The organism is Billgrantia desiderata (assembly GCF_900108215.1).
Lineage (GTDB): Bacteria > Pseudomonadota > Gammaproteobacteria > Pseudomonadales > Halomonadaceae > Halomonas > Halomonas desiderata.
On sequence record NZ_FNVC01000028.1, the window covers coordinates 1 to 57,447 of the forward strand.

The following is a 57,447-nucleotide window of genomic DNA, read 5'->3' on the forward strand; positions in this document are numbered from 1 at the left end:
CGTGTCTCAGTCCCGATGTGGCTGATCATCCTCTCAGACCAGCTACGGATCGTCGCCTTGGTGAGCCATTACCTCACCAACCAGCTAATCCGACATAGGCTCATCCGATAGCGCAAGGTCCGAAGAGCCCCTGCTTTCCCCCGTAGGGCGTATGCGGTATTAGCCTGGGTTTCCCCAGGTTATCCCCCACTACCGGGCAGATTCCTATGCATTACTCACCCGTCCGCCGCTCGCCACCAGGAAGCAAGCTTCCCGTGCTGCCGCTCGACTTGCATGTGTTAGGCCTGCCGCCAGCGTTCAATCTGAGCCATGATCAAACTCTTCAGTTTAAGATCATATAGTCCTTACCCTGACCCCTGCCGAAACAGGAGCAGAAAGCGGACCAAACTTGGCTCAAGGTCAAAGCTTCTCAAAAGACCCGAAGGTCTCGACGAGTCGCTTGCCTTGAAATGGTGTGACTTCTCACCACCTCATCGACAAGCGCCCACATGAATTACCTGATCGATTGTTAAAGAGCGGCTCCTTTTCTCTTCAAGCCTCAGCCTGAAGCGCGGAGCGTCTCGCTTGCTGTCGCGGCCGTCGATCCAGGGACCGAGGGGCCTCGCCAGCGCCCTGCGAGGAAGGCGTATTCTACTGAAGCGCCGGAGTTTGTCAACTCTCTTCGGGGCCGTCACCGAGGTGACCCTGACCGCGAAGACCAGCCGGAGCCGGCGGCCGCAAGCCCGCTTCCGGACCTGCTTTCGAGTGGGCGCATTCTACCGAATCCGCCGTGGGCGTCAAGTGAGAATTTTGCGAAGCGAATCGAAAAACTCAAACAACGACAACCACTTACCACTCTTCCCACCGCCTGCGACGTTGCCCGTCACCGGCAGCGGATGCGTACTTTACGGTTTTCCCCCGAGCCCCGCAAGGGGCGGCGGGAAAAATATTTCAGGGACGCAACACAGTGGCTTATCCACAGTCGCTCGCAGGCGAGCGGCTGTGGATGACTCATGTGAATGGTTCAGGCTGTCTCGCCCGCTTCCTTGCGCTTGCGGCTGGCACGGTCGAGCAGCGACAGGATCGAACGATACGGGATGCCGCCGTGCAACGACAGGCCGATCTCGCAGGTGCGCGAGTTGGAGTACCCCGCATCGCACTCCCCTACCTGCTCAGCCAGCCCCTTCAGGGCCGAGGCGTTGAGCTCCGGTGTCACCAGTCCCTTGTCGCCGGCAAAGCCGCAGCAGGTGATCTCTGCCGGCACCACAACTTCGCGGGCGCAGGCCCGCGCCAGGGCCACCATGCGTTCGCCCAGGCCCATGTGGGTGCTGGAGCAGGTCACGTGCACCGCCACTCGCTCGTCGAGCGGCATGACATCGAGGCGCGGCAGCAGATGCTCGTGGGCGAAGGCCACCGGCTCCTGCACCGTCAAGCGCTCGTCCAGCCGCCCCTGCATGTGCAGTACACAGGGGCTGGTGTCGCTCAAGATCGGGTAGCGGCCGTTCTGGCTGGCCACCAGCAGCTCGCGATTGAGTTCGCGCGCCTTGTGCGTGGCTTCGTCGAATTGACCCTTGGACTGGAACGCCATGCCGCAGCAGAGATGCCCTGGCATCTCCGGCACGATCACCTCGAAACCGGCCTTCTCCAGCAGTGAGAGGGTGATCTCCATAATCGAGCGCCGCTCGCTGTCGCCATGGCCGGCACCGAAGACACGGGTGGCGCAGGATGGGAAGTAGACCACCTTCTCCCGCACGCCATCGGTCGCGGGTTTGCGCTTGAGCACGCGCACCGGGGCCGCCTTGGGCAGGGTGGGTACCCACTGGGGCACCTTGCCGCCACTGGCCCGGGTGATGCCGCCACTCACCTTGGAGAGGCCCTTTTCGCCCAATACGGCACGTCCGACACCGGCCAGGTTGAGCATGCCCCGTGCCAGCCGCGTGGCACCGGAGAAGTGGCGCCCCACCCGGCGCGCCATGTCGGCATGCGGCGCCAGCCGCTCGCGGCGCATCTCGCGGATCAGCTCGCCGGTGTTGATCCCCACCGGGCACTGGGTGGCGCACAGGCCGTCGACGGCACAGGTCTCGTCGCCGGCGTAGCGGTAGTCCTGACGCAGCCGCTCGAGGCGTTCGGCCTCTTCGCCAGCGAGGCTTGTACCCATCGCTTCGAGCCTGGCCATCTCGCGGGCGGCGACGATACGCTGCCGCGGCGTGAGGGTGAGGTCCCGCGAGGGGCAGACATGCTCACAGAAACCGCATTCGATGCACTTGTCGACGATGGGATCGGCCGCTGGCAGCGGCTTGAGATTCTCCAGGTGCAGGGTCGGATTGCGGCTGAGGATGACGTCGGGATTGAGCAGATTCTCCGGGTCGAACAGCGCCTTGATCTGCCACATCAGCGCGTAGGCTTCGGGGCCCCACTCCAGCTCGACGTAGGGCGCCATGTTGCGCCCGGTACCGTGCTCGGCCTTGAGCGAACCGCCATATTCGACGCCGACCAACTGCGCCACCTCGTCCATCAGCGCCTGGTAGCGCTCCACCTCACCGGGCTTCTCGAAGCCCTGGGGGAAGACGAAGTGCAGGTTGCCCTCCAGGGCATGCCCGAACAGGATCGCCTCCGGGTAGCCGTGGCGATGGAAGGCGTCGGTCAGCGCCAGCACGCCTTCGTCGAGCCGCTCGATGGGGAAGGCGACGTCCTCGATGATCACCGTGGTGCCGGTATCGCGCACCGCCCCCACGGCGGGGAAGAGCCCCTTGCGGATCTTCCAGTAGAGCTCGTAGAGGCCTTTTTCACGGGTGAAGGTGACCGGCTCCAGGGTGTGGATGCCCTCGAAGATGGCCTGCACCGCCTCGAGCCGCGCCTGAAGCTCCGCTTCGTCGTTGCCGCGCACGTCGATCAGCAGTGCCGCCGCCCCTTCGGGCAGGCGCTTGAGCCCCTCGGGCATGCCCGGCTTGTTCTCCACCGAGCGCAGCGCGGCACGATCCATCAGCTCCACCGCCGAGACCGGCGCTGGCTTGAGCGCGATGGTGGCGCGGCAGGTGGTGGCCATGTCGGGCAGGAAGACCAGCGCGGCGGCCTTGTGCGGCTCGTCGATAACGGTGTCGTAGGTGATGGTGCTAATGAAGCCGAGGGTACCCTCGGAGCCGATCATCAGGTGCTTGAGGATCTCGATGCCGTCGTCGAAGTCGACCAGGCTGTTGAGCGCGTAGCCGGTGGTGTTCTTGAGCCGGTACTTGTGGCGGATCTTCTCCGCCAGCGCCGAGTTGGCCCGGGTCTCGGCGGAGAGACGCTCGAGTCCTTCGACGAGCTCGGCATGGCTGCGGCGGAACGCCGCGCAACTGGCCGGGTCGGCGGTGTCCAGGCGGGTGCCATCGGCCAGGATCACGCGCATGTCGCGCACCGTGCGGTAGCTGTTCTGCGCCGTGCCGCAGCACATGCCCGAGGCGTTGTTGGCGGCGATCCCGCCCACCATGCAGCTGTTGATGGAGGCCGGATCGGGGCCGATCTTGCGCCCGAAGGGGGCCAGCAGCTGGTTGGCCCGCGCGCCGATCACCCCGGGCTGCAGGCGAATGGCCCGGCCATTGTCGAGGACCTCGTGGCCGCGCCAGCCCTCGCGCAGCTGGATCAGCACCGAATCGGTCACCGCCTGGCCCGAGAGCGAGGTGCCGGCGGCGCGGAAGGTGACTGGAAGGCCGCGCCGGCGACAGCCGGCCAGCACCGCCATCAGCTCGTCCTCGTCGGCGGGGCGCACCACCAGCTTGGGAATGAGCCGGTAGAAGCTGGCGTCGGTGCCGTAGGCCAGGGTACGCAGCGGGTCGTCGATCAGCCGCTCGGCGGGCATGATCGCGAGCAGCTCCTGTTTGAGCGCCTGCCAGGCATCGGCGGCAGGTGCCGTCGTCGCAGCGCTCATGGTCGCTCCTCGGCATGACGCAACAGCACCACCAGCTCGCGCGGCCCGTGCACGCCATAGGCCAGGGTCTGCTCGATGTCGGCGGTCTTGCTCGGCCCCGAGATCAGCAGCGCGTTGGTGGGCATGCCGCCGGCCCAGCCGTGGGCTTCGACCACGTCGAAAAAGGTGTCTTCGATGGTGTCGGCATCGAGCACGGCGATGTGGATCGGCGGCACCAGGCTCAGCAGGCGCGGCTCATCGGGGGTCGGCCACAGCCACAGGCTACCGGTCTCGGCGATGGCGCCGCGGGTGGAGGTCAGGCCGGCATCGGTGTCGTGGAACTGCTCGTGCCGCCAGGTCTCGATATCGCGGTCGGCGTCGATCAGGACGACGTCGCCTTCGGCCAGGGCGGCGCGCGCCTCGGCGGCGACGGGGTGCTCCCGCCCCAGGGCCAGACGGCGAATGTCCTTGGCCTCGAGCAGCCCGGCAAGTGCCCTGGTCCAGTCATCGCGAGACGTGTGGATGACCTCGCCATGCACCGAGGTGATCCAGCGCTCGAAGCGCGCCAGCCGCTCCTGCTGGCTCCAGCCGCGCCCGCTGACCACGGCGAAATCGCTCTGCGGCGCCGTCAGCGGGCCATCGGTACGCTCACGCAGGCGTTTGAGAATGTTGTCACGGGCACTCATGAACGCTTCCCCCCATCCTCGTCGGACTTGCCTGCCTGATGGCGTTTGGCCTTGTGCTGTTTAACCAAGGCATGCAGTGAAACCTTGGCCGGCTTGAGCGCAGTGCGGTATTCCGTCCACGGCCCCAGCTTCGAGGGCATCAGCGCCTGCAGCTTGCCGGCGATGGCCGTACTGCTGCGCCAGACGCCGGGGTGCGTGGCCAGCCACTGGAACCCTTTCCACGCTGCCACTTCCTTCTTGGTCCGCTTGACGCCGGCACCGGGCACGTTGCCGCGTCCCTCGCCCACCGCCTCGCGGCGCAGGCGCACCAGCAGGTCGGGAATCGGAATCTTGACCGGGCACACCTCGCCGCAGGCGCCGCACAGGCTCGAGGCGGTGGGCAGATCCTTGGTCGCCTCCAGGCCCATCATGTGAGGCATCAGGATGCTGCCGATGGGGCCGGGATAGGTGGTGCCGTAGGTATGCCCGCCAACCCGGGTATAGACCGGGCAGTGGTTCATGCAGGCGCCGCAGCGGATGCAGCGCAGGGTGTCGAGCAGCTCGTCATCCTGATAGATGTTGGAGCGACCGCTGTCGACCAGCACCAGATGGACCTCATTCGGCCCGTCGTGCTCGCCGAGCTTGCGCGGTGAGCTGATCATATTGAAGTAGGTGGTGACGTGCTGACCGGTGGCCGAACGGGTCAACAGCGCATAGAGCGGCGGCACGTCGCGCAGGTGCTCGACCACCTTTTCGATGCCGGTCACGGCGATGTGCACCGGCGGCACGGCGGTGGTCATGCGGCCGTTGCCCTCGTTCTCCACCAGGCACAGAGTGCCGGTCTCGGCCACGGCGAAGTTGACCCCCGAGATGCCCACGTCGGCGGCCATGAAGCGCTCGCGCAGTTGGGCCCGCGCGGCGGCGGTCATGGTGTCGACGTCTCGGGTACGCTCGGTGCCGGTCCTGGTGTGCATGATCTCGGAGATCTCATCGGTGTTGAGATGGATCGCCGGCATGATGATGTGCGAAGGCGTCTGCTCGTTGAGCTGCACCAGGTACTCGCCGAGGTCCGACTCCAGCGCCTCGATGCCCGCCTCTTCCAGGTGGGCATTGAGGTGCATCTCCTCGGAGACCATCGACTTGCCCTTGATCACCGCCTTGGCGCCGTGGCGCTGGCAGATCTCGCGAATGATGCGGCACGCCTCGTCGCCGTTCTCGGCCCAATGCACCTGAATGCCATTGGCCTGACAGTTGGCCTCGAGCCGCTCGAGCAGGTCAGGCAGCTTGGCCAACGCGCGCAGGCGGATGTTGGCGCCGAGCTCGCGCAGGGTCTCGAGATCCCAGTCGCTGAAGACGTCGCGGCGCTTGGCCATCAGGCCGTCCATCGCCTTGCGAAAGTTGGCGCGTATCTGAGGATTGCCCAGGGCATCGTGGGCCTGGCGATGGAACTCGCGAGGAGTGAACGTCTGTACTTCGGAAGCGCTCATGAGGTCCTCCGCCACAGGTAGCTGGCGATGTGCTCACCGGAAACCGCCTTGCCCTGATGCTCGAAGCGACCGGCAATGTTCATCAGGCAGCCGCAGTCAGAGGTGACGAAGCGCCTCGCCCCGGTAGCCTCGATGGCCTGGGTCTTGTCTTCCACCATGGCGGCAGAGACCTCCGGGTGGCGCACGGCGAAGGTGCCGCCGAAACCGCAGCATTCCGTGGCACGGGCCTGCTCCACCAGCTCGACCTGGCCCATGCGGGCGAGCAACGCGGGCCCGGTTTCCCCCAATCCCATTTCGCGCCGGGCGCTGCACGAGGTATGCATGGCCACCTTTTCCGGCTGCCCGCGATCCTCGAGCCTGAGCTGACAGACATGCAACAGGAACTCAGTGAGCTCATAGATGCGTCCGGCCACCTCGTTGGCCCGGGCCTCATGCTCGGTGCCGGCAAAGAGCTGAGGGTAATGGGTACGCATCATGCCGCCACAGGAACCTGAAGGCACGACGATCGGCCAGGGCTCGGGAAAGAGATCGAGCTGCGCTGCCGCCACTGCCCGCGCCTCGTCGTGATAGCCGGAGGTGTAGGCCGGCTGGCCGCAGCAGGTCTGCGCCTGAGGATAGACCACCTCGATTCCCTCGCGCTCCAACAGGCGGATACCATCCATTCCCGCTTCAGGATAAAAGAGGTCGATCAGGCAGGTGCCGAAGAAGTAGACCTTCTCCGGCTTGGGTGGGTACAGCTTGACTGGCGTCATGAGGCTCCCTCACTGTCGGCCTGTGGGCAGTGGCGGTCTTGCGAATTGTTGGAATCTGGCCAAGAAAAAATTGGTAAAACCAATTTACCTGACTGAAGTCGTTGAACCTTAGGGGGCACTGCTGACAGTGTCAACGACAAGACCTTCCTTAATCGCTTCACTGGCATAGACTTTGGTCTAGAACACCACTAAAGAAGTGTCGATGCCACTCTTCCTCTTTCAGAAAGTGCGAAAGGCGGATTGCATGAGAGCGAGAATCGAGCCAATATTGGTAAGACCAATTAAAGCCGAAAGGCTCCAGGATAGCCTCGCATGACCTACCACAACGTACGCCAACCACGTCTGGCCGATGTCATCACCGAGCGGCTCGAAGCGATGATCCTCGAAGGCAGCCTCAAGCCCGGTCAACGCCTGCCACCCGAGCGCGAACTGGCCGAGCGTTTTGGCGTCTCGCGCCCCTCGCTGCGCGAGGCGATTCAGAAACTGGCCACCCGAGGATTGCTGACCAGCCGTCAGGGCGGCGGCACCTTCGTGACGCGTGAACTAAACAGCGGTTACAGCGACCCCTTGTTGGACATGCTGGCCAGGCATCAGGAGTTTCACCTCGATCTGCTCGAATTCCGCGACGCCATGGAAGGCATTTCGGCCTACTATGCGGCACTGCGCTCCACCCCGGCCGACCGCGCCATGCTGATCAAGCGCTTCGAGGAGTTGGAGGCATGCTTTGCCGGCCGCGACCCCGAGCTAGAGGCCAAGGCAGATGCCGCCTTCCACCTGGCCATTGCCGAGGCCGCACATAACGTGCTGCTGCTACACACCATTCGTGGCATCTTCCACCTGCTGGAAAAGAGCATCGTCGACAACCTGGCCCACCTGTTCGAGAAGCCCCAGTCGCGTCCCATGCTGATGAAGCAGCACCGCGCCCTGCTCGACGCCATTCTCGAAGGTCGTGCCGAGGACGCCCGAGCGCGCTCCCACGAACACCTCGTCTTCGTCGAGGAGGAGCTGCTGGAAATGGAGCGCGCCGAAACCCGCGCCCAGCGGGCCCTGCGGCGCGCCCAGGCACTACCGGAAATCTAGCTGCAGGTAATCATCGAGTGAAAGGCCCCCATCGACCACCCCGCCTGTCGGTACCGCTACGTCGGCTGCTGCTGTTGCTGCTGCCGCTCGGATTGGTGCTGGTCACCTGGCAGGCCTCCCAGGTAGCGCGCGAACAGGCCCTGCAAACCCTGGTACGGGAAGCCGAGAACGAACTGCGCCTCTCGGCCGCCGGCCTGGAGGGGCATCTGACCCGCCATGACTACCTTCCGCAGCTGCTCGCCTCGCGCGAGATGATCAAGCGCTTTCTCAGCGGCCACGGCGAGCAGAACCCGATGCCGCTCAACCGGCTGCTCGACCAGTTCCGCGCCATTGCCGACGTCTCCGATGTCTACCTGCTCGATCGTCATGGTACGACGCTGGCCGCCAGCAACTGGCATATGGAAAACACCTTCATCGGTCATAACTACTCCTTTCGCAGCTACTACACCGACGCGATAGAGGGCGGTCGCGGCCGCTTCTTCGGCCTGGGCACCCAGTCACTCGAGCGCGGCTACTACTTCTCCGCCCCCGTATGGCTGGATGAAACGACCCCGGATGCCCGTCCGGATGGCGTCATGGTCATCAAGATCCTGCTCGATGAAGTCGAGGAGAGCTGGGCTGAGCAGGATGCCGAACTGCTGGTCACCGATCATGACAACATCATCTTCATGGCCAGCCGTCCCGAGCTACGCATGGCGGCGCTGTTTCCCCTCACGGAAGCCGAGCGTCAGAACTTGCTGGCTGCCCGGCGCTACGCCGACGAACCCCTGTCCCCCTCGGGCATCGATGTCTATGAGCAGCGCCCGGATGGCAGCCGACTGGTGAGATTCGACACCGGCCCGCTGGCGGAAGAGAGCTATCTGGGGCTGTCCCGCCACTTGGAAGCCTATGACTGGGACATGCATATCCTCAAGCCCCTGGGCAGCGTCTACCAGGCGCAGTGGCTTGCCGCCGCACTGGCTGGCGGCCTGTACGGCGTCGTGGTGCTGGCAGGCGGCATCGGCTGGCAGCGCTGGCGCCTGCGCCGCGAGCGCGAGCTGTTTGCCGAGCGCGAACGCCGCACCCTGGCCCAGGCGCGCGACGAGCTGGAGCGCAACGTCGAGCTGCGCACCCACGATCTGATGGAAACCAACCGGCTGCTTTCGGACGAGATCGAGGAGCGGCGTCGCGCCGAGGAGAATCTGCGCCAGACCCGCGACGAGCTGATCCAGGCCGCCAAGCTCGCCGTGCTGGGCCAGCTGGCGGCCGGTATCAATCATGAACTCAACCAGCCGCTGGCCGCCATTCGCGCCTATGCCGAGAATGCCCGTACCTTTCTCGAGCGCCAGCGGCTGGAGGCTGCCGACGCCAATCTGGCCCAGGTCGTCGAGCTGACCGAGCGCATGGCCGAAATCAGTGCCCAGCTACGACAGTTCTCACGCAAGAGCAGCAGCTCGCTGACAGCGGTCTCGGTTCAGGCCTGCTTCCGGTATGCCCTGCGGCTCTATCAGAATCGGCTGCACGACGTCGAGGTCGTGCGGGACTGGGGCGATGAGGTTTGGGTCCATGCCGACCTGGTGCGTCTCGAACAGGTGCTGGTCAACCTGATCGGCAATGCCCTTCAGGCGATGGCGGAAACGCCCGAGCCCACTCTCATTCTCAGCGTCGAGGTCGAGGCCGAGCGGGTATTCATCGGCGTCAGCGATTCGGGCCCCGGCATTCCCGAAGCGCACCTGGCACGGATCTTCGAGCCCTTCTTCACTACCAAGTCGCCGGGCAGCGGGCTGGGGCTGGGACTTTCCATATCGGCGCGTATCATCAGGGATCTGGGCGGTAACATCGATGCCAGCAACGTACCTGGCGCCGGGGCACGCTTCACCATTACCCTGCCCCGCATGGAGAAACCCGACGACGCTCAGCCATCGCCAATCCAGGAGCAGCAATCCCATGCATGACCCGGCGCCCATCCCGGTACTGATCATCGATGACGAACCCCACCTGCGCATCACCGCCGGCCAGACCCTGGAACTGGCCGGCTACCAGCCACAGCCCTACGCCAGCGCCGAGAGCGCCCTGAAAACACTCACTCCCGACTTTCCCGGTGTGATCGTCAGCGACATCCGCATGCCGGGCATGGATGGCATGGCGCTGCTGCGCGAGGTACGGCTACGCGACCCGGACCTGCCGGTCATCCTGATCACCGGCCATGGCGACATCTCCACCGCCGTGGAAGCCATGCGCGAGGGCGCCTGGGACTTTCTGGAGAAGCCGTTTGCCGGCGAGCGGCTGGTCGAGATGGTACGCCGCGGCATCGACAAGCGCCGCCTGAGCCTGGAAAACCGCCAGCTCAAGGCCGAGCTGGAAGCCCAACAGGCTGCCCCTGGGCCGCGCCTGGTGGGGAGAACGCCGGCGATTCATCGACTCGCCTCCATGGTACAGCGCATTGCTCAGGTGGAGACCGACGTGCTGCTGTTCGGCGAAACGGGTACCGGCAAGGACCTGGTGGCCCGTGCCATCCACGAACGCAGTCCTCGCGGCGGACATCCCTTCGTCGCCATCAACTGCGGCGCCGTGCCCGAAAGCATCATCGAATCGGAGCTGTTCGGTCATGAGAAGGGCGCCTTCACCGGCGCCGTGGAGCGGCGCATCGGCAAGTTCGAGCATGCCAACGGCGGCACGGTCTTTCTCGACGAGATCGAGTCCATGCCGCTGGCACTGCAGGTCAAGCTGCTGCGCGTGCTGCAGGAGCGCTGTATCGAACGCCTCGGTGCCAACGAACACATCCCGCTCGACATTCGCGTCATCGCGGCCACCAAGGTCGACCTCAAGCTCGCCGCCGAGTCCGGTGAGTTCCGCGAGGACCTCTACTACCGTCTCAACGTGGTCACCCTGCCGCTCCCGCCTCTGCGCGAACGGCGCGAGGACATCCCCCTACTGTTCCAGCACTTTGCCGTGGTCGCCTCCAATCGCAGCGGTCTGGAAGCGCCGCCGCTGGGCACCAGCGGCGTCTCGACGCTGATGGCCCACGACTGGCCGGGCAACGTACGCGAACTGCGCAATCTGGCCGAGCGCTATGTGCTGCTCGGCTCGGCCTTCGACTATCGGATCGACATGCTGCTGGAGGGCGTCGAATCGGACGTCGCCGAGTTGGCCCTGCCGCAGCAGGTGGAGCTGTTCGAGAAGAGCCTGATCAGCCAGTCGCTGGTCAGCCATCGCGGCAGGATCACCGAGGTCTGCGAACATCTCGGGCTGCCGCGCAAGACGCTCTACGACAAGCTGCGCAAGTACGGTCTCAAGGCCGAGGACTATCGCCACAAGGCCACGCCCTGAGCCAGCAACTCCAGCAGCGCTGACCAGGCCGGCAGCCATGGCAGCAGCGCCACGCCGGCCATGAGCATGGCCAACGAGTTGCCCGGAGACTTGATGTCGAGAGGCTTGAGCGCCGTGCCGAAGGAGCGTTTGATGCGCGCCCCGGTGAGATCGACGCTGTAGATTTCATCCAGTGCCAGATGGATGACGAAACCGAGGCAGACGGCAACACCGTGCACCCAAGCCAACCGGGCAGGCTGGACGAACAGCTGGTAACTCACCGCTGCCGCCGCCAGCCCGCACAGAGCGGCGGCCAGCAGCGAATGCCAGATGCCCCGGTGCACGGTGAAGCGGCTGAATACGCCACCGGCAACGTAGCGCACCGTGAGATAGAGCAGACCGCACACCACCAGCAAGTAGCCCGGGGCCAGATGCCCCTGCAACAGCAGTGCTCCCAGCACCACGCTGGGCACCGCCAGTAGATTGAAGATGAGGCGAATCGCCTTGGAACTGTCGGCATCGATGTCGGGCAGGATGCCCCCGAAGGTCACCAGCCCGAACACGACCCCGCCCTGCCACAGCTCCCACAGCCCTACCTGCCAACCGCCATGGGCCAGTACGGCGCCGCCGGCGGCGGCCACGCCAAGATGGGTGCGGAAATCGGCCATGCCGGGACAAGCCCTCTACTGGATAAAAAGCCAGATTATCGCTTGCACCTACATGAATAACAACGGGTTAGAGGCTCAAACTGCGCAAGGATCGCAACCGCGTGTTACCCGCCATGCTCCGCAAGGTACTGATCCTTGAGCTTGACGTAGTTGCCGGCGGTATAGGGAAAGAACTGCCGCTCGCTCTCCTTCAGCGGACGCAGCGCCTTGGCCGGGTTGCCGGCGTAGACATGGCCGCTCTCGAGACGCTTGCCCGGGGTCACCACGGCACCGGCGGCGATGATCACCTCGTCCTCGACCACGGCGCCATCCATGACGATGGCCCCCATGCCCACCAGGATGCGACTGCCCAGCGTGCAGCCGTGCAGGATCGCCTTGTGGCCGATGGTGACGTCGTCGCCGATGGTGAGCGGGAATCCGCCCGGGTTGAAATCGCTGGCGTGGGTGATGTGCAGCACGCTGCCGTCCTGCACGCTGGTACGCGCGCCGATGCGGATACGGTGCATGTCGCCACGAATCACCGCCATGGGCCACACCGAGCAGTCGTCGCCCAGCACCACGTCGCCCAGCACCACGCAGGCCGGATCGACGTAGACCCGCGCGCCCAGAGAGGGGCGCTTACCCTGCCAGCTGCGCAGGGGATCGTTCACGCTCATGCAAACCTCCAGCCCGGCTTCTGCGCCGGTCACATCGAATGGTTACAGCAGCCCGGCCGCCAGTACCACGACCGTCAGGGGAATCGAGACCCAGCGTAACACCGTTCGCCACAGCACGAAGCCGGGCTCTGCCACGCCCAGCGCCGCCTGCGCCTCGGCTTTCGGCATCACCCAGGCAGCAAAGATGGCGATCAACAGACCGCCCACCGGCAGAAAGATCTCGGTGGGAATGGTGGTCACCAGATCGAAGGCGTTCATCCCGAACAGCGGCCGCCACTCGGCCAGGGCGGAGAACGACAGCACCGACAGCAGACCGACCAGCCACACGGCGATGCCGACCACCGCAGTGGCCTTGCCGCGACCGAACCCCAGCCCCTGCAGCGTGGCCACCATCGGCTCGGCCAGGTTGATCGACGAGGTCCAGGTCGCCAACAGCAACAGCAGGAAGAACACGCTGAGCCACAGCGCCCCCCAGGGCAGCTCGGCAAAAGCGATGGGCAGGGTGACGAACATCAGGCCCGGCCCCTCGCCGGGATCCATGCCCTGAGAGAATACCACCGAGAAGATGGCGATGCCGGCCAACAGCGCCACGCTCACGTCCAGCACCGCCACGGCAGCGGCGGCGCGCGGCAGGCTCTGATGCTCCGGCATGTAGGCGCCATACGCCATTAGCGCGCAGGCTCCCACCGCCAGAGTGAAGAAGGCATGGCCCATGGCATGCAGCACCACCAACGGCGTAATGGCCGAGAAGTCCGGCATGAACAGCCACGCCAGCGCCGGGCCGAAGCCGTCGGTGGTGGCGGCATAGAGGGCCAGCATGACAAGCAGCAGGTACAGCAGCGGCATCAGCAGATTGTTGAGTCGCTCCAGCCCCTTGGCCACGCCGGCCGCCACCACGGTCATGGTCATGAACAGGAACAGCGTGTGGTTGAACGTCATACGCAGCGGGTCGGCCAGGAAGGCCTCGAAGCCGGCACCGACCTCGGCCGCACTCAGCCCCACGAAACCACCGTTCACCGCGGTGACGAAGAACTCGATGGACCAGCCCGACACCACCGAGTAGAACGACAGGATGCAAAAGACGGTAAAGGCACCGAACAATCCCAGCAGCCTCCAGTGACGGCTGGCCCCGGCCTGCCCGGCCAGATAGCCCAGCGCCTGCATCGGCGCGCGACGGCCGGCCCGGCCGATCAGGATCTCGGCCATCATCACGGGCAACCCCAGCAGCAGCACGAAGGCGATATAGAGCACCAGGAAGGCGGCCCCACCGTTTTCGCCGGTGATGTAGGGAAAGCGCCAGATGTTGCCCAGCCCCACGGCTGCGCCGGTCACCGCCAGGATGAAGGCGCGCCGCGTGCTCCAGCGCTCCAAGGTTGCGTTCATGCCGTTACCTCGACTTTCGTGGAGGCGCAAGCCTATCAGGCCGACACTCCGCGACCAATCCCCGGCGGGATTGAAACCCGTGACACCTGGCCGCATCTAATCGCTATTCTGCACTTATACCCAACACGCCTTGAGGTGCGCATGTCCCACAATCCCCTGCTTGAATCCCACGAGCTGCCCCCTTTCGCCGAGATCAAGCCGGAGCACGTGGTACCGGCCATCGACAAGCTGCTGGCCGACAATCGCGCCGGCATCGAGGCGCTGATCGAGCGCGCCGAGCAGGAGACGCCCAGTTGGGATAGCCTGGCCGCGCCGCTCGAGGCACTCAACGATCGCCTGTCGCGCGCCTGGTCGCCGGTGTCGCACCTCAACGGCACCATGAACTCGCCGGCCCTGCGCGAGGCCTATCAGGCCTGTCTGGGCAAGCTCTCGGACTACAGCACCTGGATGGGCCAGCACGAGGGGCTGTTCCGTGCCTGGCAGGCCCTCAAGGAAGGGCCCGCCTGGGCCGAGCTGGACGAAGCTCAGCGTCGCAGCGTCGACAACACCCTGCGCGACTTCCGCCTTGCCGGGGTCGACCTGCCGCCAGAGCAGAAGCGTCGCTACGGCGAGATCAAGGCACGCCTGTCGGAGCTTGCCAACACCTTCTCCAACCAGCTGCTCGACGCCACCCAGGCCTGGCACAAGGATATCGACGACGCGGCCCGGCTGGCCGGTCTGCCCGAGAGCGCCCTGGCGACGCTTGCCGCCAACGCCGAGGCCAAGGGAGCGAAGGGCTACCGCATCACCCTCGACTTCCCCAGTTTCTATCCGGTGCTGACCTTCGCCGACGACCGCGAGCTGCGCCGCGAGGTGTACACGGCCTTCGTTACCCGCGCCTCGGACCAGGGCCCCAATGCCGGCGAGTACGACAACGCCCCGGTCATCGAAGAGACGCTGCGCCTGCGCCGCGAACTGGCCGAGCTGCTGGGCTTCGCCAGCTATGCCGACTACTCGCTGGCCACCAAGATGGCCGAGTCGCCGCGCCAGGTGCTCGACTTCCTCGAGGACCTGGCGCGCCGCGCGGTGCCCCAGGCGAGGGAAGAGTTTGCCGAGCTCGAAGCCTACGCCCGCGACACCCTGGGCCTGGCCGAACTCGCCCCCTGGGACATCGGCTATGCCAGCGAGAAGCTGCGCGAAGCCCGCCATGCCATCTCCCAGGAGCAGCTGCGCCCCTACTTTCCCGCCCCCCGGGTCGTGGATGGGCTGTTCCAGGTGGTCGAGCGGCTCTACGGCGTTACCGTCGAGGAAGACCTGCAAGCCCCCCGCTACCACCCCGAGGTGCGCTATTTTCGCATTCTCGAGCGGGGCGAGCCGATCGCCGGCTTCTACCTCGACCTTTACGCCCGCGAGGGCAAGCGCGGCGGCGCCTGGATGGACGAGTGCCGGGTGCGCCGCTGCCGGGAAGACGGCGAACTGCAATTGCCCGTCGCCTACCTGACCTGCAACTTCACCCGCCCGGTGGGCGAGCGGCCGGCGCTGCTGACCCACGACGAGGTCACTACCCTGTTCCACGAGTTCGGCCATGGGCTGCACCACATGCTGACCCGGCAGACGGTAGCCGACGTCTCCGGCATCAACGGTGTGGCGTGGGACGCGGTGGAACTGCCCAGCCAGTTCATGGAGAACTACTGCTGGGAGCGTGAAGGACTCGACCTGATCGCCGGCCATGTCGACAGCGGCGAGGCACTGCCCGCCGAGCTGCTGGAGCGCCTGCAGGCGGCCAAGAACTTCCAGTCGGCCATGGGCCTGGTGCGCCAGCTCGAATTCTCGCTGTTCGATCTGCGTCTGCATCACGAGCTGGCCGCCCCCACGGCCGCCGACGTGCAGGCACTGCTCGACGAAGTGCGCAGCGCCGTGTCGGTGGTGCCCAAGGCCGACTTCAACCGCTTCCAGAACGGCTTCAGCCATATCTTCGCCGGCGGCTATGCGGCGGGCTACTACAGCTACAAGTGGGCCGAGGTGCTCTCTGCCGACGCCTGGAGCGCCTTCGAGGAGGCCGGCATCTTCGACGCCGAGACCGGCCAGCGCTTCCGCAGCGAAATTCTCGAACAGGGCGGCGCCCGTGATGCCGCGGAGCTGTTCCGCGCCTTCCGCGGCCGCGAGCCCAGCGTCGAACCGCTGCTGCGTCACAGCGGCATTCGTGCCGCCTGACAGCACGGGCACGGCACGCTATCGTAGCCACACCGTCGCCGGCACTCGCCGGCGGCCCTTGCTCATGGAGGCAACATGGCCGTTCAGAAACGCTTCATCGCCGGCGCCGTCTGCCCCCGCTGTGCCGAGATGGACAAGATCCGCGCCTGGGAGCAGAGCGGCATACGCTATCGCGACTGCGTCAACTGCGACTTCTTCGAACAGGCCCCCATCGAGGAAGAGACGGCGGCCGAGCTCGAGACCCGCGTCAATCGCGAGCGTGAGGAGCAGCGCCGCAATGCCATCCAGACGGTGAGGATTCTCGACCCCGGGAGCCGCTGAGCGTGACAGGCCCGGGCACCAGCGATGCCGGGCAGCACAGGAGCGGACGCCGTCGCCTGGAGCTGCTCGGCCTGGCTGTCGCCGCCGCTCTGCTGCTGTCGCGCCCCGACCTGGCCACGCTGGCCGCCGGTCTGGGACTGTTCCTGTGGGGCATGACCCACCTGGAAGAGGCCATCAAGCGGCTTTCAGGTGGCACGCTCGACCGCTGGCTGCATGCCGCCACGCGCCACCCCGGGCGTGCGATTGGCGTCGGCGCCCTGGCCACTGCCGTGGTCCAGTCCAGCTCATTGATCACCCTGCTGGCGATGTCCTTCGTCAGCGCCGGTCTGGTCGCCCTGCCCGGCGCCATCGCCCTGCTGTTCGGTGCCAACCTGGGAACGACCACCGGCGCCTGGCTGATCGCCTCGCTCGGTCTGCGCTTCGACCTGGCCCACTATGCCATGCCGCTGCTCGCCCTCGGCCTGCTCGGCCGTTACCGCCTCAGCGGTCCGCCGGCCGGTATCGCCGCGCTGCTGCTGGGCATCGGCCTGCTGTTCCTCGGCATCGACTTCATGAAGCTCGGCTTCGAAGCCTGGCAGGATGGCCTGCGCCTCGACGGCCTGGCGGGCGACCGGCTGTGGCACTGGCCGCTGTTCGTGGCGATCGGCATCGTCGCCACCGTGGTCATGCAGTCGAGCCACGCCACGCTGCTGCTCACCCTGACGGCCCTGGCCTCGGGGCAGCTGCCCTACCTGCCGGCCCTGGCCATCGCCATCGGCGCCAACATCGGGACCACGGTCACCGCCATACTGGGCGCGCTTTCCGCCGGTGTCGCGGCACGCCGCCTGGCCGGGGCGCATGTGGTCTTCAATCTGGTCACCGCCGTGGTCGCCCTGGCGCTGCTGGTGCCGCTGGCCTGGCTGGTGGACGCCCTTGCCGAACTGGTGGGATTGGCGGCTACGGCCTGGCCGCTGAAGCTGGCCCTGTTCCATACCCTGTTCAACCTGCTCGGTATCGTGCTGATGCTGCCCTGGATCCCGCAGCTGGCCGGCTTGCTCGAGCGCCGCTTTCCCGAACCCACTCGGCTGCCGCCGTCGCAGGCGCGCTACCTCGACAGTACCGCCCTCAATCATGCGGATACCGCCGTTGCCGCCATGGAACAGGAGTGTCGGCGCCTCGACCGGCGCGCCTATCATCTGCTGTGCAGCGCCATCCTGCTTCCCAGCGCCGAGGTGATCGGTCACCCGCCGGAGCGGCAAGCGGTGGCGGCCCGCATCGATCCCGACGCCTGGCCAGGCATCGATACCCGCTACCAGGAGCGCATCAAGCCACTGCTCACCGAGATTCTGGAATTCCAGGCACGCCTCGATGTGCCGCTGACAGACGCTCAACAGGCAAGGCTGGACGAGCTGCAGGAACGCTCACTGCGCATGGTGGAAGCGGTACGCCTGGGCGAGGTACTGCAGCGTAGCCTGCTGCGCCATGCCGCGCCGGCCAGCCCGCTGCGCGAGGCCCACGACGATCTGCGCCTGGCCATTGCCACCGGCCTCAATCGACTCGCCGAGGAGAAGGAGGCTACTGCCATTGCCACCCCCGTCGAGGAGATACGCCGCCACTGGCAGCATGAGCTGGCCCAGCGGTTGCGGGAGCATCGCCTCGATCCATGGCTCGCCTCGTCGTTGATGAACGACCTGCACCAAGCCAGCCGTCTGATCGCAACGCTCACCGAAACGTCCTGCGCCTCCCAGTGTGTGGATAACCACACACACATTACGTAACCAGTGCGAAATCCCAGCCAAACCTGATTTTCTTCGCCTCGACTTTCGTCGAATGAAAAAAAAGTAATATCTTGTTTTTACAAGCACTGCCTCTGCATGGCGCAGCAATTGCCTATACTCATGTGCGTTACAACGTATTTCATAAGGACCCACTTCAGGTGGGCTCCCATAACGACAAAGGCAAATCGGAGTACTCCCATGCGCTATACCGCCTCCAAACTGATCGCCACCTCCGTGCTCGGTGCGGCCCTGGTCGCCGCCGGCGCCCAGGCCCAAGATCGCAGCGACTGGCCCCGCAGCCTGACCGTAGGTACCGCCAGCCAGGGTGGCACCTACTACATCTACGGCTCCGGCTGGGCCAACATGGTGGGCGACGCCCTCGGCGTTTCCTTCGGCGCCGAAGTGACTGGCGGCCCCGTTCAGAACGCCACCCTGGTACAGATGGGCGAGCACGACTTCGGCATGGTGACCATGGGTCCGGCCTACGAGGCATGGACCGGCAACAGCGAGCTTGCCCCGGGCGTCGAGCATACCGACATTCGCGCCGTATTCCCGATGTACCAGACCACCTTGCAGATCGTTGCCCTGGCCGGCTCGGGCATCAGTTCCGTTGCCGATCTGGACGGTAAGACCGTGGGCGTCGGCCCGGCGGGCGGTACTTCGGACATGTACTATCCGCAGCTGTTCGAGAAGCTCGGCCTGAACGTCAGCACCCGCAACGGCGGTGCCGCCGACCAGGCAGGCCAGCTGCAGGACGGCCTGATCGATGCCTTCGCCTTCGCCGCGGGCGTGCCGATCTCTGCCTTCAACCAGCTCGAAGCCCAAGCCAACGTCAACATCTTCTCCTTCTCCGAGGAAGAGATGGAGCAGTTCCTGGGCGACTTCCCCGAGCTGAGCCCGGCCAGCATCCCGGCCTCCGTCTACAACAGCCTGGACGAAGACCTGCCGGCCGTTTCGATCTGGAACTTCGCCATCACCCATAAGGACATGCCGGAGTCGCTGGTCTACGAAGTGACCAAGACCGTGATGGAAAACAACGACCGCATGGTCCAGATCCATGGTGCCGCCAGCGAGACGGTGCCGGAGAACTTCGAGTACAACACCTTCCTGCCCTGGCATCCGGGTGCCGTACGCTGGTTCGAAGAGAACGGCTACGAGATCCCGGAGGACCTGCGCGGCTGATCGATACGCGCATCGACGCCGGCCTTCGGGCCGGCGTCAACGCCTTAACCCCCTAAGGCAACTGTAACCCCTCAAGGCATCCCGGCATGACCCACGAAACCCAACCCGAACAAGCCGCCTCGAAGATCGGCACCGAAGGTGTCGCCGACATCCCGATCGCCCACAACGAGCGCGTGCTTTCCGGCCTGCTCGGCCAGACGGTATTTGCCGCCTGTGTCCTCTTTACGGCCATGCATCTCTATGCACTCAACGTCTCGCCGATCGAGACCTGGGCGTTTCGCATCATTCACGTGGCCGGTGGCCTGGCCGTAGGCTTCGCCATCACCGCCGCCTATACCCTGGACCGCAGCCCGGGCGAAAGGCACATAGGCAAGGTCGAGTGGTTGGCCATGATTCCGGCCGTAGCCGCCATCGTCTATGCCGCCTTCGCCATCGGTTATGCCTGGTTCATCCGGGAAACCCAGGGCACGCCCCCTGCCGGCTGGGTGCTGGTGCACATGAGCTGGGCACTGACGATCGCCACCGGTATCGCCATGATCAGCAGCTGGATCTGGCGCGGTTCGAGCCGCTCCGTCCACTGGGCCGACGCCGTGCTGATCGTCGCTTCGATCATCGTCGCCGCCTACCTGCTGTTCGTGCTGCAGCGCTGGCGCATGGCCGCCGGCACACCGTTTGCCGGACAGACCGAGTTCCTCGTCTCGGCCATCGGGGTGGCCCTGATCATGGAGCTCACCCGTCGCGTGGCGGGGCTGGCGCTGATCGTCATCACCGCCGTGTTCCTGGTCTATGCCTTTGCCGGCCCATACCTGCCCGGCCTGCTGGAACACCGCGGCTACTCGCCGCAGCGCTTCTTCACCTACCTGTATACCGACAACGGTATCCTCGGCGCGACCACCGCGGTCTCGTCCACCTACATCATTCTGTTCATCACCTTCGCCGCCTTCCTGCAGGCCTCCCGCGTGGGTGACTATTTCGTCAACTTCGCCTTCGCCGCCGCCGGTCGCGCGCGTGGCGGCCCGGCCAAGGTGGCGGTGTTCGCTTCCGGCCTGATGGGCATGATCAACGGCACCTCTGCCGGCAACGTGGTGGCGACCGGCTCGCTGACCATTCCGCTGATGAAGAAGGTCGGCTACCACCCGCGCAGCGCCGGCGGCATCGAGGCCGCGGCTTCCACCGGCGGCCAGATCGTACCGCCGATCATGGGCGCGGGCGCCTTCATCATGGCCGAGATCACCGGCATCCCCTATACCGAAATCGCCATTGCCGCGCTGATTCCGGCCGCCCTGTACTTCCTCTCCATCTACCTGATGGTCGATCTGGAAGCCCGCCGCGGCGGCATGCAGGGTCTGCCCAAGGACCAGCTGCCGGTATTCCGCTCGATGGTCAAGCAGGTCTATCTGTTCCTGCCCATCATCATCCTGATCGGCACCCTGTTCATGGGTTACTCGGTGATTCGTGCCGGTACCCTGGCGATGGTCAGCGCCGCCGTGGTGTCCTGGTTCACGCCCCACTGGATGGGTCCCAAGGCGCTGCTCAACGCCCTCTCGCTGGGCGCACGCATGGCCATTCCGCTGATCGCGGTATGTGCCTGTGCCGGTATCATCGTCGGCGTCATCGCCCTGACCGGCGTCGGTGCCCGCTTCGCCTCCATGCTGCTGGGCATCGCCGATGCCAGCCATCTGCTGGCGCTGTTCTTCGCCATGTGTATCTCGATCCTGCTCGGCATGGGCATGCCGACCACGGCGGCCTATGCGGTAGCCGCCTCGGTGGTGGCACCGGGCCTGCAGCAGATCGGCATTCCGCCGCTGGTGGCGCACTTCTTCGTGTTCTACTACGCGGTGCTCTCGGCCATCACCCCACCGGTGGCGCTGGCCGGCTATGCTGCCGCCGCCATCTCGGGAACCGATCCGCTGAAGACGGCCATGACCTCCTTCAAGTTCGGCCTGGCCGCCTTCATCGTGCCCTTCATGTTCTTCTACAGCCCCGCGCTGCTGATGGACGGCACCTGGATGCAGATCCTGCGCGTGGCCCTCACCGCGGGTGTAGGGATCTACCTGCTGGCCGCTTCGGTGCAGGGCTGGTTCCTCAACGGTGGCGTCAACCTCGTGCAGCGCGTGTTGCTGCTGGCCGCCGCGCTGTCGATGATCGCCGGCGGCTGGATGACCGACCTGCTCGGCGTCGGCATCGGCGGGCTGGTGTTCGTGTGGCAGGCTGCCGCGCTGAAGGCCAAGCCCAAGGCCCTGACCTGATCCGGGATCGGGCGCAAGCCAAGGTGGCCTCGGCCACCTTGGCTTCACCGCCCACCTCACCGACAGGAGACACACCATGAGCACTGGACGGTTCCCAACGCTGTATCCGTTAGCCGCTGCCTGCGCCCTGCTGTTCGCGAGCGCCCCCACCCTGGCCGATGAGCGGGCCAATTGGCCGGAAGAAGTCCTGTTGGGCACCGCCTCCCTCGGCGGCACCTATCAGGTCTATGGCGACGGTCTGGTGACCCGCCTCATCGACGAACTCGGCATTGACGCCGTTTCCCAGGCGACCGGCGGGCCCTATCACAACATGACGCTGGTCCATACCGGCGAGGCGGAACTGGGCTTGGTCACCTTGGGTCCGGCCCGCGAACTCTGGGACGGAGAGGCCGAATTCGCCCCCGGCGAGGAGATGCGCGACGTGCGCGCGCTCTTCCCCATGTACCAGACCCCCTTCCACGTGGTGACGCTGGCCGGCTCGGGCATCGAGAGCATCGCCGACCTGAGCGGCAAGCGGGTCGGGGTCGGCCCCATGGGCGGTACCTGCGCCGCCTACTGGCCGCAGTTTCTGGAAGCGCTGGGCGTCGAGGACGTGCATCTGCAGTATGCCGACGCCAACCATCTGGCCGACTATCTGACCTCACGGCTCAGTGACGCCTTCGCCTTCTGCGCCGGTCTGCCGATCAGAGCCTTCGAGCGTCTCGAGCGGCGGCGTGACGTGCACATGTTCGGCCTGACGGAGCAAGAGCAGAGCACCCTGCTGGACACCTTCCCGGTGTCGGCCTTCGAGATTCCCGCCGATACCTATGCCTCGATGGACGCTCCCCACGCTTCGGTGTCGTTCTGGAATTTCGCCATTGGCCACAAGGACCTGCCGGAGAGCTTCGTCTATGAGCTGATGAAGCTGGTGCTGGACCACCCCGACGCCATGATGGAGATCCACCCCGCCGCCATCGAAACCCGGGCGGAGCACCTCGACAAGAATGGCGTGATCTGGTTCCACCCCGGGGCGGTGCGCTACTACGAGGAGCAAGGCCTTGAAGTGCCGGCCGAAATGCTGCCACCCGAAATGCGCCCGGATGAGGACGCAGACGACGAAGACGCCAGCGACACGGACGACTGACGCCATCCTCACTGACACCCAATCTCACTGACACCCAATGAAGCGGCCCCGCCAGATGGCGGGGCCGAGTCGTTCAAGGGCTAGGAAGCGCAAGCGATACCGCTCAGGACTCGACCACGCCGCAGGCCATACGGCCGCCGCCGCCACCGAGTTCCGGCTCGTCGGAGTAGGTGTCGCCGCCTTCGTGGATCATCAGGCTGCGGCCCTGAACGTCGTCGACGGTGAGCCGCGGCGCCAGCACCGGCAGATCCGCCTCGCCGTCTTCGTTGACGATCAGTACCGGCAGGTCGCCCAGGTGACCGTCGCCATAGGGGCCCTGGTGGCTATCGGTCTCCTCGGGATCGTAGTGGCCGCCCGCCTCGCCGGCAGCTTGCATGTTGCCGTCCTCGTCTTCCCCCGGCTCGCAGCTGGGGTTCTCGTGGACATGGAAACCGTACACGCCGGGCGGCATCTCGCGCAGATCGGGGATAAGCAACAAGCCGTGGTCGGTATCTTCGAGCGTGATGGTGCCGATGGAATCCTCGATGCCATCGGCACTCACCCAGTTGATCTCGACTTCGTGGCCTTCCTGGGCCTGGGCTTGTCCCATTCCAGCGGCTAGCAGCAGGGAGGCGAAAGCGACTCCCGAAAGGTTGGCATGGCGCATCTAGCGACCTCCTGTTCCTGATTCCATGGACATGCAGGAAACAGGCTAGTCGCAGATGCGCCCCAGCGCCAAAGCGATGGACTCAAGCCAGGTTGTCGAGGATGCGCAGGCAGGGCTCCGCCTGGTTGAGGGTATAGAAGTGCAGACCGGGTGCACCGCCGTCGAGCAGGCGCTGACAAAGCCGCGACACCACCTCGGTGCCGAAGGCCGCGATGGCCTCGCTGTCGTCACCGTAGGCCTCGAGCTGCTTGCGGATCCAGCGTGGAATCTCGGCACCGCAGGCATCGGAGAAACGGGCCAGCTTGGTGTAATTGGTGATCGGCATGATGCCGGGTACGATCGGCGCCTCGACGCCGAGGGCCTGGGCGCGCTCGACGAAGTGGAAGTAAGCCTCGGCGGTGAAGAAGTATTGGGTGATGGCGAGATTGGCCCCGGCCTTCACCTTGCGCGCGAAGTTCTCCAGGTCGCGCTCGAAGCTCGGCGCCTGCGGGTGGGATTCCGGATAGGCCGCCACGGCGATCTCGAAGTGATCGCCGGTCTCCTCACGGATGAACTCCACCAGCTCGTTGGCGTAGCGCAGCTCGCCGATGCCGCCCATGCCCGAGGGCAGATCGCCACGCAGCGCCACCAGGCTGTCGATGCCCTCCTCGCGGTACTGCGCGAGCAGGTCGCGCAATTGAGCCTTCTCGCTGCCGATGCAGGAGAGGTGCGGCGCGGTGGTGATGCCGGACTCGCGCACGCTTCTCACGGTACTGAGCGTGCGTCCCTGGGTCGAACCGCCGGCGCCATAGGTGACCGAGAAGAAACGCGGGCCCCGCTCGGCCAGGGCGTCGCGCACCCCTATCAGCTTCTCGCGTCCCGCCTCGGTGTTGGGAGGAAAGAACTCGAAACTGATGCCTAGCGGATATGAGCTGCTCATGAAAATCTCTCTGGTTTGCCGGGAGCGATGCGAATCCCTGCATTCTGCCGTCCGGCCGGACGCCTGACCAATGAAAAGTTTCACGCTGCTACATGAGCTTTCGTCATATAGAACCGGACGATTAGAACCGTTCGGTCTGATTGACTCACGTGGCAGGCGGGCCTCGGCTGCAAAAGCTCAAACTTCGCTAACAAATCTTCGCCCATGCCACGTTGACCCAGGCTCACGCGACAACGACGCTGAGTAGAGAGAAAGGCGACCGGCCCGGTACGGACACCGGGTTACCCATTCGATGAGGAGAACCCCATGACACAGGAACTGATCACCGGCACCGCCGTCTTCGACGACGAGGGCAAGCAGGTCGGCAAGGTGGCGGATACCAGTGACGTGGACAAGGTCGGCATCATCACCGAGACGGGCAGCCGCTTCTGGGTGCCTACGGCAATGCTCACCCATCGCGACCAGCGCTGGATGCTGGAGCCTGGTTATACCGAGATATCGCCGGCCGAGGCAAAAACGCAGCAGGCGGAGCGCGAACTGGACGAGGCCAACGCCGAGACCTTTCCGGCCAGCGACCCGCCCTCCTTCACCATGGGTGACGAGGGCAAGGGCGGCTGAGTCGGGGCCAGAATGCATGGCCAGAATGCATGGAGAGCAGAGCAGGAGATTTGACATGGAGAAATCACGTCAAAACCGGGAAGGTGGGCAAAGCACGCAGATGGACGAGACAAGGGGCGAGTCGTTGCGCGAGGGGGCTCGGCGGCTGACCGAGCGCGACGCTCCCGACGCCCACGATCCCAACGCCAACCCCAGCGACGGTGCCGGCCGCAAGGGCGGGCGCTCGCCCGACCAGGCCGAGGTCTACCGTCCGGATGCCAACGTCGACGACCAGAAGCACAGCGCCAGGAAGCCCGGGATCGATACGCGGCGTGAGACGACCCCGGTAGGCGGCGCTCAGGTGGCGTCTGACAAGACCTCGCACAAGGAGAACATCGACGACCAGGCCGAGCGGGCCAGATCGAGCCGCCGCAACGGCTGATTTCGCTACCGCTGAGCGGGGCGATCATACATGGCTGACAGCCGTCCCGCCGCCAGGCATCATATCGCCTTTCGGCGATGGAATGGCGCGCGATGATCGACCCCGGAGCCCTGCTCGGCCCCCTCTGGACCCTTCTGGCCTTCGTCGGCCTCGGCTGGCTGGCGGCACGGCGGCTGGCCATCGATCCACGCCCCATCGCCACGCTGCTGATCTACCTGATTGCCCCGGTCACCTTCTTTCGCGGCCTGCTGCTGGGCGGCCCCACGCCCCACTATCTGCTGCTGACCCTGGCGCTGTTCCTGCTGGCAAGCTTGGTCGCCGCCGTCATCAATCCGCTGGCCAAGCGTTTCCTCTCGCCGCAGGAGAGCGCCCTGCTCGCCTTCTCCTCCGGCACCGGCAATACCGGCTACTTCGGCCTGCCCATCGCCATGATCCTGCTGCCGCCGGAAGGGGTAACGCTGTACCTGTTCTGTATCCTCGGCGTGACGCTCTACGAGTTCACGGTGGGCTTCTACCTCAGCGCCCGTGGCCAGTTCTCGGTGCGTCAGAGCCTGATCAAGATCGTACGCCTGCCCCTGATCTACGCCTTTCTCGCTGCGCTGCTGGTAAGCGGGCTCGGCTTGACGCTGCCGACCACGCTGATGGACAGCCTGGCCGTGTTTCCCTCCACCTACACCCTGCTCGGCATGATGATCATCGGCATGACCCTGGGGCGGGTTGCGATTCGCGAGATCGATCTGCGTTTCATGGCCGGCTGCGTGGCCATCCGCTACCTGCTGTGGCCCTGGCTAATGCTGGCGGTGGTGCTGCTGCTGCAGATGCTGATGACGCTGCCCGACGAGCTCGCCCTGGCGCTATTGCTGCTCGGCGTGGTGCCGATGGCGGCCAACGTAGTGGTGGTCGCCATGGAGCTCGGCATCAAGCCGGAAAAGGGCGCCCTGGCGGTGCTGGCCACCACGCTGGCCGCCCCGCTGCTGATCCCGCTCTACTTGCCGCTACTGATGCGCCTGGCCGGCCTGTAGAACGATTGGCCTTGAAGCCCGGCCCGGTAGAGCTAGCCTGAAGCAAGACACCTTCTGGAAGGAGGCCATCATGCATCGTCATGCATATTGGGCGCTCGCCATCGTCATGCTGCTGTTCCTCGCCCCCGCCCAGGCCCACCACGGCTGGGTCGGCGGCGAGACCATCGAGATCGAAGGCACCATCACCCAGGTGCGGCTGGGCAACCCCCACGGTGAAGTGCAGCTCGACGTGGACGGTGAAACCTGGACGGTCGAGGTCGGCCAGCCCTGGCGCAACGAACGCGCCGGGTTGGAAGAGGGCGACCTCGCCGAAGGCGTGGAGCTGCGCGTCTCGGGCGAACATGCCCGTGAACGAGTACTCAAGGCCGAGCAGCTGTGGATCGGCGACGAGCACTATGTGCTCTATCCCGGACGAATCTGACTCGGCGACGTGGAAGCCCTGCTGACATCGCTCGCCGATACCGCCCTGGCCGAATGGGTACGGCTCTCACGCTGGGGCTATGCGGCGATCAATGCCCTGCACGTGCTGGGCATCGCCTTGCTGATCGGCGCCATCGTCGCCCTCGACCTGCGTCTGCTGGGTTGGCGCAAGCGCTTGCCGCTGCATGAGCTGGGCCGGCTGCTGCAGCCGGTGGCGATCGCGGGGCTGCTGCTGGCAATGGTCACCGGGGTGCTGCTGTTTCTCGCCGACCCCAGCGGCTATGCCGCCATGCCGCTGTTCGTGCTCAAGCTGGCGCTGATCGCCCTGGCCATTGCCAATGCCCTGCTGCTCAACCTGGGGCCGGGGCTGGCACATGCCACGCCCCGACGGTTGCGCATGGCCGGCATTCTGTCGCTGCTGCTATGGCCGGCCGTGCTGTTGGCGGGCCGCATGCTCGCCTTCGTCGACGGCTGACGGTACGAGCTTCAGTGCGAAGCCATGGCGATGCACGCCTCGGCGCAGCGCCGGCAGGCCTCGGCACACTGCTGGCAGTGGTCGGCCTCGTGCTTGGCGCATTCGTCCGCACACGCCTTGCACACGTCGGCACACAGGCGGCAAAGCTGGTTGGCGTATTCGCTGTCCTGGGCCATGAAGGAAGCCGCCAGGCGGCAGATCTGCGCACACTGCATGTCCAGGCGGATGCACTCCGCCATCATCTTGACGTCGTCTTCCTGCAGGCAGGAAGTGGCGCAGCGATCGCAGTAGGCGGCACACACGTGGCAGGCTTCGATACATGACTTGTAGTGACCAAAATCCATCTCGTTCACTCCTCGGTCGTTGGCGGGCTCGTAGGCACCACACGCTGACGACGACAGCCCACGAGTACTGAGAAAACTAGCCCTCCCCGCCGCCCCCCACAAGCGGCCCTACATATCGTCACAGCTCGGACACAAGATTGCCGCCCGCGGGCGGCAATCGGACTTACATGACTTCACCCTCAATAGCGATAGGCGTCCGGCTTGTACGGCCCCGCCACCGGCACGCCGGTGTACTTGGCCTGCTGCTCGGTCATCTGCGTGAGCACCCCACCGAAGCCCTCGACCATGTAGCGGGCCACCTCCTCGTCGAGATGGCGCGGCAGCACGGTGACGGCCAGGCCGCCCTCTTTCTCGGCCGGCGGCAGGTCGGCAAAGCGCTGCTGATAGAGGTGGATCTGCGCCAGCACCTGGTTGGCGAAGGAGCCGTCCATCACCCGCGAGGGGTGCCCGGTGGCGTTGCCCAGGTTGACCAGGCGCCCCTCGGAGAGCAGCAGCAGGTAGTCGCTGCTGGCGGGGTCGAAATGGCCCGGCGTGCTGTCGCGATAGACCTTGTGCACCTGCGGCTTGACCTCCTCCCAGTGCCAGTGGCGGCGCATGTAGGCGGTATCGATCTCGTTGTCGAAATGGCCGATGTTGCACACCACCGCGCCGGGCTTGAGCGCCTCGAGCATGGCGGCGTCGCAGGCCTCGATGTTGCCGGTGGCGGTGACCACCAGATCGATGCGCGAGAGCAGCGCCCGATCCACGCTCTGCTTGCCGCGATTGATGCCGTCGACATAGGGCGAGACCACTTCGTAGCCATCCATGCACGCCTGCATGGCGCAGATCGGGTCGATCTCGGCGATCTTGACGATCATGCCCTCCTGGCGCAGCGAAGCCGCCGAGCCCTTGCCCACGTCGCCGTAGCCCACCACCAGCGCCTGCTTGCCCGCCAGCAGGTGGTCGAGGCCGCGCTTGATGGCGTCGTTGAGCGAGTGGCGACAGCCGTACTTGTTGTCGTTCTTCGACTTGGTCACGGCGTCGTTGACGTTGATCGCCGGCACCTTGAGCGTGCGGTCGCGCAGCATCTCCTGCAGGCGATGCACGCCGGTAGTGGTCTCCTCGGAGATGCCGTGGATGGCGTCGAGCAGCTCGGGGCGCTTGTCGTGCAGCAGCGCAGTGAGGTCGCCGCCGTCGTCGAGCACCATGTTGGGGGTCCAGCCGTCGGGCCCTTCCACGGTCTGCTCGATGCACCACCAGAACTCCTCTTCCGTCTCACCCTTCCAGGCGAACACCGGGATGCCGGCGGCGGCGATGGCGGCAGCAGCGTGATCCTGGGTCGAGAAGATGTTGCACGACGACCAGCGCACCGAAGCCCCCAGGTCGATCAGAGTCTCGATCAGTACTGCGGTCTGGATGGTCATGTGGATGCAGCCGGCGATGCGCGCCCCGGCCAGCGGCTGTTCATCGCGATACTTGGCGCGAATCTTCATCAGCGCCGGCATCTCGGTCTCGGCGATGCGGATCTCGCGCCGTCCCCAGTCGGCCAGGCTGATATCGGCAACCTTGAAGTCCTGCGCGGTTGCGGCGGAAACGGCGGGCTGGTTCATGCGTCACCTCTCTCGAGCGGAAAACGGTGCCCCTCACTATAGGCAGGGAACGCAGGCAGCGACAATCAACGCTCGCCTTCCCCTCGCTCATCGACACACTCGAACGGCACCGAAGGCGCCGCACGGAGCGGGGTGGCGATCCGCTGGAGCCAAGGCCAGCAAGAGCCCGTCACGGTGCCACCCCGGCAAGGATTAGAACTGCAGCCCCAGCGCAAAGCCGCCGAGCAGATAGCAGAACAGCGTGATCAACACGATCCCGATGATGTTGAGCACGACCCCGCCGCGCGCCATCTGGCCGATGCTGACCGCGCCGGTGCCGAACACGATGGCATTGGGTGGCGTGCCGACCGGCAGCATGAAGGCACAGGTCGCGGCGAAGGCCGCCGGGATCAGCAGCGTCATCGAGTCGGTGCCGATGCCTACCGCCACACCCCCGAGTACGGGAATGAAGGTCGCGGCCGTGGCCGTGTTGCTGGTCACTTCCGTGAGGAACAGCACGATGGTGGCCACGGCAGCCACCAGCAGCAGGATCGGCAGCACCCCAAGCCCGGTGATCTGCTGGCCGAACCAGCTGTCCAGGCCGGTACCTGCCACGGCGCCGGCAAGGCTCAGGCCACCGCCAAACAGCAGCAGCACCCCCCAGGGCAACCCGTCCTCGGCGTCCTTCCAGTTCAGCACCATCTCGTTGCGACCTCGCGCCGGCAGCACGAACAGCGCAATGCCGGCGGCAACGGCGATGGCGGTATCGTCGAGATTGCCCAGCGGCCCCAGCCACTGGCCCACCCCCGGGATGTTGCCGAGCACACCGGGCACGACCCACAGGAACGCGGCCGAACCGAACACCAGCAGTACCATCTTCTCGCCCTGGGTGAGCGAGCCGAGCTTGCGGGCCTCTCCTTCGATCATCTCCTGTCCGCCGGGAATCTCCTCGACCTTGAACGGGTAAAGCACCCGGGTCATCAGTACCCAGCCCACCAGGATGAAGGTGAAGGCCAGCGGCACGCCGAGCAGCATCCAGTCGAGAAAGCCGATGTTGCGGCCCAGCTCGTCGGCGGCGTAGCCGGCGACGATGGCGTTGGGCGGGCTGCCGAGCAGGGTGCCGAGGCCACCCATGCTGGCCGACCAGGCGATGGCCAGCAGCAGGCAGAGGCCGAAGCGCTTGATGTTCTCGTCGGCGATGAAGTCGACGTGGCCGGCCCGGTGATGGTCGTGGTCGGCGGTGACCGTCTCGGTGGATTCACCGCTGCGCTCCGCCACCAGGGCCAGCACGGAGAGCCCGATCGGCAGCATCATCAGGGTCGTCGCGGTGTTCGACACCCACATCGACAGGAACCCCGTGGCCAGCATCATGCCGAGCACGATCCGGTGCGGCGAGACCCCGACCCGGGCCAGGGTCAAGAGTGCGATGCGCCGGTGCAGGTTCCACTTCTCCATGGCGATGGCGATCAGGAAGCCACCGAGGAACAGAAACACGATGGAGCTGGCATAGGGCGCCGTGGCCTGGGCGACGGTACGCTCCGTCAGCATCGGAATCAGCACGATCGGCAGCAGGGCCGTGGCCGAGAGCGGAATCGCCTCGGTCATCCACCACACCGCCATCAGGGTGCCGATCGTCGCCACCCAGCGCGCATCCGGCGACAGCCCCTCGGCCTGGCCCATGGCGAGCCAGACGATCAGTGCCATCAGCAACCCGAAGGCGCGCAGCCCCCAGATCAATCTGGCGGAGCGCCCGCCGGCCTCTTCGCCTCCCGGTGCCTCGCCCTGTGTCTGCTCGTGGGGTTGCTTGTCCATTTGTCCGATCTCTCCATTACTTGCTTTTACAGTCCTGTTCCAGCGAGCGACCGCTGCCGGGCCTGGTGGCTCCGACAGCAGCCGCCCGCCGGCGTTCGCCTATCGCTTCTTCTGCGGCGGCAGATCGGTACACACCCCCTCGAACAATTCAGCAGCCATGCCGACCGATTCACCCAGGGTCGGGTGAGGATGGATGGTCTTGCCGATGTCGACCGGGTCGCAGCCCATCTCGATGGCCAGGCACAGTTCACCGATCAGATCCCCCGCCTGGGTGCCGACGATGGCGCCGCCGATGATGCGATGGGTCTCCTCGTCGAAGATCAGTTTGGTGAAGCCTTCGTCACGGCCGTTGGCAATGGCCCGACCGGAGGCTGCCCAGGGGAAGACCGCCTTGCCGTACTTGATGCCTTCGGCCTTGCACTCGGCCTCGGTCTTGCCGGCCCAGGCGACCTCCGGATCGGTGTAGGCCACCGAGGGGATCTGCCGGGCATCGAAGAAGCTCTTGTGGCCGGCAGCGGCTTCCGCCGCGACATGCGCTTCGTGCACCGCCTTGTGGGCCAGCATCGGCTGACCGACGATGTCGCCGATGGCGAAGATGTGCCCGACGTTGGTGCGCATCTGTTTGTCGGTGGCGATGAAACCACGTTCGTCGACCGCCACGCCAGCGTTCTCGGCGCCGATCTTGTGGCCATTGGGGCTGCGGCCGACCGCTTGCAGGATCATGTCGTAGAGCTGCGGCTCGGCGGGGGCGCCCTCGCCCTCGAAGCTGACCTTGAGGCCGTTCTTCTGGGCCTTCACGGCGGTGGTCCGGGTGTTGAGCATCACCTTGTCGAAACGCGGCTGATTGACCTTCTCCCACACCTTGACCAGGTCGCGGTCGGCGCCGGCCATCAGCCCATCGAGCATCTCGACCACGTCGATGCGCGTACCCAGGGTGGAGTAGACCGTGGCCATCTCCAGGCCGATGATGCCGCCGCCGATGACCAGCATGCGCTTGGGAATGGTGGTCAGCTTCAGCGCCCCGGTGGAGTCGACCACACGAGGGTCGTCGGGAATGAAGGGCAGCTTCACCGACTGCGAACCGGCGGCGATGATGCACTTGCCGAACTTGATCACCTGCTTGGCGCCGGTCGGCTCCTGGCCGTCGCCGCCGGTGAGGGCGACTTCCAGGTGATGCGGGTCGAGGAAGGTCCCGACCCCGCGCACGACCTCCACCTTGCGCGCCTTGGCCATGCCGGCCAGGCCCCCGGTGAGCTTGTCGACCACCTTCTCCTTCCAGCCGCGCAGCTTGTCGAGATCGATCTTCGGCTTGCCGAAGGCGATGCCGTGATCGGCCATGGCATTGGCCGCATCGGTGACCGCCGCCACATGCAGCAGCGCCTTGGAGGGGATGCAGCCGACGTTCAGACACACCCCGCCGAGGGTGGCATAGCGCTCCACCAGCACGGTCTTCATCCCCAGATCGGCGGCCCGGAAGGCGGCCGAGTAGCCGCCCGGCCCGGCGCCGAGCACCAGCATCGCGCACTCGAGGTCGGCGCCGCCGGCATAGTTGGCCGCCTTCGGCGCGGGCGTGACGGGCGCCGGCTGGCCTGCTACCTGCGCGGGCGCGGCTGCGTGGGCCGAACCTTCCGCCTCCAGCATCAGGATCGGCGAGCCTTGCGAGACCTTGTCGCCCACCGTCACCAGCACCTCGGCGACCCTGCCCGCCTTGGGCGCCGGCACGTCCATGGCGGCCTTGTCGGACTCCAGGGTGATCAGCGAATCCTCGGCGCGGATCGTATCGCCGGGGCGCACCAGCACTTCGATCACCGGGACGTCACCGAAATCGCCGATGTCCGGCACCCGCACCTCTTCCAGCGCACCGCCGCCATAACCACCCCCGGCATCGCCGGGTGCCGGTGAACCGACGCCCCTCTCGTGGACCACCGGCTGCGGTTCGTGGTCCATCACCCGGGAGCCCGCCTCGGCCGGCTCCAGCATCAGGATGAGCGAACCCTCGGAGACCCTGTCGCCCTCCTTGACCCTGAGCGCTGCGACCGTACCCGACACCGGAGAGGGCACGTCCATGGAGGCCTTGTCGGTCTCCAGGGTGATCAGCGGGGTGTCGATGTCGATGGCATCGCCCGGCTTGACCAGCACCTCGATGATCTCGACGTCTTTGAAGTCGCCGATATCGGGCACCTTGACTTCGATTGCATTGGCCATGTCGTCGACTCCTCACATGATGATGCGCCGCATGTCGGCGAGCAGGTTGGCGAAATGGACGTTGAAGCGGGCCGCGGCGGCGCCGTCGATCACCCGGTGGTCCCAGGAGAGCGACAGCGGCAGCATGTAGCGCCACTCCGAGTGCTTGCCGTCCGGCGAAACCTGCTTCCAGAAGGAGCGACACACGCCCATGATGGCCACCTCGGGGGCATTGATGATGGGCGTGAAATAGAGCCCGCCGATGCCGCCGAGGGAGGAGATGGTGAAACAGCCGCCCTGCATCTGATCGGGCTTGAGCTTGCCGTCGCGGGCCAGCTTGGCCAGCGTCCCCATTTCCTGGGCGATTTCGACCACGCCCTTCTTGTCCGCGTCGCGGATCACCGGCACCACCAGGCCGTTAGGCGTGTCGGCGGCGAAGCCGATATGGTAGTAGCGCTTGAGGATCAGCTGGTCGCCGTCGAGCGAGGCATTGAACTCGGGGAACTGCTTCAAGGTCGCGACCGCGGCCTTGATCATGAACGCCAGCATGCTGACCCGTACGCCCGACTTCTCGTTGTCCTTGTTGAACTGCACCCGGAAGGCTTCCAGCTCGGTGATGTCAGCCTCGTCGTGGTTGGTGACGTGGGGAATCTGCACCCAGTTGCGATGCAGGTTGGCGCCGGAGATCTTCTTGATGCGCGACAGCGGCTGGGTCTCCACCGGGCCGAACTTGCTGAAGTCCACCTGGGGCCAGGGCAGCAGATCCAGACCGCCGCCGCCGGACGCGGCCGCTGCTGTGGATTGCGCCGCCGGGGCGCCGCCCTTGGCGAAGTTACGGATGTCCTCCTGGGTGACCCGCCCCTTGAGGCCGGTCGCCGGCACGCGGGTCAGGTCCACCTCCAGCTCGCGGGCCAGGCGGCGCGCAGAGGGGCTGGCGTGAACCCGGCTGAAATCCACCAGCGGCCCGCTCGGCGCTGCGCCAGCGGAAGCCGTCGGAGCCGCAGCCACAGCCGGAGCAGGGGCCGCCACCGGCGGCCCCTGCTGCCCTTCGCTGCCGCCGGGCGCCGCGGGCTTTTCATCCGCCCCGCCCGCGGCAGCCGCTTCGCTCTCCAGCAGCAGCACCAGGCTGCCCTCGGAGACCGTGTCGCCGAGCTTGACCTTGAGCTCCTTGACCGTGCCCGCCGCTGGCGCCGGCACGTCCATCGAAGCCTTGTCCGATTCCACGGTGATCAGCGGGTCCTCGACCTGGATCCGGTCGCCGGCCTGGACGTGGATTTCGATGATCGGGACATCGGTGTAATCGCCGATGTCCGGTACCTTGATCTCTTGAATGGCCACTTTTTGTTCTCCTTCAGCCCAGAGGGCGTCTACAAAAGGACTGCACTCGCCTTCGTTCGTCTGTTTTGAAAACGCCCTCTAGGCGTACAGGGGGTTGGGCTTTTCAGGGTCGATGCCGTACTTGGCGATGGCGTCGCGCACCTTGCCGCTCTTGAACTTGCCCTCGTCGACCAGAGCCTGTAGCGCGGCCAGGACGACGTAGTGCCGATCCACCTCGAAATGGCGGCGCAGGGCCTCGCGGCTGTCGGAACGACCGAAGCCGTCGGTACCCAGCACCTCGTAGCGCTGCGGCACGAAGGGCCGGATCTGTTCGGCGAACATGCGGATGTAGTCGGTCGAGGCGATCACCGGCCCTTCGGTGCCTTCCAGGCACTGCTCGACATAGCTCTTGCGCGGTGTCTCGCCGGGGTGCAGCCGGTTCCAGCGCTTGACCGCATGGCCGTCGCGGGCCAGCTCGTTGAAGCTCGGGCAGCTCCAGACGTCGGCCGCCACGCCCCAGTCGTCGCGCAGCAGCTCCGCCGCGGCAATCACCTCGTTGAGGATGCTGCCGCAGCCCAGCAGCTGCACCCGCGGCGCCTTGGCCTTGCCCTTGGCCTGGCTGAACCGGTACATGCCCTTGATGATGCCCTCTTCGGCACCTTCGGGCAGCGCCGGATGGCGGTAGTTCTCGTTCATGGTGGTGATGTAGTAGAAGACGTCCTGCTGCTCTTCGTACATGCGCTTGAGGCCGTCGCGCACGATCACCGCCACTTCGTAGTGGAAGGTCGGGTCATAGGCCATGCAGTTGGGGATGAACTGGGCGAACAGCTGACTGTGGCCGTCCTGGTGCTGCAGCCCTTCGCCGTTCAGGGTGGTGCGCCCCGAGGTCCCGCCGATCAGGAACCCTCGCGCCAGCATGTCGCCGGCCGCCCAGGCCAGGTCGCCAACGCGCTGGAAGCCGAACATGGAGTAGTAGATGTAGAACGGGATCATGGTGACCCCGTGATTGCTGTACGAGGTGGCGGCAGCGATCCACGACGACATGGCCCCGTCCTCGTTGATGCCCTCCTGCAGGATCTGGCCCTTCTGGTCCTCGCGGTAGGGCATGATCTCCTCGGCGTCCATGGGCACGTACTTCTGCCCTTCCGGCGCGTAGATGCCGATCTGCCGGAACATGCCCTCCATGCCGAAGGTGCGCGATTCGTCGGCGACGATCGGGGTCAGCCGCGGCCCCAGGGTCTTGTCCCGGGCCAGGGAGACCATGATGCGCACCATGGCCATGGTGGTGGACATGGTACGCTCGCCGGTGTCCGCCAGCACCTGCTTGAACATCTCCAGGGGCGGCGCTTCGAGTCGGTCGCCGTTGCGCTGACGCTGAGGCAGATAGCCCCCCAGCGCCTGACGCTGGGCGTGCAGGAACTGCATTTCGGCGCTCTCCGCCGGCGGCTTGATGAAGGCCGCCGCAGTGACCTGCTCGTCGCTGAAGGGCAGGTCGAAGCGTTTCTGGAAGTAGCGCAGGTTGTCCTCACCCAGCTTCTTCTTCTGGTGGGTGATGTTCTGCCCCTCACCGCCCTCGCCCATGCCGTAGCCCTTGACGGTCTTCATCAGCAGCACCGAGGGCTTGTCCTTGGTGTTGACCGCGGCGTGATAGGCGGCGTAGACCTTCTGCGGATCGTGGCCGCCGCGGATCAGCTTGTAGTAGATGTCGTCGTCCGACATGTGGGCGACCATCTCCTTGAGCTCCGGGTACTTGCCGAAGAAGTGCTCGCGGATGTAGCCGCCGCCCTTGACCTTGAAGTTCTGGTATTCGCCGTCGACGCACTCCTCCATGCGCTGGCGCAGCAGCCCCTTGGTGTCCTTGGCCAGCAGCTCGTCCCAGCCCGAGCCCCACAGGCACTTGATGACGTTCCAGCCCGCGCCGCGGAAGTTGCCCTCCAGCTCCTGGACGATCTTGCCGTTGCCCCGCACCGGACCGTCCAGGCGCTGCAGGTTGCAGTTGATCACGAAGATCAGGTTGTCCAGCTTCTCACGGCTGGCCAGGGCGATGGCCCCCTGGGACTGGGGCTCGTCCATCTCGCCGTCGCCGAGGAAGGCCCACACCTTGCGCCCCTCGGTATCGGCCAGCCCGCGGTTCTGGAGGTACTTCATGAAGCGGGCCTGATAGATGGCCATGATCGGCCCCAGCCCCATGGAGACGGTGGAGACCTGCCAGAAGTCCGGCATCAGATAGGGATGGGGATAGGAGGAGATACCCTTGCCGTCCACCTCCAGGCGGAAGTTCTCCAGTTGCTCCTCGGAGAGCCGCCCTTCCAGGAACGCCCGCGCATAGATACCCGGAGCGCAGTGCCCCTGCACGTAGATGATGTCGCCGCCGTGGCCGTTGCTGGGGGCCTGCCAGAAATGGTTGAAACCCACCTCGTACATCACTGCCGAAGACTGGTAGCTGGCGATATGCCCGCCGGGTTCGGCGGGTTTCTTGTTGGCGCGCACCACCATGGCCATGGCGTTCCAGCGCAGATAGGCGATCAGCCGCTGCAGCAGCGCCGCGTCGCCGGGCAGCTTGGCCTCCTTGTGGGGCGGGATGGTGTTCACATAGGGCGTGCGGGTGGTGTCCGGCGCCTCGGCGCCGGTGCGGTAGGCTTCTTCCACCGCCTTGTGCAGCAGATAGGTGGCCCGCTCGGGGCCCACCCGTTCCACCACCACATCGACGGCTTCCTGCCACTCCCGGGTTTCCTGGGGATCGAAGTCGTTGTAGTCATCGAAAGCCATGGGGCGTCTCCCTTGATCGTTGGCTCGGGCTTGTTGTTGTTGGCAATCGCTGTCAGCGATGGGTCTGCGCCTCGACCACGGCGAAAGCGCTCATGTTGGCGATGCCCCTTGCGGTCACCGTGCGGTTGAGCACATGCACCGGCTTGGCGGCCCCCAGCAGGATGGGCCCCACCGACACGCCGTTGCCCAGCACCTTCAGCGCGGTGAAGGCGATGTTCGCCGCGTCTAGGTTGGGCATGATCAGCAGGTTGGCCTCACCCTCGAGCAGCGAACCGGGCAGGATGCGTCCGCGTACGCCCATGGAGAGCGCCGAGTCGGCCTGCATCTCGCCATCCACCACCAGATCCGGGTCGCGTTCGCGGATCAGCGCCAGCGCGTCACGCATCTTCACGGCGCTGACGAAGTCTGAGCTGCCGAAGTTGGAGTGGGAGACCAGGGCGGCCCGGGGGGTGATGCCGAAACGGCGCACCTGCTCCGCGGCCAGCAGGGTGATCTCGGCGATCTGGCTGGCGTCGGGGTCGTAGTTGACGAAGGGATCGGCAATGAACAGCGTGGCCCGCTCGAGGATCAGCAGCTGCAGGGCGGCGGGCGTGCTGACGCCCTCGCGCAGGCCGATGACGTCCAGCACCAGATCCAGGTGTTCGTGGTAGGTGCCCACGGGGCCGGCGATCACGGCATCCACCTCGCCCCGGCGCAGCAGCAGCGAGGCCAGGATGGTGGAGCGGCTGCGCACGCGCTTTTCGGCGGCCTCGGGATGCACGCCTCGTCGCCCCATCAGTTGGTGGTACTCGCTGGCCAGGGTGGAGCAGTCAGGATAGTCCCGCGCGTCGATCAACTCGAAATCGACGCCGGCCCTCACCGGCAGGCCCAGCTCCTCGATGCGCGCCTCGATGATCTTACGGCGGCCGATCAGCACGGGCTTGGCATAGTGCTGGCTGACGCAGACCTCCATGGCACGCAGCACGCGCTCGTCTTCGCCTTCGGCGTAGAGCAGGCGCAGCGGGTTCTGCCGGGCCCGCTCGAACACCGGCTCCATCACGTTGCCGGAGCGGTATACCAGGCGCGACAGCGAACGGGCATAGGCCTCCAGGTCGGCGATGGGCCGGGTGGCTACACCGCTGTCCATGGCGGCCTTGGCCACTGCCGGCGGGATGGTGTCGATCAGACGCGGGTCGAAGGGTTTGGGCAGGATGTAGTCCGGGCCGAAGGTCAGCGCCTGGCCGCCATAGGCCACCGCCACCGTTTCCGGCACCGTGGTGGTCGCCATGTCGGCAATGGCCTTGACGGTGGCCAGCTTCATCTCCTCGTTGATCGTGGTGGCGCCGCAGTCCAGCGCGCCGCGGAAGATGAACGGGAAGCACAGCACGTTGTTGACCTGGTTGGGGTAGTCCGAGCGTCCGGTCGCGATCACCGCATCCGGGCGTATCGCCTTGGCCTCCTCCGGCATGATCTCGGGGATGGGGTTGGCCATGGCCAGGATCAGCGGACGGTCGGCCATGGTGGCCACCATCTCCGGCTTGAGCGCGCCCCCGGCCGAGAGACCGAAGAACACGTCAGCCCCCTCGATGGCATCGGCCAGGGTACGGGCCTCGGTGGCCGCCGCGTAACGCGCCTTGTAGGGATCCATGTCGTCGGTGCGCTCGGTGTGGACCACGCCGCTGCGGTCGCAGACCAGGATGTTCTCCCGACGCACCCCCAGGGAGACCGCCAGGTCCAGGCAGGCCAGGGCCGCAGAGCCCGCGCCGTTGCACACCAGACGGATGTCGCCGAGCTCCTTGCCCACCACCCGCAGGCCGTTGAGCAGAGCGGCCCCCGCCACGATGGCGGTACCGTGCTGGTCGTCGTGAAAGACCGGGATCTTCATCCGCTCGCGCAGCCGACGCTCGATCTCGAAGCACTCCGGCGCCTTGATGTCTTCCAGGTTGATGCCGCCGAAGGTCGCCTCCAGACCGGCGATGATCTCGATCAGCTTGTCCGGGTCGCGCTCCTCGATCTCGATGTCGAACACATCCACGTCGGCGAACTTCTTGAACAGCACGGCCTTGCCTTCCATCACCGGCTTGGAGGCCAGGGCGCCGATGGCGCCTAGCCCCAGTACCGCCGTGCCGTTACTGACCACGGCTACCAGGTTGCCGCGGGCGGTGTACTCGGCAGCCTGCAGAGGGTCGCGCTCTATCTCCTCACAGGCCGCTGCCACACCGGGAGAATAGGCCAAAGACAGATCCCGCTGGCTGGCCATCGGCTTGGTTGCCTGGATCGCCAGCTTGCCGGGGCGGGGAAACCGATGGTATTGCAAGGCGCTGTCGCGCAAATCGTCTGCCATGTGCTTCGCCTCTTCTCGCTTTCACTTTTCGCGGCGATAGAGGTGTCGATGATCGCGTTGCCGACCGCCTTCCCGAACTGGTGACAGGCCGGTTCCGCTGGCCACACCACAATTCCCTCTACGCCGCACTCAGCTCGTCATGCCTTGCCCACTTGTCATTGTAGGAGCCGCGCGTCTCATGGGGCGCAGTCTGCGTTCAGCAACCAATGCGCCTAAATAAGTGAAAGAAAAGGCTTTCAATCGCTTAGCGAATCAGCATGCGACCTTGGTCGCAACGACAGCAGCCCGGATTTGACTGAAAATGTGCACAACCGGCGAATTCGGCATACGAATTTCCGCACAGCAACGGAAGCGACTGCCTTGCCTACGAATTATTCTCGCGAAAGGGACCGGTAGCGGTAGCAGACGCTCCATATGTCGTGCGCATTTCCACACGGCCAGCTTGCGCCCGCCTCTTATGCTCGCGCCCCTTGTGCTCCCCACCATAGCAACAGGCCCCGCGGCGAAGCCGGCGGGGCCTGTCATTGCGTGCCTAGGGCGAGTGCTTACAAGCCGGCGGCCTGACGCAGCGCTGCGGCGCGGTCGGTGCGTTCCCAGGGGAAGGCGGTGAAGGTCTCGGTGTGCTCCTGGCCGTTGGTATCGGTCCAGTGGTAGCTGGTCTCGAAGGGCTCACGGCCGAAGTGGCCATAGGCCGCGGTGAGCTGGTACATCGGGTGCAGCAGGTCGAGCATGCGGGTAATGGCGAAGGGGCGCAGGTCGAAGTGCTCACGCACCAGCTCGATGATGCGCGCCTCGTCCACCTTGCCGGTACCGAAAGTGTTGATCGACACCGAGGTGGGCTCGGCCACGCCGATGGCGTAGGAGACCTGGATCTCGCAGCGGTCGGCGAGCCCGGCAGCGACGATGTTCTTGGCCACGTAGCGCCCGGCGTAGGCGGCGCTGCGGTCGACCTTGGAGGGGTCCTTGCCGGAGAAGGCACCGCCGCCGTGGCGCGCCATGCCGCCGTAGGTGTCGACGATGATCTTGCGCCCGGTGAGGCCGCAGTCGCCCACCGGGCCACCGATGACGAACTTGCCGGTGGGATTGATGTGGTACTTGGTCGACTCGGTCAGCCACTCTGCCGGGATCACCTCCTCGATGATCTCGCGCTTGACCATGTGCCGCAGCTCCTCCTGGTCGATCTCCGGCGCGTGCTGGGTCGACAGCACCACCGCCTCGACGCCGCAAGGCATGCCCGTGGCGTCGTAGCGGAAGGTGACCTGACTCTTGGCATCCGGGCGCAGCCACGGCAGCAGACCGTGCTTGCGCAGCTCGGCCTGACGCTCCACCAAGCGGTGGGCGTAGTGGATCGGCGCCGGCATGAAGGTGTCGGTCTCGTTGGTGGCGTAGCCGAACATCAGGCCCTGGTCTCCCGCCCCCTGGTCCTCCGGCTTGCTGCGATCGACGCCCTGGGCGATGTCCACGCTCTGCTTGCCGATCAGGTTGAGCACGCCGCAGGTCTCGCCGTCGAAGCCGACCTCCGAGGAGGTGTAGCCGATCTCGATGATCACCTTGCGCACCAGCTCTTCCAGGTCGACCCAAGCCGAGGTGGTGATCTCGCCGGCGACGATGGCCACGCCGGTCTTGACCAGCGTCTCGCAGGCCACCCGGGCATGCTTGTCGCGGGCGATGATGGCATCCAGCACCGCATCGGAGATCTGATCGGCGATCTTGTCCGGATGTCCCTCGGAGACGGATTCGGAGGTGAACAGGGAGTATTCGCTCATGCGTGTCGACCCTTCTATGTATCGGCAGGCTTTAGTATCGGCAAGCGCCAGCATCGGTAAGCGCAAGTATCGGCAAGGCGCGGCGGTGGCGTCGAAGCGGAGTGACGACACCGCATGCTGCATGATGCTTGGCTTCCTGCCTGGCGAGCATGCAGCGCTGTGAGCACCCGAGTTTACATGCTGCCACCCGGGCTGGCACCCGTCATTTGATGACCGGCGGCAAGTCGGCGACAATAGGCGGCCGAATTCGACCGCGCCGTGCCTTCCTGCGGCGCCCAGCCAGAACGCTATCGGCAGGCCCGGCAGGCCGCCGTTGACTTGCCCCATTCTGCCGCAGGCGAGGAGCTTACCCAAATGCCATCCCGTTTCGAACTGGCCAACGCCATTCGCGCCCTGTCCATGGATGCCGTCCAGAAGGCGAAATCCGGTCACCCCGGCGCGCCCATGGGCATGGCCGACATCGCCGAAGTGCTGTGGAACGACTACCTCAAGCACAACCCCGACGACCCGAAATGGCCCGACCGCGACCGCTTCGTGCTCTCCAACGGTCACGGCTCGATGCTGCTCTACTCGCTGCTGCACCTGACCGGCTACGACCTGGAGCTCGAGCAGCTGCGCAACTTCCGCCAGTTGCATTCCAAGACCGCCGGCCACCCCGAGTTCGGCTACGCCCCGGGCGTGGAAACCACTACCGGCCCGCTGGGGCAGGGCCTGGCCAATGCCGTGGGCATGGCGATCGCCGAGAAGACGCTGGCGGCGCAGTTCAACCGCCCCGGCCACACCATCGTCGACCACCAGACCTACTGCTTCGCCGGTGACGGCTGCATGATGGAAGGCATCTCCCACGAGGTGTGCTCGCTGGCCGGCACCCTGGGCCTGGGTAAGCTCACGGTGTTCTACGACGACAACGGCATTTCCATCGACGGCGAGGTCGAGGGCTGGTTCACCGACGACACCGCCAAGCGCTTCGAGGCCTACGGCTGGCACGTGGTACCCAACGTCGACGGTCACAATCCCGAAGAGATCAAGGCTGCCATCGAGCTGGCCCGCAGCCACGAGGAGAAGCCGAGCCTGATCATCTGCAAGACGGTGATCGGCTTCGGTGCCCCCAACAAGCAGGGCAAGGAGGAGTGCCACGGCGCTCCGCTGGGCGACGAGGAAGTGGCCGCCGCGCGCAAGCAGCTCGACTGGCCCCACGCGCCGTTCCACATTCCCGAGCCCGTCTACCAAGGCTGGGACGCCCGCGAGCGCGGCAAGTCGCAGCAGGACGACTGGCAGGCCCGCTTCGCCCGTTATCGTGACGAGCATCCCGAACTGGCCAAGGAGTTCAGCCGCCGCAACCAGTGCAAGCTGCCGACGGAGATCACCAGCGAAGCCTTCATCGAGAAGATGCAGCAGCAGGGCGAGACCATCGCCACGCGCAAGGCCTCGCTGCTGTGCCTCAACGAGCTCGGCCCGCAGCTGCCCGAGCTGCTCGGCGGCAGCGCCGACCTGGCGCCCTCCAACCTGACCTTCTGGAGCGGCGCCAAGCCCATCTCCCGCGAGAACCCGGGCGGCAACTACCTGCACTACGGCGTGCGCGAGTTCGGCATGGGCGCGATCATGAACGGCATCGTGCTCCACGGTGGCTTCATCCCCTATGGCGCCACCTTCCTGATCTTCATGGAGTACATGCGCAACTCGGTGCGCATGGCGGCACTGATGGGCAAGCGCGCCATCTACGTGTTCACCCACGACTCCATCGGCCTGGGCGAAGACGGTCCCACCCACCAGCCGATCGAGCAGCTGACCAACCTGCGCAGCACGCCCAACCTGTGCACCTGGCGCCCCTGCGACGCGGTGGAGACCGCCGCTGCCTGGGACGCCGCGATCAAGCGCAACTCTGGCCCCACCGCCCTGGTGCTGTCGCGTCAGAACCTGCCGCACCAGCAGCGCAGCAAGCAGCAGCTGGCCGAGATCCAGCGCGGCGCCTACGTACTCAAGGATTGCCAAGGCACCCCCGAGCTGATCCTGATCGCCACCGGCTCCGAGGTGGCGCTGGCCATGGAAGCCGCCACCGAGCTGGAGAGCCAGGGCCGCGCGGTGCGTGTGGTCTCGATGCCCTCGGCCTACCGCTTCGACGGTCAGGACGCCGAGTACCGCGAGAAGGTGCTGCCGCGCGCGGTGACCAAGCGCCTCGCCATCGAGGCCGGCCACGCCGACTACTGGTACAAGTACGTGGGCCTCGACGGCCGCGTGATCGGCATGACCACCTACGGCGAGTCCGCCCCGGCGGATGACCTGTTCAAGCACTTCGGCTTCACCAAGGAGAACGTGGTGAAGCAGGCCAAGGAGCTGCTGGGCTGACAGGCTCACCGCTAACGGCATGAAGGCGGCATGAAGATAGGGCACGACCTGACGGTCGTGCCCTTTACGTTGCCCGTTTGCCTGAGAGTGCTTGTCTGAGTGCTCAGGCCACCGTCACACTCTGGTCGAGATAGACGTCCTGAATGGCGTGGAGCAGCTCGACCCCCTCGCTCATGGGCTTCTGGAACGCCTTGCGTCCGGAGATCAGGCCCATGCCGCCGGCGCGCTTGTTGATCACCGCAGTGCGCACCGCCTCACCCAGATCGGAGTGGCCCTTGGAGCCGCCGCCGGAGTTGATCAGCCCGGCACGGCCCATGTAGCAGCAGGCCACCTGGTAGCGGGCCAGATCGATGGGATGTTCCGAGGTCAGCTCGCCGTAGACCTTGGCGTGGGTATGGCCGAAGCCGATGTCCTGATAGCCGCCGTTGGTCTCGGGCAGCTTCTGCTTGACGATGTCGGCCTTGAGGGTCGCCGCCAGATGGTTGGCCTGGCCGGTGAGATCGGCCGCCACGTGGTAGTCCTTGCCCTCGTGCTTGAAGGCAGGATTGCGCAGATAGGCCCATAGCACCGTGGCCATGCCGAGCTGGTGGGCGCGCTCGAAGGCCTCGCTGATCTCCATGATCTGGCGGCGGCTCTCGGGCGAACCGAAGTAGATGGTCGCCCCCACCGCCACGCAGCCCATGTCGTGGGCCTGCTCCACCTCGGCGAACAGGGTCTGGTCGTACATCGCCGGGTAGCTCAGCGTCTCGTTGTGGTTGAGCTTGAGCATCATCGGAATACGGTGGGCGTAGCGCCGCGCCACCGCCGAGAGCACACCCAGGGTGGAGGCCACGCCGTTGCAACCGCCCTCGATGGCGAGCTCGACGATGTTGGCCGGGTCGAAGTAGCGCGGATTGGGAGCGAACGAGGCGCCCGCCGAGTGCTCGATGCCCTGGTCCACCGGCAGCAGGCTGAGATAGCCGGTGCCGGCCAGGCGGCCATGGTCGAACATCGCCTGCAGGCTGCGCATCACCGCCGGGCTGCGGTCGCTGTCGGCCACGACGCGGCTGACGAAATCCGGCCCCGGCAGGTGCAGCTGTTCGCGGGGAAAACCACGGCAACGGTGATCGAGCAGGTATTCGGCGTCGTCACCCAGCAGTTGGGTAATGTCGGTCATGTCTTCCTCTCCATGGTGTCGTGAATCGCTATTCCCAGCGTAGTGAAAACCGTACCGAGCGTTGCCCCGGCTTGCAAACGGAAGCGCCCTTTCACAGGGAAAGGGCGCTTCGCATCAGGCGGCCTTTATCTCGATGCGCCGACTCCTGTGCCTCTCCTTCCTCGGCAGCCGCAGATGGAGCACGCCGTTTTCCAGGCGCGCCTCGATGGCGGCGGTATCGATCTCGTGACTGAGCGTGAAGCGCCGTTCATAACGCTGGGCCTGGGCTTCGGCATACGTTGCCGTCAGGCCCTCGGGCATGTCGATGCGAATCTCGCCCTCGATGCTGAGCAGATTGCCATCGACCTCCACGTTCAGCCCCTCGCGAGTGACCCCGGGCATGTCGGCTACAACGAACAGCGCATCGTTCTCCTCGTAGATATCCACCGGCGGCCGCATCGCCCGGCTACGCCGCTCGCGTGCCGGTACATTGGCCTGCGCCTCATGACGAGTGACTTCGTTCATGTTCATCACCTCCAACGCACTGACTTGACGCAATCGTGACATCGAAGCGACTCAAGCCGCCTGGATATCGATGCGACGCGGCTTGAGCTCCTCGCGCTTGGGCAGATGGATCTCGAACACACCGTCGTGGCAACGCGCCTCGGCACGCTCCACGTCGATACCTTCGGGCAGGCTGATGGCGCGTACGAATTCGCCATCGAAGCGCTCACGACGGAAGCAGGGGCGCTTGCGATCGCTCTCGTTCTCCCCCGGCAGGGCATCGCGCCGCCCACGCAGGGTCAGCACGTTATCCTGCACGCTGATGTCGAGATCGTCCTGGGCAAGGCCGGCGGCGAGCACGTACACGCGAACGGCATCGTCGGTGCGTCCGACGTTGATCATCGGGAAGCTGCCGCGCGGCACCGAGCGGATGTCCGCCGCGCCCTCCTGGAAGATCTCGTCGAGCCACGGGCGAAACCAGTCGAAGCCCGAGCCGATACCATTATCGAAACGCTTGAGATCTCCGAACATATCGAACACCTCCTACGCTTGGCAGGTCGTTGACAGGCAAGGTCATCCGAGCACGACACATGAGGCCGAAACCTGCTGTGCCGTATCGTTTCAATAGGGTCTCGGCGCGTTTTTTCAAGAGCTGCAACAGGCCTGACCTGCCCAAGTGGGGCCAACGACGGGAGCGCGGACGACAAGGGGAAAAAAAAGCCCAGATGCGCTAGAATCGCCGCTTTCCGTCGGCAAGAGCGAGTTTCCCGCCCCATGGCCCAGCGTATCGCCATCAACGGCTACGGTCGTATCGGTCAGTGTGTGCTGCGCGCACTGCTGGAGCGGCAGTTGAACCGCTCCGGCGCCCAGGCGCTGGAAGTGATAGCGATCAACGAGCTCTCCGACCTGGACACCATCGCCTACCTGACCCGCTACGACACCACCCACGGCCGTTTTCCCGGCCAGGTGGCAACCGACGGGAACCGGATGATCGTCGACGGTGCGCCGATCACCATCCTCACCGAGCCTGAGCCAAGCCGCCTGCCCTGGGCAGAGCTCGGCATCGACCTGGTGCTGGAGTGCTCGGGCAGCTTCAAGGATCGCGCCACCGCCGAGGCGCATCTTGCCGCCGGGGCCGGACGCCTGCTGTTCTCCCAACCCGCCGAGAGCGACGTCGACGCCACCATCGTGTGCGGCATCAACGACGCCGAGCTTACCGCCGAGCACCGCATCGTCTCGGCCGCATCGTGCACCACCAACTGTCTGGTGCCGGTGCTGACGGTGCTCGACCGGGCACTGGGCATCGAGCACGGCGTGACCACCACGGTGCACTCGGCGATGAACGACCAGCCGGTGATCGATGCCTACCACCAGACCGACCTGCGCCTGACGCGCTCGGCGATGCACTCCATCGTGCCCGTCGACACCAGCCTGGCGCGTGGCATCAACCGCCTGATGCCGCATCTGGCCGGGCGCTTCGAATGCCTGCACATGCGCGTGCCGACGATCAACGTCTCGGCCATGGACCTGTCGCTCTGCGTGCGCCGCGACACCACCGCCGCCGAGGTCAACGCCCTGCTGCGCGAGGCCAGCGACGGCCCCCTGGCCGGCCTGCTCGGCTACACCGAGGAGCCCATGGCCTCGATCGACTTCAACCATGACCCCCGCTCGGGTATCGTTGACGCCACTCAGACCCGGGTGGCGGGCAAGCGCCTGATCAAGCTGCTGTGCTGGTTCGACAACGAGTGGGGCTTCGCCAACCGCATGCTCGACGTCGCCCAGCGCCTGGCGGCGCTGCCCCCGGCGAGCCGCTGACCCGCTTCGGTTTCCCTCAATCAAGGAAAGGAAGACGCCCGATGAACGTGCTCAAGATGACCGACCTCGACCTGCGCGGAAAGCGAGTGCTGATCCGCGAGGACCTGAACGTACCCGTCAAGCACGGCAAGGTGACCAGCGACGCCCGTCTGCGGGCCAGCCTGCCGACCATCCAGGCAGCCACGCAAGCCGGTGCCAAGGTGATGCTGATGAGCCACCTAGGGCGCCCCACCGAAGGCGAACCGGCCGCGGAGTTCTCGCTGGCGCCGGTGGCCGAGCGCCTCGGCGAACTGCTCGGTCGCCCGGTGCGGCTGGTCGAGGACTATCTCGACACCGCCCAGGACCTGGCCGAAGGCGAGGTGGTGCTGCTCGAGAACGTACGCTTCAACGTCGGCGAGAAGAAGGACGACGAGACCCTCGCCCAGCAGTACGCCGCGCTGTGCGACATCTACGTGATGGACGCCTTCGGCACCGCCCACCGCGCCCAGGCCTCCACTCATGGAGTGGCACGCTTCGCCCCGCAGGCCTGCGCCGGCCCGCTGCTGGCCGCCGAACTCGACGCCCTGGAGAAGGCGCTGGCCACACCCAAGCGCCCCATGGTCGCCATCGTCGGCGGCTCCAAGGTCTCGACCAAGCTTGAGGTGCTCAACGCCCTCTCCGCCAAGTGCGACCAGCTCATCGTCGGCGGCGGCATCGCCAACACCTTCATCGCCGCGGCCGGTCACAACGTCGGCAAGTCGCTGTATGAAGCCGATTTGGTCGCCCAGGCCAAGGCACTGATGGCCAAGGTCGAGATCCCGCTGCCCACCGACGTGGTGGTGGCCACCGAGTTCTCCGATTCGGCCGAGGCCGTGGTCAAACCCGTCGACCAGGTAAGCGACGACGAGATGATCCTCGACATCGGCCCCGACACCGCCGGGCGGCTCGCCGGCCTGCTCAAGGATGCCGGCACCATCCTGTGGAACGGCCCGGTGGGCGTGTTCGAGATCGACCAGTTCGGCAAGGGTACCGAGGCGCTGTCGCGCGCCATCGCCGAGAGCAACGGCTTCTCCATCGCCGGCGGCGGCGACACCCTGGCCGCCATCGACAAGTACGACATCGCGCAGCAGGTCTCCTACATCTCCACCGGCGGCGGCGCCTTCCTCGAATACGTCGAGGGCAAGGTGCTGCCGGCAGTGAAGGCGCTGGAAGACGCTGCACACTGACCCGACCCGCCGCCGTCCGGCCATGCCGGGCGGCAGCCCCCAGTCCCCAGACAGATCGACAGAGAACAGGTGAGATCATGGCACTGATCAGCATGCGCCAGATGCTGGACCACGCCGCCGAGCGCGGCTACGGCATTCCGGCATTCAACGTCAACAACCTCGAGCAGATGCGCGCCATCATGGAAGCGGCCGATGCCACCGACTCCCCGGTGATCGTGCAGGCCTCCGCCGGCGCGCGGAAGTACGCTGGCGCGCCCTTCCTTCGCCATCTCATCCTGGCCGCAGTGGAGGAGTTCCCCCACATCCCGGTGGTGATGCACCAGGACCACGGCACCAGCCCGGCGGTGTGTCAGCGCTCGATCCAGCTCGGCTTCTCCTCGGTGATGATGGACGGCTCGCTGGGCGAGGACGGCAAGACGCCGATGGACTACGACTACAACGTCGACGTCACCCGTCGCACCGTCGAGATGGCCCACGCCTGCGGCGTCTCGGTGGAGGGCGAGCTGGGCTGTCTGGGCAGCCTGGAGACCGGCATGGCCGGCGAAGAGGACGGCATCGGCGCCGAGGGCGTGCTCTCCCACGACCAGCTGCTGACCGACCCGGAAGAGGCCGCCGCGTTCGTCAAGGCGACCCAGGTCGACGCCCTGGCCATCGCCATCGGCACCAGCCACGGCGCCTACAAGTTCACCAAGCCGCCCACCGGCGACACCCTGTCGATCCAGCGCATCAAGGAGATCCACGCCCGCATTCCCGACACCCATCTGGTGATGCACGGCTCCTCCTCGGTGCCCCAGGAGTGGCTCGCCGTGATCAACGAGTTCGGCGGCGAGATCCCCGAAACCTACGGCGTGCCGGTCGAGGAGATCGTCGAGGGCATCAAGTACGGCGTGCGCAAGGTCAACATCGACACCGACCTGCGTCTGGCCTCCACCGGCGCGGTGCGTCGCTTCCTGGCCAAGCACCCGGGCGAGTTCGACCCGCGCAAGTACCTCAAGGAAACCGTCACGGCCATGCGCGACATCTGCATCGCCCGCTACGAGGCCTTCGGCACCGCCGGCAACGCCAGCCGCATCAAGCCAATCAGCCTCGAAGCGATGTACGAGCGCTACGCCCGCGGCGAGCTGGATCCGAAGGTGAAGTGATCCCGCAGCGTCAGACAGAGGCGGCCCCGACGGGCCGCCTTTTCATTGCTCGTCGCCACGCAGCCCGGCAAGGCGGCAATGCCTGCCGCACAACCCAGGTTATTGCAGCGCAGCAACAGACCGGCGCATAGTCGCGGGAGTTACCCGCACAAGGATGCCCGGCATGAAGACGATGACTCCCTATTCGCTGGTTCCGCTCAACCCCGCCGCCATGATGGACGTATGGAAGCTTGGCCTCATGGCGCTGGAGCTCTGGTCGACGTCACTCTCCACCATCACCATGCGCCATGGGCTATGGCAGACCCAGTCTCCCACCAGCGCCCGCATGCTCCGGGAGAATCAGCGCATGGTGACCGAAAAGCTCGAGGCCGGCCTGGAAACCGGCTTCGAGATGCAGAAAGCCATGCTGCAGATGGCCTTTGGCCAGGGCAATCCCTGGTGGCACACCGGCCGGCGCGCCATGGCTCCCTACCATCGCCGCAGCAGCGCCAATTCGCGGCGGCTCGCCAGGCGACGCTGACCTTGCATGGCGGCCCAGGCCCTACCTACAGTGAAGGGGCAGCTTGCCAAGGAGAGGTCGACATGAAGTCACGCACGCTGACCGGAGGCATCCTGGCCGCAACGCTCGTCACCGCCTCGGCTTTCGCGGCGCCTGAGAACGCCGACACCGACGACCCGGCCCAGGTAGAAGGCATGCATCCGGAGGAATCGGAACAGCAGCTCGATGCAAGACCCGACCCCATCGATCAAGCCAGGGTGGAAGTCGGCGAGCAGGAGCCCTTCGGCCGCTACCTGACCAACCAGAACGGCAAGAGCCTCTACATGTTCGAGCAGGATGAACAAGGCGGCGAGTACTCGACCTGCTACGAGACCTGCGCCATTGCCTGGCCGCCCTACACCACCGAGGAACCGCCCGCCGCCGGCGAGCATGTCGATGCCGAGCGCCTGGGCACCATCGAACGTGACGACGGCACACGGCAGGTCACCTACGACGGCTGGCCGCTCTATTTCTTCGCCCGCGACGTCTATCCCGGCGATGCGCTCGGCCAGGGCATGGACCACATGGGCGGCCCCTGGTACCTGATCGCTCCCGATGGCGAGATCATCGAAGACGAGGGACCGGAACAGGCCGAGCCGGTGGAGCCGGGCAGCCCATGACCTGACCCTGCAAGGTGGGCGGCGGGCATGACCGTCCTTTACTTCGCCTGCTAAACTCTCCGGTCTTGTCCGAGACCGGAGTCCGCATGCCTGCCGCCGCCAAGTCCTTGCCCACCCCGCGCCAGTGGATTTCCCTCTTTGCCACGGGCGCGGTGACCCTGTTTCTGCTGCTGAGCCCCGAGCTGCCGTTGCTGGTGAGAGCCGGTGCGGTGATCGGGCTGTGCATCGGGCTGTGGGCGACCGGCTGGCTGCCGCAGTGGCTGACGGCGCTGGTGTTCTTCACCCTGTGTACCGTGGCCGGGGTGGCCTCGGCGGACATCGTCTTCGCCGGCTTCGGCTCGGCGGCGACCTGGCTGGTGTTCTCGGGCCTGATCATCGGGGCGGCGATTCAGTACACGGGGCTCGGCAATACGCTTGCCCGGGGGGTCGGCCCCTGGCTGGAGGGTTCCTATCGGCGCGCGCTGATCGGGGTGATTCTGCTGGGTCTGGCAATGGCCTTCTTCATGCCTTCCGGCATGGGGCGCATCCTGCTGATGGTGCCGATACTAACCACCCTGGCCGACCACCTGGGCTACGAACCCGGCGACAAGGGCCGTACCGGATTGATTCTCGGCGGCATGATGGGCACCTTCCTGCCCACCTACGCCATCCTGCCCGCCAACGTGCCCAATAACGTGCTGATGGGTGCCGCCGAGGCGGTACTGGGCACGCCGCCCAACTACAGCGAATATCTGCTGCTGCACTTCCCGGTGCTGGGGCTGCTCAAGACGCTGCTGCTGATCGCGGTGATGCTGTGGCTCTACCCGGCACGCGCGCCCAAGCAGAGCGACTCGGTTGCCGAGAGGCCCCATCTCTCACGCCCCGAACTCGGTTTGGCAGCGCTGCTCTCGGTGGCGGTACTGCTGTGGATGAGCGATGCCTGGCACGGCATCTCCCCGGCCTGGATCGGCATGCTGGTGGCGTTAGTCTGCCTGTTTCCCGGCAGCCGCCTGATGGGTGCCAATCCCCTGCAGTCGATCAGCTTCGACTCGTTTCTCTACGTCGCCGGCATCGTCAGTCTCGGTGCGTTGGCCTTTCATAGCGGCCTGGGGGAGCGCGTGGCTGGCAGCCTGCTCTCGGTGCTGCCGCTGCGCGAGGCCACCGATGCCGCCGCCTTCGGCATGCTCTCGGGGCTCGCCATGGTACTTGGCACACTGGTCACGCTACCGGGTATCCCCGCCATTCTGACTCCCATGGCGCCGGGGCTCGCCACCATCACCGGCTGGACGCCGGAGGCCGTCTACATGACTCAGGTGGTGGGGTTCTCCACGGTGCTGCTGCCCTACCAGGCGCCACCCTTGATCGTCGGCATCCTGGCGGCACGCATCTCGCTGCGCGAGACCGCCAGGCTGTGCCTGATCACGGCCCTGCTCAGCGTGCTGCTGCTATGGCCGCTTAATTATCTCTGGTGGGAATGGCTCGGCTGGATCTGACCGCCCTCACAAACGAGTCGCCCCCGGCATTGGCCGGGGGCGACAAGAGGGGAATTACCCGTTCAGGCGATTACCAATCCTGGTCGTCGTCCTCATCGGTTTCCCACTCTTCCTCTTCATCTTCGGTTTCCCACTCGTCGTCAGCGGTTTCCCACTCTTCCTCTTCGTTCTCCTCTTCCCACTCGTCAGCGTCCCACTCTTCCTCCTCGTTCTCGTACTCAATGCCGTCGATCACGGGAGCCTGGCCGCTAGTTTCCGGAGCGGTCTCTTCAGGGAAGGTATCCTGACCCTCTTGCTCTTCTTCATCAAAACCGGCCATGGCCAGCGGGCTGGCGCTCAGGCCAAAAGTGATACCGACGATACCGAGCTTCTTGAGGAATTCCTTGGACATCATGTTCGTACCTCCAGCGAAGTTTGAACTGCTTTCCTGAATGTTCGAAACCCCTGTGACAGTGATTCCGATCGGCCCTTTATATGAAGCGAGATGCAGGCCAACTTGCCAGATAATAAAATAAATTCTTAAAAATCAGCCAGATATAAAAATAAAGAGCATATCAATGCTCACCCGAGGCAGCCGAGGCGGTGGAGCAATATGTCACATGAGCATTGATTGACCATGTCAGGGCCGCTTAGCCCGACGCTCTCGATCAGTCAAAACTACGACATGCCGCCCGAGCTCATATGAGTTAAAAACAAAACCGCCCCCGGCAGTGCCGGGGGCGGTTCCGAGGAGGTTGATTTACTTCAACCTTCCGATGACGTCGCCATCATCCTTGACAGCGACTGCCCATCCCTGGGCGTCAGGCTTTACCAATCCTGGTCGTCATCATCCTCTTCCCATTCTTCCTCTTCGTTCTCTTCTTCCCACTCATCGTCGGCATCGAAGCCGTCGTCACCGTTGAAGCCAGTGTCACCTTCGGCCCCGGCACCGGCGCCTACACCGGTATCTGCACCGGTTTCACCGGCCCCGACACCTGCACCAGCATCTGTGCCAGCACCGGCCCCAGCTTCGCCTTCGCCAACACCCACATCAGCATCGGCACCCGCGCCAGTTCCAGCGCCAGCACCTGCATCTTCACCCGGCACGGTCTCTTGCGGCACCGCACCCTGGTCGTCCTCTTCGTCATGGAAATCGGCAAAGGCCAGCGGGCTGGCGCTCAGGCCAACAGTGATACCGACAATGCCGAGTTTCTTGAGAAATTCCTTGGACATCATGTTCGCACCTCCAAAGGAGTTGAACGTGAGTTTTCCTGTCGAAGCCGAAGCTTCACGTCATACCGGAGAGCTAGCGTACTCGTTTGCTGTGGCCCACCGGCATGTCCTGCTCGACCTGAAGGTTGCATGCACCGGGCCAGAGATACCGAAATTCAATTAAACATATTTTAAAAACAATGATTTACCAGGAGTTCAGCGGATGAAAAAGAGCCTGAAAAAGCGCCCCAGAGGTGGTGAGTTATGACACATGCGCCTGTTCTAGGCAGGCACACTTTCGGCAGGGGAAGGCTTCACTACCTGGCGCGTTGCAAGCGGCGACGCGATGTTACTCAAGGACTTGAATATGGCGCGCTTACGCGCAATACTTAGGAAACAGCGTTCGCAAACATGCGGCGGCCTAAACTTCTCGCTCCGCATGCCGATACAAGAGGTATCAAAGCTCGACAGTCACGAGACTGCGAAGGAAGTTCGGTATGATTCGCCCCTTTTGCCTGCTCTTCGATTGCGATGGCACGTTGGTGGACAGCGAACCCCTGCTGGCCGCCGAAATGGCTTCCAGCCTGACCCGGCTGGGGCTGCCCTTTCAGGCCAGCGACTACATCGGCGAATTTCGTGGCAGCCGCTTCCGCAACATCGTGGCGGCGCTCGAGGAGCGTTACGGCAGCGTCGATCCTCTGCACCTGGCCGAGACCGAAACCGAGATGCGCAGCAATCTCAATCGGCGCCTCGAGACCGAACTCACCGCCATCACCGGGGCTCGTGAAGCCCTCATGGCCTTGATCGACTATCCCTGCGGCGTGGTCTCCAACGGGCCCGAGAACAAGATCCGCACCTCCTTGAAAGCCATCGGCTTCGGCGACTTTTTCGGCTCGCACCTCTACAGCGCCTATACCGCCAACTGCTGGAAGCCCGACCCGCGTCTCTATCTGCATGCCGCCATGGCGATGGGCTTCGATGCCGAAGAGTGCATTGCGATCGACGATGCCCTGGTCGGCGTCAAGGCCGCGCTCGATGCCGGCATGACGGTAGTCCACTTGAATCGCTTCCCCGACGCCGAGGAGACCCCCGAAGGCGCCATCATGATCAGCAGCATGTATCAGCTGCCCACCGTGATCGAAAACCTGGCCCACTCCCGGGCACTGGAGAGCCGGCAGTTCGCCTACGCCCGCTGATCGACACCCGCGTTTGCGGCTTCTTGTCGCCGCTAACCGGCACCACCAAGCGGCACCCACCAGGCGTCATCCTCCCATAGGCAGACCCTTCCCAGGGACGTTATCATCGCCTCTCACCCATGCTGCCCAATGTCAGGAGCTCTCATGGCCTCACTGCAGGACCAGCTGCGCGGCCTGGTCTACTCCACCGAACACGGTGACATGTGCCCCGGCTGCCGCCAGCCTCAGGCCGGCTGCCGCTGTAGCGAACTCGCCGAGCAGGAGCGCCTCGCAGCGCTGGACGGCGTCGTCCGCATTCGCCGGGAGACCAGCGGTCGCAAGGGCAAGGGAGTCACCACCATCAGCGGCATTCCGCTGCCCGCCGCCGAGCTCAAGGCGCTGGCCAAGACACTCAAGAAACGCTGCGGCACCGGGGGCTCGCTACAGGACGGCATCATCGAGATCCAGGGCGATCATCGCGAGCTGTTGAAGGCCGAGCTCGAACGCCGAGGCTTTACCGTCAAGCTTGCCGGTGGCTGAACGAGGAGAGGACATGGCTGTTGCACGACATTCCCTACGCACCGCTCTGCGCCGTAACCGCATCGGCATCGCTGCGCTGACGCTGCTGATGCTGGCGGGCTGCGCCGGTACTCCCGAGTTCGCCGAGGTGGAGGTCCAGGTCGAGCCGCCGGGCGGCGTGGAGCTCGCCCAGGACGCCGAACTTCGCGTCTGGCTGAGCGATGCCGGGGGTACGCTGGCGGAAACCCGGGCGACGCCAAGCGGGGCCGGCCCCTGGCCTGCGGCACTGCGCTTCGACCAGCGCACTCTCGAGGCCGCCAGCGCGCCGCGCCTGGCCGCCGAGCTGCGCCAGCAGGGGCGCATCACCCACATCACACCGGAACCGGCGGAGATGCCGGCAAGCGGCCGAGGCCCGGTCAGCCTGCCGCTCGAGCCACGCCCGTAAACGCGAGCGCAGCGGCTTCGAGCACCGGCCCGATCGGCGCTTCGAGCTTGAGCGCATAAAGCGCATCGGCGCGGGTGCGACCGAGGTTGAGACAGGCGATCGGCAGGCCGGCCTCGCTGGCCTGCCGGGCGAAGCGGTAGCCGGAGTAGACCATCAGCGACGAGCCCACCACCAGCAGGGCCTCGGCGCCTTCGACCAGAGCCCGGGCGCGCTCGACGCGCTCTCGGGGCACGCTGTCACCGAAGAACACCACGTCGGGTTTCCAGATCCCTACCCCGCAGCGCGAGCAGCCGGGCACCTCGAAGGAGGAGAAATCGGTTTCGAGGGCGGCATCGCCATCGGGGCGCACTTCGGCCTCGTGCTCGAGCCAGTCGGGGTTGCGTTCGGCCAGCTCGGCATGCAGATCATGGCGCATGCGCAGCGCCCCGCAGTCCATGCAGCGCACCTGTTCGGCGCGTCCATGCAGGTCGATGACATGGCACGAGCCGGCCTTCTGATGCAGCCCATCGACGTTCTGGGTGATGACCCCGCGTACCACGCCGGCCTGTTCCAGGTGTGCCAGAGCACGATGGGCAGCGCCGGGGCGGGCACCGTGCAGGGTGCGAAAGCCCACCAGCGCACGCGCCCAATAGCGCTGCCTGGCGGCCGCACTGCCCATGAACTGCTGATGCTGCATGGGTGGCGCGCACTTCCACGCGCCTGCTTCATCCCTGTAAGCGGGAATGCCGCTGTCGGTGCTGACCCCGGCGCCGGTGAGCACCGCCAGGTTGGAATGACGCACCAGAAACTCGCGCAGGCGTTCGACCGCTTCTGTCCCGGCTGGCTGTCGTGTATCGTTCATCATCTATCCGTCATGCTGCGGCGCATACGCCTCTGTACCGAAGACATGGTACTGAAGACATGGTACTGAAGACATGGTACCGAAGATGGCTCCGGGCGCCTCAGGTTGTCTAGAATGTCACGCTCACGTGACTCCCATCGGCAAGGACGAACCCATGGCCTGGCTGGAATACCTGCTGCCACTCATCTTCCTCTTTCCGCTCGGGGCCATGGCCGTCATCGTCATCGCCTTGCGCAACCTGCACGATGCCCGGGTTCGCTCGCCGTTCAACGCCCGTCCTCTGAGAGAGCCCGGCCAGGCCCTGCGTAACCGGCTCGACCGTGCCTTTGCCACGCTGTTTCTCAACGGTGCCCTGGGGCCCATCCTGACCTTGGCGCCACTGGTCTACGGCATGGGCCGCATGCTCTTCGCCAGCCGCCAGAACTGGGTCGAATGGGCGCTGTACGGGGCGCTGAGCACGGTGCTGGTGCTGGTCTACTGCTTCCTGCTGATTCGCGACTTCCAGCACATCCGCCGCATCAAGCTGGGGCTGGCCTGCGATCTGGCCGTGGGCCAGGAGCTGGAGCGCCTGGTGAGCCCCGAGGCGCACCCCTACTTCGTCTTCCACGACGTGCCCACGGATACCGACATCATCGACCACGTCGCCATCACCCCTCACGGTGTCTTCGTGGTCGAGACCCGCGCCCGCACGCGGCCGTTCACCGCAGACGGACGCGAGATCAACGTCGTCACCGTCGAGCCCGAGCGGCTGCGCTTCCCGGGCTGGAGCGAGCATCGCCCCATCCTCAAGACTCTGCGCGCCTCGCACTGGCTGGCCGGCTGGCTGGAGCAGCGCTGCGGGCAACCGGTCCCGGTCATGGGCGTACTCACTCTGCCCGGCTGGGACATCACCTGTGCCGGCACCCCGGAGGGGCTGATGGTGGTCAGCGGCGAGTCGCTCTCTCAGCAGCTCAGCGAACGGCGCCTCGGCGAGCTCGACGACGAACTGCACGACAGGGTGATCGAGGCACTGATCGAACGTGCCGCCGAGCTGGACCGCAACCCGGGGCTGAGCGAACCCTCGATCTGAGCTTTGTTCACCTGCCCCCGGCTCAGTCCCCCCTGAGGCGTCCGCCCATTTCCTGGGCCAGGTCGACGGCGTAGTGGTCGGTCATGCCGCCGATGAAATCGAGCATGCGCCGGTAGCTGTCGTACAGCGGCCAGGAAGGGCGCGGGGTGTTCTCGCC

General features: G+C 65.6%; 49 protein-coding genes and 1 rRNA gene (1 of these 50 only partly in view). 25 read left to right on the forward strand and 25 right to left on the reverse strand.

Annotation, left to right across the window (positions count from 1 at the left end; translation table 11 throughout):
* The 5 genes from C4S71_RS19310 to C4S71_RS19330 all read right to left on the reverse strand — a co-directional run.
* Positions 1-329 (reverse strand): 16S ribosomal RNA (locus C4S71_RS19310); the annotation flags it as partial.
* A gap of 674 nt (positions 330-1,003) precedes the next feature.
* Positions 1,004-3,886, reverse strand: coding sequence for an FAD-binding and (Fe-S)-binding domain-containing protein (locus tag C4S71_RS19315; protein ID WP_103970244.1), 2,883 nt, complete (start codon positions 3,884-3,886; stop codon positions 1,004-1,006).
* Positions 3,883-4,551: a LutC/YkgG family protein gene (locus C4S71_RS19320; protein ID WP_103970245.1), complete on the reverse strand. Its 669-nt coding sequence runs from the start codon at positions 4,549-4,551 to the stop codon at positions 3,883-3,885. The genes C4S71_RS19315 and C4S71_RS19320 overlap by 4 nt, the downstream gene beginning before the upstream one ends.
* Positions 4,548-6,017 (reverse strand): LutB/LldF family L-lactate oxidation iron-sulfur protein, encoded by a 1,470-nt coding sequence (locus C4S71_RS19325; protein ID WP_103970246.1) that lies wholly within the window; start codon positions 6,015-6,017, stop codon positions 4,548-4,550. Before C4S71_RS19325 ends, C4S71_RS19320 begins: the two co-directional genes overlap by 4 nt.
* Positions 6,014-6,769 (reverse strand): (Fe-S)-binding protein, encoded by a 756-nt coding sequence (locus C4S71_RS19330; RefSeq protein ID WP_086511826.1) that lies wholly within the window; start codon positions 6,767-6,769, stop codon positions 6,014-6,016. Before C4S71_RS19330 ends, C4S71_RS19325 begins: the two co-directional genes overlap by 4 nt.
* 312 nt (positions 6,770-7,081) lie before the next feature.
* Here C4S71_RS19330 and C4S71_RS19335 point away from each other — a divergent pair, with 312 nt between their 5' ends.
* The 3 genes from C4S71_RS19335 to C4S71_RS19345 are packed head-to-tail and all read left to right on the forward strand — an operon-like array spanning position 7,082 to position 11,158.
* On the forward strand, positions 7,082-7,849 hold the full coding sequence (locus tag C4S71_RS19335) for a GntR family transcriptional regulator (protein ID WP_086511827.1): 768 nt from the start codon (positions 7,082-7,084) through the stop codon (positions 7,847-7,849).
* A gap of 17 nt (positions 7,850-7,866) precedes the next feature.
* Positions 7,867-9,783, forward strand: a complete 1,917-nt coding sequence (locus C4S71_RS19340; RefSeq protein WP_103970247.1) for a sensor histidine kinase — start codon at positions 7,867-7,869, stop codon at positions 9,781-9,783.
* A complete protein-coding gene (locus tag C4S71_RS19345) occupies positions 9,776-11,158 on the forward strand; it encodes a sigma-54-dependent transcriptional regulator (RefSeq protein WP_103970248.1) in 1,383 nt (460 codons plus the stop codon). The genes C4S71_RS19340 and C4S71_RS19345 overlap by 8 nt, the downstream gene beginning before the upstream one ends.
* Here the strand turns inward: C4S71_RS19345 and C4S71_RS19350 are convergent.
* From C4S71_RS19350 to C4S71_RS19360, 3 genes are all read right to left on the reverse strand, one after another.
* A complete protein-coding gene (locus C4S71_RS19350) occupies positions 11,134-11,805 on the reverse strand; it encodes a metal-dependent hydrolase (protein WP_103970249.1) in 672 nt (223 codons plus the stop codon). The two genes, C4S71_RS19345 and C4S71_RS19350, sit on opposite strands and share 25 nt — an antisense overlap.
* A 104-nt stretch (positions 11,806-11,909) precedes the next feature.
* Positions 11,910-12,461, reverse strand: a complete 552-nt coding sequence (locus C4S71_RS19355; RefSeq protein WP_086511831.1) for a gamma carbonic anhydrase family protein — start codon at positions 12,459-12,461, stop codon at positions 11,910-11,912.
* Between the two features lie 42 nt (positions 12,462-12,503).
* On the reverse strand, positions 12,504-13,844 hold the full coding sequence (locus C4S71_RS19360) for a sodium-dependent transporter (RefSeq protein WP_086511832.1): 1,341 nt from the start codon (positions 13,842-13,844) through the stop codon (positions 12,504-12,506).
* Positions 13,845-13,985: 141 nt separating this feature from the next.
* On the opposite strand from C4S71_RS19360, the gene prlC reads away from it, so the two are divergent.
* The 6 genes from prlC (at position 13,986) to C4S71_RS19390 (ending at position 22,669) form a co-directional block, all read left to right on the forward strand.
* Positions 13,986-16,037, forward strand: coding sequence for an oligopeptidase A (gene prlC / locus C4S71_RS19365; protein ID WP_103970250.1), 2,052 nt, complete (start codon positions 13,986-13,988; stop codon positions 16,035-16,037).
* Positions 16,038-16,112: 75 nt separating this feature from the next.
* Positions 16,113-16,358, forward strand: coding sequence for a YheV family putative zinc ribbon protein (locus C4S71_RS19370; protein ID WP_086511834.1), 246 nt, complete (start codon positions 16,113-16,115; stop codon positions 16,356-16,358).
* A 2-nt stretch (positions 16,359-16,360) separates the two neighbouring features.
* Entirely contained in the window at positions 16,361-18,115 is a 1,755-nt protein-coding gene (locus C4S71_RS19375) for a Na/Pi cotransporter family protein (protein WP_103970251.1), read from the forward strand.
* A gap of 198 nt (positions 18,116-18,313) precedes the next feature.
* Entirely contained in the window at positions 18,314-19,297 is a 984-nt protein-coding gene (locus C4S71_RS19380; protein WP_103970252.1) for a TAXI family TRAP transporter solute-binding subunit, read from the forward strand.
* A gap of 86 nt (positions 19,298-19,383) precedes the next feature.
* The gene (locus tag C4S71_RS19385) at positions 19,384-21,546 is read left to right on the forward strand and encodes a TRAP transporter permease (protein ID WP_086511837.1); all 2,163 of its coding nucleotides are present in this window, start codon (positions 19,384-19,386) and stop codon (positions 21,544-21,546) included.
* 76 nt (positions 21,547-21,622) lie between these two features.
* Positions 21,623-22,669 carry a TAXI family TRAP transporter solute-binding subunit gene (locus C4S71_RS19390; RefSeq protein WP_103970253.1) on the forward strand — a complete coding sequence of 349 codons (1,047 nt, stop codon included), beginning with the start codon at positions 21,623-21,625 and terminating at the stop codon, positions 22,667-22,669.
* Positions 22,670-22,772: 103 nt separating this feature from the next.
* Here the strand turns inward: C4S71_RS19390 and sodC are convergent, their stop codons facing one another.
* Positions 22,773-23,315, reverse strand: coding sequence for a superoxide dismutase family protein (sodC, locus tag C4S71_RS19395; RefSeq protein ID WP_103970254.1), 543 nt, complete (start codon positions 23,313-23,315; stop codon positions 22,773-22,775).
* Positions 23,316-23,397: 82 nt separating this feature from the next.
* Positions 23,398-24,234 (reverse strand): methylenetetrahydrofolate reductase [NAD(P)H], encoded by an 837-nt coding sequence (gene metF, locus C4S71_RS19400; protein ID WP_086511840.1) that lies wholly within the window; start codon positions 24,232-24,234, stop codon positions 23,398-23,400.
* Between the two features lie 306 nt (positions 24,235-24,540).
* On the opposite strand from metF, the gene C4S71_RS19405 reads away from it, so the two are divergent.
* The 5 genes from C4S71_RS19405 (at position 24,541) to C4S71_RS19425 (ending at position 27,190) form a co-directional block, all read left to right on the forward strand.
* Positions 24,541-24,852, forward strand: coding sequence for a hypothetical protein (locus C4S71_RS19405; protein WP_086511841.1), 312 nt, complete (start codon positions 24,541-24,543; stop codon positions 24,850-24,852).
* 55 nt (positions 24,853-24,907) lie between these two features.
* Positions 24,908-25,273, forward strand: coding sequence for a hypothetical protein (locus C4S71_RS19410; RefSeq protein ID WP_086511842.1), 366 nt, complete (start codon positions 24,908-24,910; stop codon positions 25,271-25,273).
* A gap of 92 nt (positions 25,274-25,365) precedes the next feature.
* Complete coding sequence (locus C4S71_RS19415) at positions 25,366-26,295, forward strand: AEC family transporter (protein WP_086511843.1); 930 nt, start codon at positions 25,366-25,368, stop codon at positions 26,293-26,295.
* A 70-nt stretch (positions 26,296-26,365) separates the two neighbouring features.
* Positions 26,366-26,716 carry a DUF6152 family protein gene (locus tag C4S71_RS19420; protein WP_086511844.1) on the forward strand — a complete coding sequence of 117 codons (351 nt, stop codon included), beginning with the start codon at positions 26,366-26,368 and terminating at the stop codon, positions 26,714-26,716.
* A gap of 9 nt (positions 26,717-26,725) precedes the next feature.
* Positions 26,726-27,190 carry a hypothetical protein gene (locus C4S71_RS19425; protein WP_086511845.1) on the forward strand — a complete coding sequence of 155 codons (465 nt, stop codon included), beginning with the start codon at positions 26,726-26,728 and terminating at the stop codon, positions 27,188-27,190.
* An 11-nt stretch (positions 27,191-27,201) separates the two neighbouring features.
* On the opposite strand, the gene C4S71_RS19430 is transcribed toward C4S71_RS19425, so the two are convergent.
* The 8 genes from C4S71_RS19430 to metK form a co-directional block, all read right to left on the reverse strand.
* Entirely contained in the window at positions 27,202-27,534 is a 333-nt protein-coding gene (locus tag C4S71_RS19430) for a four-helix bundle copper-binding protein (RefSeq protein ID WP_103970255.1), read from the reverse strand.
* Between the two features lie 179 nt (positions 27,535-27,713).
* Positions 27,714-29,123 (reverse strand): adenosylhomocysteinase, encoded by a 1,410-nt coding sequence (gene ahcY / locus C4S71_RS19435; protein ID WP_103970256.1) that lies wholly within the window; start codon positions 29,121-29,123, stop codon positions 27,714-27,716.
* A gap of 192 nt (positions 29,124-29,315) precedes the next feature.
* Entirely contained in the window at positions 29,316-30,914 is a 1,599-nt protein-coding gene (locus tag C4S71_RS19440) for an SLC13 family permease (protein ID WP_086511848.1), read from the reverse strand.
* 99 nt (positions 30,915-31,013) lie between these two features.
* Complete coding sequence (lpdA, locus tag C4S71_RS19445; protein WP_103970257.1) at positions 31,014-33,119, reverse strand: dihydrolipoyl dehydrogenase; 2,106 nt, start codon at positions 33,117-33,119, stop codon at positions 31,014-31,016.
* Positions 33,120-33,131: 12 nt separating this feature from the next.
* Positions 33,132-34,436, reverse strand: a complete 1,305-nt coding sequence (aceF, locus tag C4S71_RS19450) for a dihydrolipoyllysine-residue acetyltransferase (protein ID WP_103970258.1) — start codon at positions 34,434-34,436, stop codon at positions 33,132-33,134.
* Between the two features lie 78 nt (positions 34,437-34,514).
* Positions 34,515-37,184 carry a pyruvate dehydrogenase (acetyl-transferring), homodimeric type gene (gene aceE, locus C4S71_RS19455; protein ID WP_103970259.1) on the reverse strand — a complete coding sequence of 890 codons (2,670 nt, stop codon included), beginning with the start codon at positions 37,182-37,184 and terminating at the stop codon, positions 34,515-34,517.
* A 52-nt stretch (positions 37,185-37,236) separates the two neighbouring features.
* Positions 37,237-39,507: an NADP-dependent malic enzyme gene (locus C4S71_RS22995; protein WP_103970260.1), complete on the reverse strand. Its 2,271-nt coding sequence runs from the start codon at positions 39,505-39,507 to the stop codon at positions 37,237-37,239.
* A gap of 545 nt (positions 39,508-40,052) precedes the next feature.
* Positions 40,053-41,273 (reverse strand): methionine adenosyltransferase, encoded by a 1,221-nt coding sequence (metK, locus tag C4S71_RS19465; protein ID WP_103970261.1) that lies wholly within the window; start codon positions 41,271-41,273, stop codon positions 40,053-40,055.
* A gap of 354 nt (positions 41,274-41,627) precedes the next feature.
* On the opposite strand from metK, the gene tkt reads away from it, so the two are divergent.
* Positions 41,628-43,619, forward strand: a complete 1,992-nt coding sequence (tkt, locus tag C4S71_RS19470) for a transketolase (RefSeq protein WP_086511854.1) — start codon at positions 41,628-41,630, stop codon at positions 43,617-43,619.
* A 103-nt stretch (positions 43,620-43,722) separates the two neighbouring features.
* On the opposite strand, the gene C4S71_RS19475 is transcribed toward tkt, so the two are convergent.
* From C4S71_RS19475 to C4S71_RS19485, 3 genes are all read right to left on the reverse strand, one after another.
* Entirely contained in the window at positions 43,723-44,775 is a 1,053-nt protein-coding gene (locus tag C4S71_RS19475; protein WP_086511855.1) for a class I fructose-bisphosphate aldolase, read from the reverse strand.
* Positions 44,776-44,889: 114 nt separating this feature from the next.
* Positions 44,890-45,279 carry an Hsp20/alpha crystallin family protein gene (locus C4S71_RS19480; protein WP_086511856.1) on the reverse strand — a complete coding sequence of 130 codons (390 nt, stop codon included), beginning with the start codon at positions 45,277-45,279 and terminating at the stop codon, positions 44,890-44,892.
* A gap of 51 nt (positions 45,280-45,330) precedes the next feature.
* Entirely contained in the window at positions 45,331-45,789 is a 459-nt protein-coding gene (locus C4S71_RS19485) for an Hsp20/alpha crystallin family protein (protein ID WP_086511857.1), read from the reverse strand.
* 243 nt (positions 45,790-46,032) lie between these two features.
* Between C4S71_RS19485 and C4S71_RS19490 the strand changes: the two genes are divergently transcribed.
* The 6 genes from C4S71_RS19490 to C4S71_RS19515 all read left to right on the forward strand — a co-directional run bounded on the left by C4S71_RS19490 (position 46,033) and on the right by C4S71_RS19515 (position 52,050).
* Complete coding sequence (locus C4S71_RS19490) at positions 46,033-47,073, forward strand: type I glyceraldehyde-3-phosphate dehydrogenase (protein ID WP_103970262.1); 1,041 nt, start codon at positions 46,033-46,035, stop codon at positions 47,071-47,073.
* 41 nt (positions 47,074-47,114) lie between these two features.
* Complete coding sequence (locus C4S71_RS19495; RefSeq protein ID WP_103970263.1) at positions 47,115-48,278, forward strand: phosphoglycerate kinase; 1,164 nt, start codon at positions 47,115-47,117, stop codon at positions 48,276-48,278.
* Between the two features lie 77 nt (positions 48,279-48,355).
* Positions 48,356-49,420, forward strand: a complete 1,065-nt coding sequence (gene fba / locus C4S71_RS19500) for a class II fructose-bisphosphate aldolase (RefSeq protein WP_010626414.1) — start codon at positions 48,356-48,358, stop codon at positions 49,418-49,420.
* Positions 49,421-49,583: 163 nt separating this feature from the next.
* Positions 49,584-49,940, forward strand: a complete 357-nt coding sequence (locus C4S71_RS19505) for a hypothetical protein (protein WP_086511860.1) — start codon at positions 49,584-49,586, stop codon at positions 49,938-49,940.
* A gap of 62 nt (positions 49,941-50,002) precedes the next feature.
* On the forward strand, positions 50,003-50,578 hold the full coding sequence (locus C4S71_RS19510) for a COG4315 family predicted lipoprotein (protein ID WP_086511861.1): 576 nt from the start codon (positions 50,003-50,005) through the stop codon (positions 50,576-50,578).
* Between the two features lie 86 nt (positions 50,579-50,664).
* Positions 50,665-52,050: an SLC13 family permease gene (locus C4S71_RS19515; RefSeq protein WP_086511862.1), complete on the forward strand. Its 1,386-nt coding sequence runs from the start codon at positions 50,665-50,667 to the stop codon at positions 52,048-52,050.
* 70 nt (positions 52,051-52,120) lie between these two features.
* Here the strand turns inward: C4S71_RS19515 and C4S71_RS19520 are convergent, their stop codons facing one another.
* Together C4S71_RS19520 and C4S71_RS22530 are read right to left on the reverse strand one after the other, a co-directional pair.
* Positions 52,121-52,444 (reverse strand): hypothetical protein, encoded by a 324-nt coding sequence (locus C4S71_RS19520; protein ID WP_010626410.1) that lies wholly within the window; start codon positions 52,442-52,444, stop codon positions 52,121-52,123.
* A 413-nt stretch (positions 52,445-52,857) separates the two neighbouring features.
* Entirely contained in the window at positions 52,858-53,265 is a 408-nt protein-coding gene (locus C4S71_RS22530) for a hypothetical protein (RefSeq protein WP_160113415.1), read from the reverse strand.
* Between the two features lie 473 nt (positions 53,266-53,738).
* Here C4S71_RS22530 and C4S71_RS19530 point away from each other — a divergent pair, with 473 nt between their 5' ends.
* From C4S71_RS19530 to C4S71_RS19540, 3 genes are all read left to right on the forward strand, one after another.
* On the forward strand, positions 53,739-54,437 hold the full coding sequence (locus C4S71_RS19530) for an HAD family hydrolase (RefSeq protein WP_103970264.1): 699 nt from the start codon (positions 53,739-53,741) through the stop codon (positions 54,435-54,437).
* A gap of 144 nt (positions 54,438-54,581) precedes the next feature.
* Entirely contained in the window at positions 54,582-54,956 is a 375-nt protein-coding gene (locus C4S71_RS19535; RefSeq protein WP_086511864.1) for a translation initiation factor Sui1, read from the forward strand.
* Positions 54,957-54,969: 13 nt separating this feature from the next.
* Positions 54,970-55,380 carry a YbaY family lipoprotein gene (locus C4S71_RS19540; protein WP_086511865.1) on the forward strand — a complete coding sequence of 137 codons (411 nt, stop codon included), beginning with the start codon at positions 54,970-54,972 and terminating at the stop codon, positions 55,378-55,380.
* Here C4S71_RS19540 and C4S71_RS19545 read toward each other — a convergent pair.
* Entirely contained in the window at positions 55,352-56,224 is an 873-nt protein-coding gene (locus C4S71_RS19545; RefSeq protein WP_103970265.1) for an NAD-dependent protein deacetylase, read from the reverse strand. The two genes, C4S71_RS19540 and C4S71_RS19545, sit on opposite strands and share 29 nt — an antisense overlap.
* Positions 56,225-56,375: 151 nt before the next feature.
* On the opposite strand from C4S71_RS19545, the gene C4S71_RS19550 reads away from it, so the two are divergent.
* Positions 56,376-57,290, forward strand: a complete 915-nt coding sequence (locus tag C4S71_RS19550; RefSeq protein WP_103970266.1) for a nuclease-related domain-containing protein — start codon at positions 56,376-56,378, stop codon at positions 57,288-57,290.
* A 22-nt stretch (positions 57,291-57,312) separates the two neighbouring features.
* On the opposite strand, the gene C4S71_RS19555 is transcribed toward C4S71_RS19550, so the two are convergent.
* A protein-coding gene (locus C4S71_RS19555; RefSeq protein WP_086511868.1) for a deoxyguanosinetriphosphate triphosphohydrolase crosses the window boundary here: on the reverse strand, positions 57,313-57,447 show its final stretch. 1,203 nt of this gene lie beyond the right edge of the window; 135 of the gene's 1,338 nt are visible here — the last part of the coding sequence; its start codon lies beyond the right edge, outside the window; it ends in the stop codon at positions 57,313-57,315.

Excerpts from the sequence above, each read along its gene's own strand:
- C4S71_RS19440 (WP_086511848.1), bottom strand. The coding sequence starts at position 30,914 with ATGGACAAGCAACCCCACGAGCAGACACAGGGCGAGGCACCGGGAGGC.
- metF (WP_086511840.1), bottom strand. The coding sequence starts at position 24,234 with ATGAGCAGCTCATATCCGCTAGGCATCAGTTTCGAGTTCTTTCCTCCC.
- lpdA (WP_103970257.1), bottom strand. The coding sequence starts at position 33,119 with ATGGCCAATGCAATCGAAGTCAAGGTGCCCGATATCGGCGACTTCAAA.
- C4S71_RS19330 (WP_086511826.1), bottom strand. The coding sequence starts at position 6,769 with ATGACGCCAGTCAAGCTGTACCCACCCAAGCCGGAGAAGGTCTACTTC.
- C4S71_RS19530 (WP_103970264.1), top strand. The coding sequence starts at position 53,739 with ATGATTCGCCCCTTTTGCCTGCTCTTCGATTGCGATGGCACGTTGGTG.
- C4S71_RS19350 (WP_103970249.1), bottom strand. The coding sequence starts at position 11,805 with ATGGCCGATTTCCGCACCCATCTTGGCGTGGCCGCCGCCGGCGGCGCC.
- ahcY (WP_103970256.1), bottom strand. The coding sequence starts at position 29,123 with ATGAACCAGCCCGCCGTTTCCGCCGCAACCGCGCAGGACTTCAAGGTT.
- C4S71_RS19325 (WP_103970246.1), bottom strand. The coding sequence starts at position 6,017 with ATGAGCGCTTCCGAAGTACAGACGTTCACTCCTCGCGAGTTCCATCGC.
- C4S71_RS19430 (WP_103970255.1), bottom strand. The coding sequence starts at position 27,534 with ATGGATTTTGGTCACTACAAGTCATGTATCGAAGCCTGCCACGTGTGT.
- metK (WP_103970261.1), bottom strand. The coding sequence starts at position 41,273 with ATGAGCGAATACTCCCTGTTCACCTCCGAATCCGTCTCCGAGGGACAT.
- C4S71_RS19495 (WP_103970263.1), top strand. The coding sequence starts at position 47,115 with ATGAACGTGCTCAAGATGACCGACCTCGACCTGCGCGGAAAGCGAGTG.
- C4S71_RS22995 (WP_103970260.1), bottom strand. The coding sequence starts at position 39,507 with ATGGCAGACGATTTGCGCGACAGCGCCTTGCAATACCATCGGTTTCCC.
- tkt (WP_086511854.1), top strand. The coding sequence starts at position 41,628 with ATGCCATCCCGTTTCGAACTGGCCAACGCCATTCGCGCCCTGTCCATG.
- C4S71_RS22530 (WP_160113415.1), bottom strand. The coding sequence starts at position 53,265 with ATGATGTCCAAGGAATTTCTCAAGAAACTCGGCATTGTCGGTATCACT.
- C4S71_RS19545 (WP_103970265.1), bottom strand. The coding sequence starts at position 56,224 with ATGATGAACGATACACGACAGCCAGCCGGGACAGAAGCGGTCGAACGC.
- C4S71_RS19355 (WP_086511831.1), bottom strand. The coding sequence starts at position 12,461 with ATGAGCGTGAACGATCCCCTGCGCAGCTGGCAGGGTAAGCGCCCCTCT.
- C4S71_RS19480 (WP_086511856.1), bottom strand. The coding sequence starts at position 45,279 with ATGAACGAAGTCACTCGTCATGAGGCGCAGGCCAATGTACCGGCACGC.
- aceE (WP_103970259.1), bottom strand. The coding sequence starts at position 37,184 with ATGGCTTTCGATGACTACAACGACTTCGATCCCCAGGAAACCCGGGAG.
- C4S71_RS19535 (WP_086511864.1), top strand. The coding sequence starts at position 54,582 with ATGGCCTCACTGCAGGACCAGCTGCGCGGCCTGGTCTACTCCACCGAA.
- C4S71_RS19380 (WP_103970252.1), top strand. The coding sequence starts at position 18,314 with ATGCGCTATACCGCCTCCAAACTGATCGCCACCTCCGTGCTCGGTGCG.
- C4S71_RS19475 (WP_086511855.1), bottom strand. The coding sequence starts at position 44,775 with ATGACCGACATTACCCAACTGCTGGGTGACGACGCCGAATACCTGCTC.
- C4S71_RS19540 (WP_086511865.1), top strand. The coding sequence starts at position 54,970 with ATGGCTGTTGCACGACATTCCCTACGCACCGCTCTGCGCCGTAACCGC.
- C4S71_RS19505 (WP_086511860.1), top strand. The coding sequence starts at position 49,584 with ATGAAGACGATGACTCCCTATTCGCTGGTTCCGCTCAACCCCGCCGCC.
- C4S71_RS19410 (WP_086511842.1), top strand. The coding sequence starts at position 24,908 with ATGGAGAAATCACGTCAAAACCGGGAAGGTGGGCAAAGCACGCAGATG.
- C4S71_RS19315 (WP_103970244.1), bottom strand. The coding sequence starts at position 3,886 with ATGAGCGCTGCGACGACGGCACCTGCCGCCGATGCCTGGCAGGCGCTC.
- C4S71_RS19405 (WP_086511841.1), top strand. The coding sequence starts at position 24,541 with ATGACACAGGAACTGATCACCGGCACCGCCGTCTTCGACGACGAGGGC.
- C4S71_RS19515 (WP_086511862.1), top strand. The coding sequence starts at position 50,665 with ATGCCTGCCGCCGCCAAGTCCTTGCCCACCCCGCGCCAGTGGATTTCC.
- C4S71_RS19510 (WP_086511861.1), top strand. The coding sequence starts at position 50,003 with ATGAAGTCACGCACGCTGACCGGAGGCATCCTGGCCGCAACGCTCGTC.
- prlC (WP_103970250.1), top strand. The coding sequence starts at position 13,986 with ATGTCCCACAATCCCCTGCTTGAATCCCACGAGCTGCCCCCTTTCGCC.
- C4S71_RS19520 (WP_010626410.1), bottom strand. The coding sequence starts at position 52,444 with ATGATGTCCAAGGAATTCCTCAAGAAGCTCGGTATCGTCGGTATCACT.
- C4S71_RS19320 (WP_103970245.1), bottom strand. The coding sequence starts at position 4,551 with ATGAGTGCCCGTGACAACATTCTCAAACGCCTGCGTGAGCGTACCGAT.
- C4S71_RS19335 (WP_086511827.1), top strand. The coding sequence starts at position 7,082 with ATGACCTACCACAACGTACGCCAACCACGTCTGGCCGATGTCATCACC.
- C4S71_RS19420 (WP_086511844.1), top strand. The coding sequence starts at position 26,366 with ATGCATCGTCATGCATATTGGGCGCTCGCCATCGTCATGCTGCTGTTC.
- fba (WP_010626414.1), top strand. The coding sequence starts at position 48,356 with ATGGCACTGATCAGCATGCGCCAGATGCTGGACCACGCCGCCGAGCGC.
- C4S71_RS19415 (WP_086511843.1), top strand. The coding sequence starts at position 25,366 with ATGATCGACCCCGGAGCCCTGCTCGGCCCCCTCTGGACCCTTCTGGCC.
- C4S71_RS19385 (WP_086511837.1), top strand. The coding sequence starts at position 19,384 with ATGACCCACGAAACCCAACCCGAACAAGCCGCCTCGAAGATCGGCACC.
- C4S71_RS19485 (WP_086511857.1), bottom strand. The coding sequence starts at position 45,789 with ATGTTCGGAGATCTCAAGCGTTTCGATAATGGTATCGGCTCGGGCTTC.
- C4S71_RS19490 (WP_103970262.1), top strand. The coding sequence starts at position 46,033 with ATGGCCCAGCGTATCGCCATCAACGGCTACGGTCGTATCGGTCAGTGT.
- C4S71_RS19550 (WP_103970266.1), top strand. The coding sequence starts at position 56,376 with ATGGCCTGGCTGGAATACCTGCTGCCACTCATCTTCCTCTTTCCGCTC.
- C4S71_RS19345 (WP_103970248.1), top strand. The coding sequence starts at position 9,776 with ATGCATGACCCGGCGCCCATCCCGGTACTGATCATCGATGACGAACCC.
- C4S71_RS19370 (WP_086511834.1), top strand. The coding sequence starts at position 16,113 with ATGGCCGTTCAGAAACGCTTCATCGCCGGCGCCGTCTGCCCCCGCTGT.
- C4S71_RS19390 (WP_103970253.1), top strand. The coding sequence starts at position 21,623 with ATGAGCACTGGACGGTTCCCAACGCTGTATCCGTTAGCCGCTGCCTGC.
- sodC (WP_103970254.1), bottom strand. The coding sequence starts at position 23,315 with ATGCGCCATGCCAACCTTTCGGGAGTCGCTTTCGCCTCCCTGCTGCTA.
- C4S71_RS19360 (WP_086511832.1), bottom strand. The coding sequence starts at position 13,844 with ATGAACGCAACCTTGGAGCGCTGGAGCACGCGGCGCGCCTTCATCCTG.